Source organism: Acinetobacter sp. NRRL B-65365, from assembly GCF_001605865.1.
Taxonomy (GTDB): Bacteria; Pseudomonadota; Gammaproteobacteria; order Pseudomonadales; family Moraxellaceae; genus Acinetobacter; species Acinetobacter vivianii.
Genome location: NZ_LRPD01000017.1, coordinates 1 through 51,910, shown reverse-complemented (window position 1 = coordinate 51,910; position 51,910 = coordinate 1). Strand labels below are relative to the sequence as shown.

Genomic DNA, 51,910 nt, shown 5'->3' with positions numbered 1-51,910 from the left:
ATGCTAAAGATTTGTATTTAAAATAATTTTTGATGTAATAAATAAATTGTATTGCTATAAATCTCTTATAATTTACAGCAACACGATTTTCAAATAACTAACTACAGCAGGTCCTCTTAATTATCTTTATTTTTCAAACATTAAGAATAAAACAGAACAGATTTACGCAATATAGCGTGTGGTTTTATGATTCAGAAGAATAATCGAATTTAAAATAATGACACCCATAATTGAAACCAGAATCAACTTCCAGTCTACAAACAACAATGACGTAAGCAAGATTGCCATATCAATGCCCAACTGCACTTTACCTGCCGGGATATCGAAGCGTTCCTGTAAATACAATGCAAGCAAATTGATCCCGCCTAGACTTGAACGATGTCTAAATAAAATCAGGAAGCTGACACCCATCAAGACATTGGCAAAAATGGCTGCATAAATCGGATTGACGTCAGAAAGATGAAAAAACTGGGGAATGATTGCAGAAAAACCTGCCAGTAAAGCAACCGCAATAAAGGTTTTAACCACCAAGGCCATCCCCATTTTTTTATAGGCAAAATAATAAAATGGAATATTGATGAAGAAGAATAAAACACCAAATTTAATGTCGGTAATATAGTGGAGGAGTAAAGACAGACCTGCTGTTCCTCCCGTCATAATGCCCGCTTGTTGCAATAAGGTCATGGCAAAAGAAAGGATAAATGTACCCGTCAACAGCGCCAATGCATCTTCAACTTTGGAATGTTGGTCAATTATAGGCACGACTGGACTGACCAGAGATACATTTTGCTCGGTATTCATAAGGGTAAAACTCAATCACAGAACAGCAGAAGGGAGAGATGCCTTCCAAATAAAAGGCGGCATATTTGATCATTATTATTGGAAATACGCAATTTATTCTTATATTTTTGCCATAAATGCAATTTATATTCAAAATAAGCCATTTAATATAAACAGCTCATTTTCAGTCAGTCATAGCTTTCTGATCCATCTTTCATTAAAAATCAGCTATTTTTATTTAATCGCGATTCCATTTTCTTTGAGTTTTTCCAAAACAATCGAGGTATTCAGGTTGCTAACACCAAAAGTCTGGGAAGAAAGGATACCAATCAACTTGACCATTTCATCAAGATTTTTAACCGCAACTTTCAAGGCAAAATCATAGCTCCCCGTCAGTTTGTGAATATCCTTAACCGCTGGTTCATTGAGAAGGAACTCAACAAAACGATCATGCGTGGCATCATGATAATTCTGTAATTTCACTTCAATAATGCCCATGATCGGCGCGGGATCAGCACTCAGCGCAATTTGTGCATAATAGCCGGTGATGATTTTCTTCTGTTCGAGGTTCACTCGACGGCGTGAACATTGGGAAGTCGACAAACCCACCAATTCAGCGAGTTCCTGATTGGCCAAACGTCCATTCATTTGTAAATGATGGATAATTTTCTGATCAAAATCATCAAGTTCGACTGTCATAAAACGCTCAATTCTGCTTTAAGTCACGGTTTGACTGATGTGGATTCATCAGTTTTCAAAGTTTAACGCCTTTCGCTCAGGCAGCTCAAGCTTATGGCAAAATTGCACTCGACTGAATGCGTTGAATACCCTCTGCCTGCATACTTTGCCATGCACTTTGCAATGACCCATTTAAATCAATTGCTTTGCACGCATCTTCGATAACATAGGTTTTAAATCCCATTTGTGCCGCATCCAAGGCAGTCCATGCCACACAAAAATCTGTGGCTATCCCCACGATATAAACCGTATCAATTTGATGTTCTGTCAGATAGCCCCTCAAACCTGTCGGAGTTTTGCGATCTGCTTCCATAAAAGCAGAATAACTATCGATATCGGGGTGAAAACCCTTACGGATAATCAATTGGGCTGTTGGAATATCAAGAGCTGGATGAAACTCGGCATCCTGTGTCCCCTGCACGCAATGCTTAGGCCACAATACTTGGGTTCCATAAGGCAGCTCAATAGTTTCAAAAGGCGCTTTATTCTGATGATTATCGGCAAAGGAAATATGTTGTTCTGGATGCCAGTCTTGGGTAAGCACCACCATTTCAAACTGTCGAGCCAGTTGATTGATGAGTGGAATAATCTGATCTGCATCAGTGACTGCCAAGTTTCCACCTGGGGTAAAACCGTTTTGTACGTCAACAACAATGAGTGCGCTGTGTTTCGCAAGTGTATGCATATTGTGTTTCATTCTGGATTGCTCGCTCCTTTCTAACATACGCTGCTCTCTATCGTCTGGCTACTTCCACCTGAACTTTTCTTGACATGAAAATTATTCAGGTAAAAGTTGAATTAAAGTTTTCGGCTGTTTGACTAAAGCATATTGTTCTTATGTCGCTGATCAGTCATAATTTGCATAATTGTCATTCAATCGAATTCATTATTGGACGACGAATCAAAATACTGCAACCATCCAATATTTCGTTTCAACTAATTCAATCTCGGATGGGAAAAATAGGATAGTTTTTTAAAATGACTCAGCTAGCACAGAATATTCAAGGCTCAATTGTCGCACTCGTCACCCCTATGTTTGAAGATGGTCGCGTAGATTGGAAGAGCCTGGAGAAGCTCGTTGAGTGGCACATCCAACAAGGTACACATAGTATTGTTGCTGTTGGCACAACGGGCGAAGCCTCAACATTAAGCATGGAAGAACATACACAAGTCATCAAAGAAGTGATCCGTGTAGCCAATAAACGCATCCCAATTATTGCGGGTACAGGTGCAAATTCAACACGCGAAGCAATTGAGCTGACCAAAGCAGCAAAAGAACTCGGTGCAGATGCAGCCCTGCTCGTTACGCCATATTATAATAAACCAACACAAGAAGGCTTATATCAACACTACAAGGCGATTGCTGAAGCAGTTGATATTCCACAAATTCTTTATAATGTTCCAGGTCGTACTGGTGTAGACATGCAAAACGAAACCGTCATTCGTCTTGCTGAAATTAAAAACATTGTTGGGATTAAAGATGCAACTGGCGATGTACCACGTGGTCAAGCCCTCATCGAAGGTTTAAAAGGTAAAATCGCAGTATATTCAGGTGATGATGAAACTGCCTGGGAACTGATCTTGCGTGGTGCGAAAGGTAATATTTCGGTTACTGCCAATGTTGCACCAAAACAAATGAGCGAAGTTTGTGAAGCTGCATTAGCAGGCGATCAAGCAAAGGCTCAAAGTCTGAATCAGCAAATTGCAAATCTACACAATATTTTGTTTTGCGAATCAAACCCAATTCCTGTGAAATGGGCGTTGCATGAGATGGGATATATCAGTACAGGTTTACGCCTGCCATTAACCGCTCTAGCAGAACAATATCGTGAACCTCTCCGCACAGATTTAAAAACTGCGGGAATTATTTAATACGAGCAATTTATGATGCAATTACGTCTTGGTGTTGTCCTAGTCATTTCAGCTTTAAGTTTGGCTGGTTGTGGTCGTTTTGCCCTCAATAATCATTCTTTAGATTATAAAAAAGCGCAAGCGCTTGAACCACTCAAGTTCCCTGAGAATGCAACGGTAAGACCATTTACGCCATTGTATCCAGCACCAACGGTTGACCCGCTTGCGATTCAACATGCACCAACATTTGAGAACAAGACGGGCAAACGTTATGCGTTACCTCGCCCAGAGTCAGCGCAAACTGCAACCACGACAACTGAAGCAACAGCAACCAGCTTAGGTCGTCCACAACTGGTGATGGATGGGAATAAGAACCCATTGCTTAAAGTGGATGGCCCGACTGCAACTGCTTGGCAATATGCTTTTGCGACCGTCAGCAGCCTCAACTATAAAGTCATCTCTCAGGCAGATCATGGCTATGAAGCAACCATTAAAGTAGGTGAGCAAAACTACCTACTGAAGCTTACCGCTGTTGGCTCAAGCAATACCATTGCACTGTTTAAACTTGATACAACCTTTGCAGACCCTGCGGTTGCAACGGAAGTATTAGCCCAGATTTACCAAAACTGGCCAGCCTAGTCGTTTACTAGGCATTTTTTTCAAAAGGTTCCCTCATGTTAAAACAAACCTTGCTCTATACTGGTAAAGCAAAATCTGTATATGAAACAGATAACGCTGATCACCTGATTTTAGTCTTTCGCGATGATGCCTCGGCATTCAATGGCGAAAAAATCGAGCAACTCGATCGTAAGGGCAAGGTCAACAACCGTTTTAACGCCTTCATCATGGATAAACTGGCTGAAGCAGGCATCGAAACCCATTTTGAAAAATTGCTTTCTCCAACTGAAGTTCTCGTAAAAAAACTTCAGATGATTCCTGTTGAATGTGTCATTCGTAACTATGCTGCTGGTTCACTTTGCCGTCGTTTAGGCGTTGAAGAAGGCAAAGAGTTAACACCGCCAACATTTGAATTATTCTTTAAAGATGATGCTCTTGGCGACCCAATGGTGAATGAATCTCAAGCGATTGCTTTAGGTTGGGCGACTGCTGAACAGCTTGAAAAAATGAAAGAACTCACTTACCAAGTAAATGATGTGCTTAAAGCATTATTCGACGCTGGTAATATGATTCTGGTAGATTTCAAACTTGAATTTGGTGTATTCCATGACCGTATCGTCCTAGGTGATGAGTTCTCTCCAGACGGTTGCCGTTTATGGGACAAAGACACCAAGAAAAAACTTGATAAAGACCGTTTCCGCCAAGGTTTAGGTGGTGTGGTTGAAGCCTATGAAGAAGTTGCGGCACGTTTAGGCATTAACCTAGACGATATCTAAGCTCAGCTTAGATCGCATAAAAAAAACCGAGCTAAATGGCTCGGTTTTTTTATAATTTTAATTTTTTGAATCCTGATAAATGAGCTTACCTTCTTTATAGGTCGCCACCACCTTGATCTTTTTAATCTCACGGCTTGGTATAGTCAGCGGGTTCCGATCCAGAATCACTAGATCTGCCAGTTTGCCTTGAGCTAAAGTTCCCTTCTGTTGATCTTCAAAATATTGATAGGCAGCCCAGTCCGTCATCGACTTTAACGCCAGATAAGGACTTACCCGTTCATTTTCACCTAAGACATAATTACTACGGGTGGTTCGATTCACAGTCGCATCAAGCATCATCATACTACTTGGCGGTACCACAGGCGCATCATGATGTTCGGTAAAGATCAGATGTTTCTTTAACGCCGTTGCTGTAGGAGAAATACGTGCTGCACGCTGCTCACCCAGTGTCTGTTGACGATGCCAGTCACCCCAATAAAAAGTATGCAGCGAGAAGAAGGAAGGAATAATATCCAGTGCCTTGAGTTGATCCAGTTGATCATCACGAATCGTTTGTGAATGAATCAGCACACTTCGACGATCTGCTTGACCCTGCTTTTGAGTCGCGTCTTTTACCGCAGCAATAAACTGATCAATTGCCGCATCACCATTGGCATGTGCAAGCACTTGCCAGCCTTGTTTGAAGGCTAAATTGATATAATTCTTCACCTCTTGATCATTGCTGATCGCCGCATAGCCTTTGTAGGTTTTATCCTTGCCTTCAGGCGGCACCAGATACGGTTGTGTCAGCCAGGCAGTCTTGCCCTGAGGTGAGCCATCCAGACTGATTTTAACCCCACCAATACGGAAATGGTGATCATATTGACGACTGCTACCGTATTTGAGCATATAGTCCTTGCTGGTGGTGATATCTGGATAAGACACCATATCAATCGGCAACTGATTTTGTTGGCCCAAGCTCCGCCACATCTCAGTCGTGCCCTGATCTGCCCGACCTTCCTGTACCGTAGTGAAGCCATTTTTCACGTAAGCATCAATGCCTTTCTGTGCAATCTGGAACATGACAGCGGGCGGTACATCTTTAAAAATCGAACCGATTGCAGTAAACAGTGCCGACTCCTCAAGGACACCATTCGGTACGTTGGAATCGGCTTCACGGCGAATCACGCCACCAGCAGGATTCGGCGTATTCTGATCGATTTTTAGCAATTCGAGTGCTTTATGATTAACCGAAGCCAGATGTCCAGATTGATGCAAAATCATCACAGGCTGATCTGTTGAGACGCGATCTAGATCGGTTGCGGTGGGGTGTCTTTTTTCATTGAGTTGTGCATCATCATAGCCATTGCCCAATATCCAGCCGCCCATGGTCTGAATCACATCTGGATGCTGCTTTTTCCATGTATTCAGCACATTGACCAATGATTGAATATCCGAAACCTGCCCATCTGGTTGCGGATATAGATTGGCGACCATCTGGTGAAAACCCACCATATTCACATGGCTATGGGCATCGATAAAACTTGGCAGCAAGATTTTGTTTTTCAGGTCAATTGTTTGAACGGTTTTATCAGCCAGTTGTTCCGCCTGCTGTTTACTGCCCACAAAACGGATGGTGCCATCCTTGACCAGCAAGGCCTCGGCATATTCTGGCGTATCACCACTCATGGTTAAAATGGGGCCGCCATAAAATAGTTTTTCGCTGGAACTGACGGGTATGGATGAAGTTGCACAGCCTGATAGAACAATTGAAAAGGAAGTGACCCATGCAAATTGATGCAGATGGTTACGGTTCATATTTTTAAACCCATATTTTTATTATGCCTTTTCTGATTAAAACTGATTCTGTGCCGAATAGAAAGCATTCACTGATTATTTTTGTAATGTTTGTTCAATTTTTTAAAGACTACAGCGCAGAATCTGATCTCATCCTAAAGACTAAAATAATTTAGCCAGTTTATTCGATACCTTGATTGCAGCATCGTCAATATAACGGCTATAAAACTGCGCCAAAACGATACTGACCACCATCGTAAACAGGCTCGCCAGCAGTCCTGCATTGAAATAAGAGAACGCCAGCTGCACATGCAAAAGATTGAAGAATGGAATACCCAAGGCATAAAGTATTGCCAAGTGAATCAGATAAATTGAAAAAGATACTTTACCCAGAAACACCAAGATACGTCGATCAAAAAACTGGGCCAGCCATTTGCCTTTTAACACAGCATAAACAACCAGAAAGCCACCAAGAAAATTCAGATAATCGTAAGTTTGTTCGCCCAGAAATGACGTAAAAAACTGATAACTCGAACTGCTATTGTGTGCCCCACAAAAATAGAGACCGAACAAGAACAAGAGTATAGAAACAGCCGTCCCTAGCTCTACCGCATACAGAAATAGCCCCATTCCCAATATAAAGCTGAGAATGCCAAGTAATACGGTCTGCGAAATCATATAAGCCGCAGCAACGCTTAACAGCAAAAAGAGAGCAGATAAAATGGGCAATTTACTATATAGATAACTTGCCAGATAAATCACCAATGAGCCAAGCAATTCAATTTGCATGGTCCACAGAACCCAGTTATAGCTTGAATCTCCAAACAGAAATGCACCAATGCTTCCCTCATAGAGTGCCGTCTTCAGTTGAGGATGAGGATTGGCCAAAGCAGCCCCCCATTCTGAAACATGCGAGACATCAACGGGCACAAAATATACCAGATAGGCCACAATACAAGAGACAAACGCGGGAATGGCCAAACGTGGATAGCGTTTAATCAATGATTTTTTCAGCTGTGTGGCGGTATTTTGTTTTTTAAAACTGGATAGTGTCAGGACAAAACCACTTAAAACGAAGAAGACAAAAACTGCACCCGTGCCCGAATAAAAGAAGGCCAATGGAGAATGATGTAATTGTGCAAAAACCTCATATTGAGGCACGCTACTCCAGCCAAAATTATGCATTTGGGGAAAGAAAGTTAACGATAAATGTGACAACACAACGGCGAGACATGCCAAGCCTCGGATACTTTCCGCTGCATTAATTTTATTTGTGGTCATGGTGGAGCTTTATCATCCTTGATAAGCGGGGATGATGCGACCTTTTATCCAGAGTGTCTAGGGGTCACTTACAAAAATAACATGCTCGATACCAAGTCATGACATGACTCAGACTTTCTGATACGCCGTACCCTCTTTTGATATTAACGATTTAAATAATCTCTTAAATAATGCGCGGTATAAGACTCCTTATTTTCTAATAACTGGCTCACTGGCCCTGCAAACATCAGTTCTCCGCCCTGTTCACCCGCCAATGGTCCAATATCAACAATCCAGTCTGCCTGTGTCATGATTTCCAGATTATGCTCAATCACAATGACGGTATTTCCCTGATCAACGATGGTATTGAGTAGCTGGATCAGTTTAACCGTATCAGACGGATGCAAGCCTGAGCTTGGCTCATCCAGCACGAAAATATTATTGGTCTGATCAAGCTCACGGCTGAGTTTCAGGCGTTGTCGTTCTCCCCCAGAAAAGCTATTCAGGCGTTGACCAATGGCAATATAGTCTAGACCTAAATCAATCAGGGTCTTGAATTGTTGCTTCAATTTAGGTACTTCAAAAAAATCATAAGCTTCTGCAACCGTCATTTTTAAAGCATCGGCAATATTCTTATCATTATAAAGATAGTTGAGTACCTGTTCTGCATAGCCTGAACCATGACAAACCTCACAGACCATTTCGACATCATCCAGAAAGGCCAGCTCAATTTTCTCAATACCTGAACCTTTACACTGCGGACACGCCCCTTCACTGTTAAAACTAAACAGTTTCGCACTGACCTTATTCTGTTGCGCATATAACTGGCGAATGCTATCTAGCAAGTCCAGATAAGTGAGTAGATTTGATCGGATCGTTGCAGTAATGGCAGATTGATCAATAATTTTCACTTCGGGGTATTGCTGCGGTAAGACTTTACTCATCAGCGTACTTTTACCTGAGCCAGCAACACCTGTTACCACGGACAGACAATTCTTGGGAATATCAACACTAATATTCTTCAGGTTAAAGAGCCGCGCATTTTTTATGGTCATTTTTTCCAGACTGCTTCGTGCCACCTGTTTATATTGATTGGGGCGCTGGAAAAACTGCCCTGTTAAACCAGAGGAGCTTTTAAGATCCGCAAAACTACCCTGATAAATGACTTCGCCGCCCTTTTGTCCAGATAAAGGCCCCATATCAATCACATGATCCGCAATCCTGATCAGGTCTGGATCATGTTCCACCAACAGCACGCTATTGCCCTTATCCTTAATTTTTTGAATGATCTGGATGATATTTTCCAAGTCTTTGGGGTGAAGTCCAATGCTGGGCTCATCGAAAATATAAAGCAGATCGACCAGACTATTGCCCAAATGTTTGACCATTTTTATACGTTGTGACTCCCCACCCGATAAGGTATTGCTCACGCGATCCAATGTCAGATAACTGAGTCCAACCAGATTTAAATAATGAAGTTTATTACGAATTTCATGTAATACCGTCTCCAGCTTTTCATTCTCGATCGATTCGATAAAGCTCAGCAATTTAGCCACCGACAATGCAGTACAGTCCGAGATATTTTTCCCTTGAATCTTGCAGCTCAGCGAAGTCTGATTCAGACGCTGCCCCTGACAAAGACTACATTTTTCGACAGTAATAATCTTGTCCAGAATATGGCGATAACGGTTGCGCTCTTGTGCTTCACCTTTTAAGAAATTTCGCTCAAAACGAGGAATCAGGCCTTCATATAACGCGGTTTTTCTCCAGTCTTTGCGAGGATGGTGTGGTTTATGCTGCGCTGCATTTAAGAAAAGCTCCCACTCTTCCGCATCATAATCCTTAAGCTTTTTATCCAGATCAAAATAGCCCGAGTCGGCATAACGGGTCCAACGCCAAGCATGCGGCTGATAAGTCGGAAAGTCGATCGGCCCTTCATTTAGAGATTTCTCTAGATCCAGAATTTTATAGATATCAATGGTCTGTTCCAGACCAATCCCATCACATTGTGGACACATGCCATTGGGATGATTAAATGAAAAAACATGAGAGTACCCGACAAAAGGCTTACCCATGCGTGAAAACAACAACCTTAAATTGGCATATATATCGGTAATGGTCGCGATAGTTGAGCGGATATTTCCAGTCAAAGGCTTCTGATTGATGATCACGGGAACATTCAGATTTTCAATTTTATCGACATCCGCCACACCAAAATGCTGTAAACGGTTACGCACAAAACTATCCTGTGTTTCATTGATTTGTCGTTGCGCTTCGGCACCAATCGTTTCAAATACCAGTGAAGATTTACCTGAACCTGAAACGCCCGTGAATACAACGATTTTGTTTTTGGGAATTTTCAATGAAATATTTTTAAGATTATTTTGTCGCGCGCCGTAAATATTTATTGTTCTGCTGCTCATCTGTCGTCTCGCTGTTCTCTTTAAAACCACGATAAGCCAAAAAGAATGTGAGAGATGTATCTGTTTTTATGAATAAATGAAATAGATGTAATGGAGTGCTGGATATTCAAAGCCTTGAATATCCAGCGCTATAGAAGCAAATGTGATTTATTGTTGCTGATCTTGTTGCCAACGGCGCTGTTGTAAACGCTCCCCTTCAACTTCACGTTTATTCAGGGCGCGCTCATAGAGCTTGGTACCGCGCAATTCAGGTGGCAAATATTCCTGTAATACAAAATGTTCAGGATAATTATGCGGGTAGAGATAATCGACACCATAACCTTGCTGTTTCATCAACTTGGTTGGTGCATTGCGCAGATGTAAAGGAACAGGTAAGTTCGCCGTTTTTTCTGCCAATTCCAAGGCACGATTTATCGCCAGATAAGTACTATTACTTTTCGGACTGGTCGCCAAATACACGGCGCATTGACCCAAAATAATCCGTGCTTCTGGCATGCCCACTGCCTGCACCGAGCGGAAACATTCGCCCGCCAGCAATAAGGCATTGGGGTTAGAGTTACCAATATCTTCCGATGCAGCAATCAACATACGACGTGCGATAAAGACTGGATCTTCACCACCTTTCAGCATACGTGCCATCCAGTACAGCGTTGCATCTGGATCACTACCACGAATGGATTTGATAAATGCCGAAACCAGATCGTAATGCTGCTCACCCGATTTGTCGTAACGCGCAATATTTTGCTGCGCAACTTTAACGACAATGGCATTGGTGACCATATTCTCAACATCAGGCTCAAAGGTACTAGCGATCAGATCAATCAGATTCAGTGCCTTGCGTGCATCACCTGCTGCAAATTGAATCAATGCATCATATTCTTCGATATGAATAAAACGTTCTTTTAAAAACTTATCCGTTTGAATCGCTTTATTCAGCAAGGTTTGAATGGCATCTGCATCCAGACTGTTCAGGGTATACACCTGACAGCGAGACAGCAACGCACTGTTCACCTCAAAGGACGGATTCTCCGTGGTTGCGCCGATCAAGGTGATTTTGCCTTTCTCAACGGCATTGAGTAAGGCATCTTGCTGCGACTTATTGAAGCGATGTATTTCGTCAATAAATACCACAGGCGTCAACAGATCACCGCTTTCAGCAATCACTTCCCGAAGCTCTTTCACGCCCGTATTCAGTGCTGACAAACTCACAAAAGGACGATCAACCGCTTGAGCCAGTAATAATGCGATCGTGGTTTTTCCTACCCCTGGTGGTCCCCAGAAGATAATCGAAGGCAAATGCCCCTGATCAATCATTTGACGTAAGGGTGCATTTTCGCCCAGTAAATGATCTTGCCCGATAATTTCTGACAAATCACGAGGACGTAAACGTTCAGGTAAAGGAATATGCGTATCTGACATCATCAATGGCTTTATGCTGTTTTATCCTAGTCTATTGTGTCTGACACAAATCTACAATTTGAATCTGCACTCACTGCGTCATTCTATCGCGCACTGTTTTGCTGAATCAGTTGCTGTATCACGTTGTAGCTGGCCTTAATCCGTTCTTCATTGGGGAAATTGGTATTGGCCAACATCACGATCCCAATCTTTTGTTGCGGGATAAAAGCAGCATAAGCACCAAAGCCATTGGTCGCGCCGGTTTTATTAAAGAAGGTCGCTGCTGGAGCAATTTTTGGCTGCGCGACTGGTGTCACTGCATGGCTTTCTAAAGCCATTTTGCTGGAGTTGCCCTGTAACAGCGTTTCCAATTTCGTTGGATAAGCATATTGCTCCCAACCTAAACTCTGTGTCATTGCGCCTACTTTAAAATAACCCACATGCGTATTTTCGATGCCTTTACTCAGTGGTTGTTTCAACTGTTGCGGATTGATTTGCGCATCCAGAAATTTCAGCATGTCCGCGCTGCTGCTTTTCACGCCATAAGCTTCAGCATCAAACATCCCAGGCGATACCCGCATGGCCTGATCCGCTTTATAGCCCCATGCATAATTCGGCATCTGCTGCTCAGGGACTTGAATAAAACTTTGTTTGAGACCTAACTGAGGAAAAAGTGTTTTTTCTAACAATTCGGTATAAGGCTTTTTCATTGCCAAGGCAGTGACATAGCCCATCAAGCCAATACTTGGATTGGAATATTGACGCGCAGCGCCGATGGTTGTCTTCGGCTGCCATGCCTGAAAATACTTGATCATCTCCTGTTGCTGAACCACCTCATCAGGGAACTGCAACGGAAAACCGCCCGCAGTATAAGTACCCAGATTCAACAAGGTGGCACGATTCACAGCACTGTTTTTAAGTTCAGGGAAATATTTGGCAGGATGGTCAGACAAGGAGATTCGTCCTTGTGCCTGTGCATAGCCTGCTAAAGTTGCATTAAAGGTCTTACTCACTGAGCCAAGTTCAAATAAGGTATTGTTGCGAATCGGCTGTTGGCTCTGTTTTGAAGCCACCCCATAATTCACAAAATAATGTTGTCCATTTAAAGTGATCCCCACCGCCATTCCCGGGATTTTGTATTGTTGTAAAAGTGGTTTAAATTGCTGGTCAACACTAGCTTTTACTTGCTGCTCGCTGAGCTGTTGTGCCCAAAGCGGTGCACTGCAAGACAGAAGTCCTGCAAGTACACATAATTGTTTCGCAGGTATAGAGAACCGTTTTGAATTTGGCATGGATGATTTCACTTTAAGTTAATAATTAAGAAGCTGTTAGTTTGAGTAATTTGGCTTGCGGACCATCCTCAATGACCCAAATCGAACCATCTTGAGCCTGATGTAAACCACGAATCCGCTGTTTCATATCTAGTCGCTGAATCTCTTTCACAGGTTGCGATTTTAAGTCCACCACCACAATGGCTTTGGAAGATAAACCACCGATGAGCGCCTTATGTTGCCATAAAGGGAACTGCTGACCTGAGTAAATGATCATGCTGGAAGGCGAAATTACAGGGGTCCAGTCGATTTCAGGCGCTTTAAACTCGGGACGAGTGCTGTGATCTGGGATCGGTAAACCTGAATAATGATCACCATTGGAGACTTTCGGATAGCCGTAGTTGGCTCCTTTCAGGATCAGATTCAGCTCATCGCCGCCTTTAGGCCCCATTTCGACCACCCAGAGCTGCCCTTTCTCATCAAATGCCATGCCGAGTGGATTACGATGACCCAGTGACCAGATTTCAGCTGTGATACCACCTTGCTGCTGAAATGGATTGCCATCCCCAGGGGTGCCATCATCGTTCAAGCGCAACACTTTGCCGAGATTACTTTTTAAATCCTGAGCTGGATCAAACTTCTGGCGCTCTCCTGAACTCACCCATAACTTTCCATCTGAACCAAACAGCATCCGATGTCCGTAATGTCCCTGACCAGAGACCTTCGGCACTTGCTGCCAGATGGTTTTTAAATCGGTCAATTTGGGTTGCTCTGGGTTGGATAAATCCAGCTTGGCACGCGAAATCACCGCGCCGTATCCACCTTGTCCTTTGCTGGCATAACTCAAATAGAGCCAATGGTTATGCTGAAAATCGGGATGTAAAACCACATCACCAAGTCCGCCCTGTCCACCATAACTTACTGAAGGAACACCTGAGACATTCAGGCTGGTCTTGGTTTGAGGATCAAATAATTTTAATTGTCCTTTGCGTTCCGTAATCAACAAACGTTGATCAGGCAGACTGGTCACCGCCCAAGGCTCATCAAATGAAGCCACCGTCTCGGTACGATAGGTCTGCTTTGCCGTATTGGTTGGACTTTGCTGCTCAGCATTTTGATCAGGGGTTTTAGAATTGGTATTGTTCGGACCACAGGCCAACAAAAATAAAAAACTGCTACAAACCAAAGGTGTTATCAATAATTTCTTCATTGCTTATCTCCCTCTTTATAAGACTCATCTTACGGAGATATGCCAGTCAAAATACTGTAAAAATGTTGTTTTATGCAAAGCATGTTTTAAACATTTGGTGAAATTTTCAGTTAGCGGACCCAGCGCACGATATAGTCTTCGATCTGCTCTTCATCAATCTCGCTTTCAGAGATGCAACGTCCTGCGGCAGATTTCTTGGCTCGGATCACGCTCTGACGAGAACCAGTATTTAAATAATGCCATGAGGGTAAATTCTTGCCTTCACTCAAACGACGATAGGCACAGCTCGGCGGTAACCATGAGATTGTTGTGAGCTGCTCTAATGTGAGCTGGATGCAATCTGGTACTTGCTGCTGACGGTTAGGATAATCTGAACAACGCGCTGTTTTACAGTCCAGCAATTTGCACGACACTTTGGTATAGGCAACTTCGCCAGTCTCCTCATCTTCCAGTTTTACTAGGCAACACAAACCGCAGCCATCACACAATGCTTCCCATTCAGCCTCATTGAGCTGATCAAGCGAATATTGTTTCCAGAAGTTAGGACGAAGTTTGAGGGACATACCAGTTGTTTCTATTTCAAACGAGTGTTTGATTATAGCATTGCTGTCCTATGTCTTGCTTTTCAATCTCATTTCTAGCTTAACATTTCTTTAAGTATTAAACATTTGAACCACAGAAACACCACATTTTGTTCAAAAAACCCACGCTATATTAGATTCATAACGAAAAATTAGGAGGACACGACATGTTCCGTTGGGCCATTATTTTTGCTGTAATCGCACTCATTGCCAGTTTATTAGGTTTTGGTGGGGTTGCGGGTTTATCCAAAGATTTCGCTGTGATCTTACTGGTTGTCGCCGTGATCTTAGCTATCGTTGGTTTCATATCCAGAGGTAAAGTCTAAGGATTTAACCTAACTCAATAAAAAAAGAAGAATCTCCGTATTCTTCTTTTTTTATGCCTGTGTAAGACCAAGACGCTAGCATTTGTTGTTTGACGATATCTTCAATTTTCTTTTTTTATGCTTTAATCAATGCATTCTAAAAATACAGATCAGGATTATAGAATGAGCTTTACAGTCAATACTCGTGAAATTGAATACACTGCACCAGATGGTCAACGCCTGATTGGTTATTTCGCAACGCCCGTCACTGATCAACCCGTTGCTGGGGTGATTGTTGCACCTGAATGGTGGGGCCGTAATGAATATACCGAACAACGCGCGCGTGAGCTGGCTGAACATGGTTTTGCCGCACTAGCAATTGATATGTATGGTGATAAGAAAGTTACAACGGCTGTACCTCAAGCTTCAGCATGGATGAATCAGACCTTTGAACAGCCAGAGACCATTGTTGATCGTGCTCAGGCTGGTCTCTCAACCTTGGCTGCCCAACCAGAAGTCAATGCTGAAAAACTGGCGGCAATTGGTTTCTGTTATGGCGGAAAAGTAGTGCTGGATTTAGCGCGCTCAGGTGCACAGATCGAAGCTGTTGCAACCTTCCATGCGGTTTTAAGTCCAAAAGCACTGGCTGAAAAAGGCAAGATAAAGGCTGAGATTTTAGTTCTGCATGGCGAGCTAGATAGCATGGTAACTTTGGATGATGTTGCGAGCTTCCGTCAGGAAATGCATGATGCTGAAGTCGACCACGACGTGATTATTTTTGAAGATGCCAAGCATGGTTTTAGTAACCCGCTTGCTGATGAACGTGCCAAAGCCAACAATGTTGATTTAGGTTATAACGCAGAAGCAGAGCGCCAAGGGCTTGAAGCGATGTATGAGCTATTAGATAAACATTTGAAGTAATCGGTAAATGATTTTTCAAAATGTAAATCCCTGTCAACATCATCCTGATATTTAAGCTCGTGCAAAGGCGGCATCCATGCCGCCTACCCCAAAAACAAATAACGACTGAAATTTAATAAAAGTTTGAAATACTTTGCTATCTATACACTGTTTATGTTTCAACAGAATTTTAACAGCTCAGAAAGACCTATTTCCGCTATACTACAGCCCTGCTTTTTACTGACCTGATTCATGTCTGATTTCTCATTTTCTGATGCACTACTTCGCTGGTACGACCAACATGGTCGCCACGACTTACCTTGGCAAATCGCCGATGATCCGTACAAGGTTTGGGTCTCAGAAATCATGCTGCAACAGACCCAAGTCAAAACTGTACTGCAATATTTCGATCGTTTTATCGAACGCTTTCCAACCGTGGAAAGTCTGGGACAAGCCAGTTGGGATGATGTCGCCCCCTATTGGGCAGGACTTGGCTACTACGCCCGCGCCCGTAACCTGCATAAAGCTGCGGGGATGGTCAGTCAAAAAGGTAAATTCCCAGAAACACTAGAAGAGTGGATAGAACTCCCAGGCATTGGTCGTTCAACTGCGGGAGCATTGATGTCATTGGGCTTACGCCAATACGGCGTGATTATGGACGGCAACGTAAAACGTGTTTTAGCCCGTTTTCTTGCCATCGAAGATGACCTATCCAAACCACAGCACGAACGGACGCTCTGGCAAATCGCAGAAGAGCTTTGTCCGCACCAACGCAACCATGATTACACACAAGCAATTATGGATTTAGGCGCAACGGTGTGTACCCCGAAAAAACCACTGTGTTTATATTGTCCAATGCAACAGCATTGTCAGGCCTACCAGCAAGGTGTGGAACAGCAACTTCCTTTTAAAAAAGCCAAAAAACCCGTTCCAGTCAAAACAGCCAATGTGTTACTGATCCAATCTGGTGATGAATGGCTGTGGCAACAACGTGAAGCCCACGGGCTGTGGGGCGGATTGTACTGCCTCCCTATCATTGAGCAAGCAACCGAATTACAACAGATTGAACAGCACTTTAAACTGCAAGCTCAAGTATCATCTTTGCAGATTAGCCATAGCTTCACTCACTTTACATGGTTACTGAATGAACAACTGTTCCACGTGGAACATGATCAAAAAGAACAGCTCAGTATTGAACTTAACGGCGTATGGCTGAGTCCAGAAACAGCAATTGCCAAAGGTATTCCCACGGCTATGAAAAAACTGATTACAGCAAAGCAAAAAGCTTAAGTGACCTCACTGCTGTAGATCAAAATATAAGGAGTTTTTGTGCGTCATCCAATTTCTTATACGCTGCTTGGTGTGTTCATTATTTTACTTTCAGCTTGTGCCACAGCGCCGAAAAAACCAGCACCTTTGCCCAATGCACAGGTCAATAAGCTGAAAAGCATGCGCTTGGATAGCCGCTTGCCAGTTCCAGTAAAAGGCGTCAGCCGCAATGAATTACGAGATACTTGGGGCGCTGCACGCAGTCAAGGACGTAGTCATGAAGGCATTGATATCATGGCAGAGCGCGGTACGAAAGTGTATAGTGCGACCGAGGGCTTAGTTGCTGATTTACGTAATAATAATTTAGGTGGAAAGGTGATCTGGATCATTGGTCCAGCAGGTTCGTGGCATTATTATGCCCATCTTAACGGACATAAGCGTGGTCTCAATGTCGGGGACTATGTTCGCAAAGGCGACCTGATCGGTTATGTGGGCAATACGGGCAATGCGCGTTATACCTCTCCACATTTACATTACGGAATTTATTTAAATGGCAAAGGGCGTGGTGCAGTCAATCCATACCCATATTTACGTTAGGAATCTACAATGTCTGAAGCATTGATTGAACGGCTGGTTGTATTTGCAGAGTCGGGCAACCAGCAAAAAATCATCCTGAATGGCACCAGCTACCAAGGCTGGATCATGGAAATTACTGAAGATGCCTTGCTCATCAGTACGGGTTTTGCCGATAAATCGGGGAAAGACTTTTGGCTTAAATTTGCTGATTTAAACAACGCAGAACTGTATTATTGGGATACTCGCCCAAATGAATGGGTGGCATTCAAACTTTAATCATCATGTACACATAACAATAAGGAGCATCAAATATGTCAACTCAACGCTGTGGCTGGTGCTCCGATGATCCGCTCTATATGGCCTACCATGATCAGGAATGGGGCAAGCCACAACATGATGAAGCACATTTATTTGAAATGCTCTGTCTTGAGGGTCAGCAAGCAGGACTTTCCTGGATCACGGTTCTGAAAAAACGTGAACACTACCGCACCCACTTCTTCGACCATCCCATCACAAAAATTGCTGCACTGACAGATGATGAACTGGAACTCAAGCTCAGTGATGCAGGTTTAATTCGTCACATTGGTAAACTGAAAGCAATTCGAGACAATGCGCTGGCTTGGCTTAAACTCAAAGATGAAGTCACAGATGTACCTGCCTGGCTATGGAGTTTTGTGGATCATCAAACCGAAAATAATGATGTAGTGAATTATCGTGAAGCCCCTGCCCAAACAGAAATAAGCCAGAAATTATCTAAAACACTCAAAAAGCGTGGTTTTAAGTTCGTCGGCCCGACCACCTGTTATGCGTTTATGCAAGCCGTTGGCATGGTCAACGACCACGAAAATCATTGCCATTTTAAATAATCAAAAATCATCGCTTTTCCTTCTACAGGAGTTCCTTGAATGAGCAATAACCAGATTCGTGCTTATGCAGCAATGCAGGCTGGTGAACAGTTAGTTCCTTATCAATTTGATGCGGGCGAGTTACAGGCGCATCAGGTTGAAGTCAAAGTCGAATATTGTGGCCTGTGCCATTCCGATCTGTCTGTCATTAATAATGACTGGCATTCATCGGTCTACCCTGCGGTCGCTGGACATGAAATTATTGGTACCATCGTTGCGCTCGGTTCAGAGGCGAAAGGACTTCAGATCGGTCAGCGTGTTGGTATCGGCTGGACGGCTGAAACCTGTCAGGCCTGTGATCCATGTATTGGCGGTAATCAGGTGCTCTGTACGGGTGAAAAGATTTCAACCATTGTCGGGCATGCAGGTGGTTTTGCCGATAAGGTCCGTGCAGGCTGGCAATGGGTCATTCCGCTGCCAGAAGCGTTAAATCCAGAAAGTGCAGGTCCGCTACTGTGTGGAGGTATTACTGTATTTGATCCTTTGCTGAAACATAAAATTCAGGCGACCCACCATGTCGGGGTGATTGGAATTGGTGGTCTCGGCCATATGGCGATTAAATTGCTCAAGGCATGGGGTTGCGAAGTGACCGCATTTAGCTCTAGCTCAGACAAGACCGATGAATTGAAAGCCATGGGTGCAGATCATGTGGTGAATAGTCGTGATGCACAAGCCATCAAGGCACAACGCGGCAAATTTGATTTGTTGCTCAGTACGGTGAATGTGACGCTGAATTGGCAAGCCTACCTCAGCACGCTTGCAGCGAATGGCAGTCTACATTTCTTAGGCGTGACTTTAGAGCCAATACCTGTTTCGGTGGGAACACTCATGAATGGAGCTAAATCGGTCACCTCCTCCCCAACAGGTTCCCCTTTGGCACTGCGCCAACTTTTACAGTTCGCAGCGCGTAAAAATATTGCCCCACAGATTGAGCTATACCCAATGTCTCAACTCAATGAAGCAATTGAACGACTGCATTCAGGCCAAGCCCGCTATCGTATCGTTCTAAAAGCAGACTTCGATTAATTCAAACTTTTTCGCGTCCAGTCCGCCAATTGCTGTATGGCTTGGCGGATTTCTGCAGTTAAGGCATGTCCCGCATTTAAGCGTAAAAAATGCTGATAGCGTCGGTCTTCTCCAAAGACTTCCCCCGGCACGATATTAATGCCCTGCTCTTGCGCCAGATAATAAAGCTCCAAACCTGTAATACTCGCTGGAAGTTGCAGCCATAAAGCATAACCACCCTGTGACTGACTCAAGGCAATTGGAATCCCCTGAAACACCTCTAAGATAAACGCTCGATACTGCTCCACCTGCTGCATAAGCTGAGGTCTTAAATGATCGAGATGCTCCCGATAACCACGACTATAAATAAAATCAGCCAGTCCCAACTGTAAAGGCGTATTCACCCCCACATTATTCGCCAATAATTTCGGTCTTAAATATTGTAATTGCTGTCCCAAACAGAACCAGCCAACACGATAAGCGGCCGATAAAGATTTAGACACCGATCCACACCAGATTACATAGCCCTCCTGATCCCAATAGCGTATCGGCAAAGGTCGCTCCTTCTGGAAACTGCATTCTCCATAAATATCATCTTCCAGAATAAAACATTCATACTGCTGAGCCAGCTTGGCGATGTGCTGCTTTTCTTCATTGGTCAGGCAATAGCCCAATGGATTTTGAAAATTGGCAGTCATCAAACACAGCTTGGCACTGCCCTGTTTCATAAAGAATTCCAAACGCTCCAGATCAATGCCACGATGGTCGGCTGGAATTTCAATAATCTTGCGTTTTAGGCTGGCCAGCATTTGCAACTGACCATTAAAGGTGGGTGTTGGAATCAGAATGCTATCGCCTTGTTTGGTGATCTGCTGAATCAACAGCGACAACGCGGGCATACAACCATTGCTGATAAAAATATCGTCTGTCGCAACATAGATACCATCTTCGCGCCAATGATCCGACAAGGCTTGCCGCAACTGTTGGTGTCCCTGTTTATTACAATATAGAAAATCTTCTGGCTGACAGTGTTTCAGCGCACGTTGCAAGGAACGGCGTAAGCCATCCACAGGAATCAAATGTGGGGATAATTGAATCGCGCCCAAAGGCGTTAAATGGTTCTGGATCGAAGCGGTTTGAATCTGATTTTGCAGGTCTAAATTTGAAACTTGCCGAATCATCGATTCAAAACGTGGGCTATCTGGGACAGGACTTTGATATTGCCTTGAACTGACGAAATAACCCGATTTGGCTTTGACATAAATCAACCCTTTGGCTTCCAGTAATTCATAGCATTGCTGTGCCGTACTCAGGCTAACACTCTGCTGACGAGCAAATTCCCTTAAAGAACTGAGCTTCTGCTGAGGTTGTAATTCATGCTGATAAATCTTATGCGCCAGTTGTTCTGCTAAACGTTGATATTGGAAAGTCATCTCTGTACTGCTTTTTTATAAATTTCTGTATCTGTATTGGTTTATACAACACCGTTAAGCTATAAAAATCAACAACCAAAGGATAACATCATGAAAAATAAAATCTTATTTATACTCAGTACAATTCTATTTACGGGCTGCGACTTCTCGGCTCAGGCCAGCTATCCACAACAACAGGTTTGTAAGTCTCTCTCAGAAGGTTACTTACGTATGCAAAATCAAACCACCTATGAGCTATGGAGAATGGAAAAGCGCGATGCCCCAGAGCAGACCCGTATCATCAAAATGACTTATAAAAAGCCAAATGAAAATGGTGTGATGCTGCCAAGCCAGTATTTACCGACGATGGAACTGGAATGCCGCTTACAACAACAGCATATTGTGGTGTCGGTCATTCAGGCCACTGGTGCGTTAGTACCCGTCCTGAATGTACAGCTGCAAAATGATGCTATTGGCAAACCGAAAAGCCCTGACTTAATTGCTCAGTCAAAAATTCAATAAATAACCGGACACGTTTCGGCAAATGCTCTTGCTGATAATACACCGCATGGATGCGTTGATAAGAATGTTCAATCTGGTCTTCAAACAGTGCGACCAAGTGCCCTTCATTCAAGTCTTTCCAGATCTCAAACTCTGACAGACGAGCAATGCCTTGCCCCCGCAGGCACAATTGACGAACAGTTTCTCCACTTGACGCCTTGATTTTAGGTTGCGCCTGAAAATATTCCCCTTCAATTTTCAGAGGCCATTTATTGATATAGGCAGGTCGGGTAAAGCCAACGACATCATGTTCAAGTAAATCTTTCGGCTTTTGAGGAATGCCTTTACGGCTTAAATAGTCGGGACTGGCAACGATATAAATACGGCTCTTACACACCAGTTTGGCATGCAGACTGGAGTCATGCAGTTCCCCAAAGCGGAAGGCAACATCGGTTTTATGTTCCAGTAAATCAATCACCAAATCATTACTGTTCAACTCAATTTCAATATTGGGATAGCAGCGTCGGAATTTATGGACCAGCGGCGTAATCACATGCAAAATAAAAGGTGTCGCAGAGTCAATCCGAATGAGTCCTGAAGTGTCCTGATCGGATTTTTGCAGTGCTTCTTCCGCCGCGTTGAGATCGCTCAGGATTTTGCGGGCATGATTAAGAAATTGCTGCCCTTCTTGCGTCAGTTTTAATTTGCGGGTGGTGCGTTCTAACAGCGTCACCTCAAGCTTGGATTCCAGACGGCTCAGTGAACGGCTCAGTCCCGATGCAGTTTGTCCCAGACGTTCAGCAGCAGCGATAAAAGAACCAGTATCGACAATGGTCATAAAGGCAAGAAGTTCTTCTACGGTTGATTTCATCACCGCCTCTCTATTATTGATATTTAGTCAACTGTATTTTGCAAATTCATCTATTTTTTAGCAACAATAATCATCGCAAAATGACAGCCATCAACAAAATCGCTCCTTAGAGCATGAAAAAAATCAGGTGAAAAATATGCGTATCCCTCAATTTGGTTTAGGTACTTTCCGTCTCAAAGATCAAGCCGTGATTGACTCGGTTAAAACAGCGTTAGACGTCGGCTATCGTGCCATCGATACCGCACAGGTTTATGAAAATGAAGCGGCTATGGGTCAAGCCATTGCTGAAAGTGGTGTCGCACGTCAGGATATTTTCCTCACCACAAAAATCTGGGTCGACAATTTTACGGAAGATAAGTTTATTCCAAGCCTAAAAGACAGCTTGCAAAAGTTGCGTACCGATGCAGTAGACCTGACTTTAATTCACTGGCCTGCCCCACAACTAGGTGTGTCCATTCCAACCGTAATGCAACTGCTTCTAGAAGCCAAACAGCAAGGTCTGACTCAGCACATTGGGATCTCGAATTTTAATATTGCCTTGACCCAACAAGCGATTGACAGCATTGGTGTAGAACACATTGCCACCAACCAAATTGAACTCAGTCCATATTTACAGAACCGTACCTTGGTCAACTTCCTGCGTGAACAAAATATTGATGTGACTTCTTACATGACTTTGGCTTATGGCAAGGTATTAAATGATCCCACCCTACTTGAGATCGCTGCACAGCATCAGGCAACCAGCGCACAAGTGGCATTGGCTTGGGCACTACAAAATGGCTTTGCTGTGATTCCTTCATCAACCAAACGTGAAAACCTGATCAGCAACCTAAAAGCACAAGACTTAACTTTAACTGCAGAGGAAATGCAGTTGATTGCCCAACTGGAACGTAATGGTCGAGAAGTGAGTCCAGAACCATTTGCGCCTGAATGGGACAAATAACATGAGCAGCCGCATTAACCTGCCCTTGCTGGCTTTGGCGATTGGTGCCTTTGCCATCGGCACCACCGAGTTCTCACCCATGGGGCTATTGCCCAATATCGCCAATGATCTAGGCGTATCGATCCCCAGCGCGGGTATGCTGATTACGGGTTATGCACTGGGCGTAATGCTGGGTGCACCGATCATGACCTTATGGTTTGGTGGTTTTGCGCGTCGTAATGCATTGATTTTGCTGATGGCAATTTTTACGATCGGTAATCTGATTGCAGCATTTGCACCGAACTATATGAGCTTAATGGGCGCTCGATTGATTACCAGCCTGAACCACGGTGCTTTCTTCGGAATTGGCTCTGTGGTCGCTGCCAGCGTGGTTCCTGCCAATAAACAGGCCAGTGCTGTTGCCACCATGTTCATGGGCCTGACCATTGCCAATATTGGTGGTGTCCCGCTTGCAACTTGGGTCGGGCAAAACATCGGCTGGCGCATGTCTTTCCTTGCGATTTCAGCACTTGGTGTGATTACGATACTCTCCCTCTGGAAAGCGCTGCCGGTAGGATCAGTTGGACAAAAACCAAATGTAAAAATGGAGCTGAAAGTCCTGACCCGTTTACCTGTCGTATTGGCGTTGCTGACTACGGTGTTCGGAGCATCAGCGATGTTTACGCTCTATACCTATATCGCGCCAAGTCTGGTTGAGTTCACCCATGCCTCACCGACCTTTATCACCATGATGCTGGTTTTGATCGGGATTGGTTTCTCAATCGGTAACCATTTCGGTGGCAAGTTTGCAGACCTGTCTATCAACAAGACTTTGATTGGTTTCTTAGGTTTATTGATCGGATTGATGCTGATTTTCCCAATCCTTGCTCAAACCCAAGTAGGTGCAGCACTTGGTTTGGTGATCTGGGGCGCAGCCGCCTTTGCCATCGTACCGCCATTACAAATGCGTGTGATGTCAGTGGCACATGAAGCCTCGGGCCTTGCTTCTTCCGTGAATATTGGCGCCTTTAACTTGGGCAATGCGATTGGTGCCGCAGCAGGTGGCGCAGTATTAAGTCTTGGTCTGAATTACACTGCAGTCTCAATGATCGGCGCTGCACTGGCAGGCATTGGTTTAATTCTGGTTTTCATTCAAATGAAATTAGCAGCCAAACCAGCCACTCAGCTACAACAATGCCCTCAAGCCTGATGGTAATAAAAAAAGCCTGAATTTAATCAGGCTTTTTTATTATTTCAATAAATCTGGCAACTTTGGTTGCGCATAGATCGGGTTGAGTACTTCTTTTTTCATTTTCATAAGCATCTGATACGGTTGCTGTTGCACAAACATATTCACAAAGCTCAATGGAATCGAACCCGCTGGATCGGCATATCCGCTGGTGGTCACTTTTACCCGATTATTCGGTAATTTCTGGAAAGTCCAGTCACCCGCATATTTGCTTAAACGCACCACATCAGGTTGCTCAGGATAATTGTTCTGAATGGCATTGTTTTTAATGCTAATGCTGCCATCCGCATTTTTGGTCATTTTGCCTTTAATCACCACATCGCGATCTTTTAAAGGAAATGGAAAATCCAGCACCATATACAAGGTAAACTCGCCTTTCTTGTCATCGCGAGATAGCATTTGCGCCTTGCCCACATACGGCACCCATTGTGGCGTACGCTCGACATCGAGGACTACTGCAACGGCACGTTCCAGCGGCACATCATAAATCGTTTCGGCTTTATATTGAATAATTGGATTATTTTCTGTCTGGTAGGTCCAGACCTTAATATTATTACGATGCAAACTCAATTTGGCAGTATCTGATGCAGCAGTCACCGCAAAGCTGCTGATACTGAGTAGTGTAGCAAGGACGATATGTTTTTTATTCATGTCATGCTCAATTGTTTTAATGATGGCAAGAGCCTGCTTCACTTTTACTGGAAAGAAAGCTCAACAAGCTCTTTTATAGTACAAAAAAGGAACGTTTTATACTTCAATCTCGTTAAAGCCTAAAACATCTTTCATATCGTATTTACGTGCTTCACGGCCAACCACCCATGCTGCTGCACGAACTGCACCTGAAGCGAAGTTCATACGGTTGGTCGCTTTATGGGTGACTTCAACACGTTCACCTTCACCAATAAACATCACGGTATGTTCACCCACGATATCGCCACCACGAATAGTCTCAAAGCCAATGGTTTGACGGTCACGCGGGCCGGTATAACCTTCACGTCCATACACCGCAACTTCTTTCAGGTCACGACCTAAGGTATCTGCAATCGCTTCACCCATCATGAATGCAGTACCTGATGGTGCATCGACTTTATGACGATGATGCGCTTCAATGATTTCGATATCTACGGTATCACCAAATACTTTTGCAGCGAGTTCCAATAATTTAATCGAAACATTGACCCCTACTGAATAATTGGCAGCGTACACGACGGGTGTCTGCGTTGCTGTTTCTTCAAGGAATGCCTTTTGTTCATCTGACATACCCGTGGTACCAATCACCATTGCCACACCCGCTTCACGGCAAAGCTTCAAATGCTGTTCAGTGGCAACAGGTGCAGTGAAGTCAATCACTACGTCACAATCCTTCAGTACTTCACTCAAACTTCCCACGATCTTGACGCCGATGTTGCCAATACCTGCAAGTTCCCCTGCATCTGCACCCACCAAACTGCTTTCTGGACGTTCAACTGCGGCTGCAAGCTGGTAGCCTGCCTGTTGTACCGCTTGAATCAAAATGCGTCCCATGCGTCCGCCTGCACCCAAGATCCCAATGCGTGGAGAAGTTGACATAATTTTTCCCAGTCTTTTATTTAAACAATTCAGCTACTATAGCAAAACTCTGTGCTCGCGCTAAAAATTTCCCATAAAAAAACCTGCCGAAGCAGGTTTTTTTATGAATGCCAATTAGTCAAACAGGCGATCAAAGAATGATTTTTTCTTTGGAGACGAAGCATGACCATCCCCATCAAAAGAAGCTTGTAGCTCTTTCAACAATTCACGCTGGCGACTGTTTAGATTGACAGGCGTTTCTACCACAATACGGCAAAGTAAATCACCGACCATGCTACTACGTACAGGGCGAACACCCTTACCACGTAGGCGGAAAAGTTTACCTGTTTGTGTGCCTTCAGGAATTTTCAAACTCACGCGCCCTTCTAGGGTCGGAATTTCAATTTCTTTACCTAATGCAGCATCTGCAATGCTAACAGGAACATCCATATATAGATCAGCACCATCACGTTGGAAGATTTCGTGTTCACGTACCACGACTTCAACGTATAGATCACCAGCCTGACCATCACGGATCGCTTCACCTTTACCCGTCAAGCGTACGCGGTCGCCATTGTCCACACCGGCAGGAATGGTAACTTCAAGTGTTTGCTGACGGTCAGCAACGCCTGAACCATGACAGCTCTTACATGGGTTCTTGATGATTTTGCCTTGACCACGGCAGGTGCTACAGGTTTGCTGAACCGAGAAGAAACCTTGTTGCATACGCACTTGGCCTGCACCATGACAGGTACGGCAGGTTTCGACATCATTCGGATTTTGAGAACCTTTACCATCACAGGTTTCACATGGCGCTGGCGCAGTAAACGTAATGGTTTTTTTCACACCTTTGACTGCTTCTTCGAGCGTCAATTCCATCACATAGCGGAGGTCTGAACCACGGCGCTGACGTTGTTGCTGACGGCCACCGCCACCGAACGCACCACCGAAAATATCGCCGAACTGGCTAAAGATATCTTCTGCACTAAAGCCACCGAAGCCGCCACCTGCACCACCAAAGCCACCTTCAAAGGCACTGTGCCCAGCACGGTCATACATGCTGCGCTTTTCTTCGTCAGAAAGCACTTCATACGCTTCTGCCGCTTCTTTGAACTTTTCTTCAGCTTCTGCGTTGTCAGGGTTACGGTCTGGATGATACTTCATCGCCAACTTACGATAGGCTTTCTTGATCTCATCATCACTTGCGGTTTTCGAAACGCCTAAAACCTCATAATAATCACGTTTAGCCATGGTTGGCGATGCTCCTCACGGAATTTATTCAAATCTAAAAAAACAAATAGGCTCTGCTGACTTTTTATTTCTAAAGTCAACAGAGCCTTAATAGGGGCTGTACGATAAATTTACAAGGTCTAATTCAATAAAAAAGCAGTAAAATTAAAAAACTGCTTTATTTTTAAAGTATTTAGCAATGCCTTTTAGCCATGCATTCAATAAAAATAACCAGGCAATTGAACTAAAGACCACACCTGCAACGGTCATTGCAGTTACCCAGAGTGCGCTATCCCATGCAAAAAAGAACAATGGAATAAACCATAGGGCAGCAAAAAAGGCCATCAAGATAAATAACAGCACATTACGCATAATCCACAGTGCATGCGCATGTATCCATACTTCAGCATTATCCACAATCGCAACTTTTCGTGCTAACAGGTACGCAAACGCTGCAAACACGATTGTAAATAATGCAAGAAACATGAACACGTAAGAAATCGCCACATAGCGGCGATGCTGCTCAATATTGTCTTGCCCCATGCTCTATATCACCTCATTCACAGCATTGTGCAAAATTTGTCATGCAATGAAATTCAATTATTTTTTGGTCTTAAAATATAGGTGCTACTATATTGAAATTTTCAATATTTCGCACCTTTATTCACAAAATAATTACGATAGTTATGTTGTTTTTTTGACCTTAAACCATGCTGCATAAAGTGCAGGCAGGAAAAACAGGGTTAATAAGGTCGCCACAATCAATCCGCCCATAATCGCAACGGCCATCGGACCAAAGAAAATACTGCGAGATAACGGGATCATCGCCAGTACTGCAGCCAGTGCGGTCAAGACAATTGGGCGAAAACGGCGCATGGTTGCATCAATAACTGCATCCCACGGAACATGCCCCGCCTGTATATCCTGCTCGATCTGATCAATCAAAATGAGCGAGTTACGCATAATCATGCCTGACAGTGCGATCGTACCGAGCATCGCCACGAAACCGAAAGGTTTATTAAATAGCAGTAGGAATGCCACCACTCCGATCAAACCCAATGGTGCAGTCAACAACACAATGGTTGCCCGCGACATACTACGCAGCTGGATCATTAATAAAGTCATCACCACAGCCAGGAACAATGGCATACCTGCATTGACCGAGTTTTGTCCCTTCGCGGACTCCTCAACGGTACCGCCCACTTCCAGTAAATAGCCACTTGGCAGGTCTGCACGTAAGGTCTGCATCTGCTCTGCCAACTGTTGCACCACAGTCGCAGGTTGCAGGTGGGTACGAATATCCGCACGAACGGTAATGGTTGGCAGGCGATTACGATGCCAGATTAAACCCTCTTCAAAACGGGATTCAATTTTTGCAATTTGCGCTAACGGCACAGTGGTGCCTTTGCTGGTCGGTACCGCCAAGCTCGCCAAAGAAGCCACTTCAACCCGTTCCGACTTATCACCACGTAAGCGGATTTCGATCAATTCACGTTTTTCACGATATTGATTCATCACCGACCCAGTGACCGAGGCATTCAGGAAGTTTGCAAGATCGACACTAGATACGCCCATTTGACGGGCACGATCCTGATCAATTTCAATCGCAATGATTTTGCTTGGCTCGCCCCAATCCAGATGCACATTGGTGGTGTTTGGATCTTCACTCAGGACTTTTGCCACTTTTTGTGCCCATTGACGGACTGTGCCGAGATCTTCACCCGAAACACGATATTGCAATGGATAACCTACAGGTGGGCCATTTTCCAGTAATGACACCCGAGTGCGCACTTGAGGTAATAGCTGCTTGATTTGTGTGTCTAGAGAACGACGGATTTCATCACGATCATCCAAAGACGAAGCCAACACCACAAACTGGGCAAAGCTGGCTTGCGGCAATTGCTGATCCAAAGGCAAGTAGAACCGTGGTGAACCCGTCCCGACATAAGCCACATAATTATCAATGCCTTTTTGTTTCGACAGGAATTGTTCCACCTTATGCACGGCTTGTTCCGTCGCGGTCAAAGATGCGCCTTCTTCCAGTTTTAAATCCACCAGAATTTCAGCACGATTCGATGGCGGGAAGAACTGTTGCGGCACCAGCTTAAACATCGCCACCGACAACACAAAAATCCCGACTGTGACAGCGATGACGGTTTTACGATAGGTGATACAGATTTCGACCACACGACGGAAAGACTGATAAAATTTGGATTGGTAAGGATCATGGTGTTGTCCATGCGCTTCCACGATAGGCGCAGGTTGCTTACGCAATCTTGCCCATAATCGAACATACCAGGCGGCTTGCTGCTTCTGTTTAGTAAAATCAGGCAGTAATTTTTCCCCCAGATAAGGGACAAATAATACCGCGGCAATCCATGACACGATTAAGGCAATGGTCACCACCTGAAAAATAGAACGGGTATATTCCCCTGTTCCAGATTGGGCAGTTGCGATCGGCAAAAAACCTGCTGCGGTAATCAGGGTACCTGTCAGCATCGGGAAGGCCGTGGTTTGCCATGCAAAGCCTGCTGCTTTGAGTCGACTGTAGCCCTGCTCCATCTTAATCGCCATCATTTCAACCGCGATAATGGCGTCATCGACCAGCAACCCGAGCGCCAAAATCAATGCGCCCAATGAAATCTTATGGAGTCCCACATCGAACAGGTTCATGCCTGCAAAGGTCATGGCTAAAACCAGTGGAATAGAAAGTGCCACCACTAAGCCCGTACGGAAACCCAGCGAGAAGAAACTCACCAGCAAGACGATAATCACCGCTTCCGCGAGAACTTTTAAGAACTCCTGAATACTGCGTTGTACCGCCACAGGCTGATCAGACACTTTTTGCAGTTTCATGCCCAAAGGTAAGCTTTTTTGCAAACGGTTAAATTCAGTTTCAAGATTTTTACCTAGCGCAATGATGTCACCACCTTTACGCATCGAGACCGCAATCCCGATCCCGTTCTCACCCATAAAACGCATGCGTGGCTGTGCAGGTTCGCTAAAACCGCGATAGACCTCGGCAACATCACCCAGTTGAATGGTTCTGTCACCGACCAGTAACGGCATTTTTTTCAGGTCATCGACACTATGTAAATGTCCACTGACCCGAATTTGAATACGGTCAGTCCCTGTTTCAAAGAAACCCGCACCCGCCATATCGTTTTGCTTCTGAATGGCTTCCTGTATCGCGGTGACAGGCACACCTAATTGCACTGCCTTGGTATTGGACAATTCAATCCAGATTTTCTGGTCTTGTAGTCCCACCAGATTAACCTTGCTGACATCTTTGACCCGTTGTAATTGCAGTTGCAAACGGTCGGCATATTCTTTCATTACCGCATAGTCAAAGTCTTTGCCCGTCAGTACATAGATGTTGCCGAAGGTATCTCCAAATTCATCATTAAAGAAAGGCCCTTGTACACCGCTTGGCAATTGGGTCCGAATATCATTGACCTTTTTGCGCACGTTATACCAGATATCTGGAATGGCACTAGACGGTAAACTGTCTTTAGCCACAAAAGTCACCAAGGACTCACCTGGACGTGAATACGCCATGATGCGGTCATACTGCCCCGTGGTCATCAACTCCTTTTCAATTCGATCTGTCACCAGCGTTGAGACTTCTTTTGCGGTTGCCCCCGGCCAATAAGTCTGCACCACCATCACTTTAAAGGTAAATGGCGGATCTTCACTTTGCGAAAGTTTGGAATAGGACATTATCCCAACGATGCCGAGCAGCAGCATAAAATAAAGGATAATGCCCTTATTTTTGAGTGCCCATTCTGAAAGGTTAAATTTCATGTTTAACCTCCCGTTTTGACACGAATGTCGCGATTATCACGATCAACGGGATGAATTTTTTGCTGGTCTCGTAACAAATGCACACCACCCACCACGACCCAGTCAGTCGCTTTTAAGCCTGAAAGGACGGGTACACTGTCACGACCATAAGTCCCTAAAGTCACAGGCACTTTACGAATGGTTTGATTGGCATTCACCACCCAGACGTAGGCTTGCTGATCATTGGCAGTAACACTGGATAAAGGCACACTCAATACATTATTGTCTTGTGTCACGAAGAACACTCGCGCACTTTGACCCAATTGAATACTGGACTGGCCTTCCAGCAAAGAAACCTTCACTGTAAAGGTTCGAGACTGATCCGCTGCTGGAGAAACCTCACGCACTTTGGCAGCAAAACGTGCCTCAGGTTGCGACCACAAGGTAACCCATGCTGGCTGTCCTACTTTAATGGTGCTGACCGCCTGTTCAGGCACACCAAACACCACTTCGCGTTCACCATCAATGGCTAACTGGTAGGCAGCCTGCCCTGCCGCGATCACTTGCCCAATCTCGATCTGACGCTGGGTAATCACCCCATTCTTATTCGAGATAAGCTGGTTGTAACCCGTTTGATTGGACGATACTTCATAATTAGAACGAGCTTGCTGTAAGCCTGCCTGTGCAGATTCATACTGATTTTTGACCGCATCAAATTGCGAACGGCTGACCGCATTGACCGGTAATAACTGCTGATAACGCTGATATTCTTCTGCGGCAATTTTTGCAGCAGCCTGCGCACTTTGTAACTGTGCCTTGGCCGCATTCATTTGCAATTGCGCATCTTTTACATCTAGCTTCGCCAGCACCTGTCCAACTTTGACCCGATCCCCGACATCGACATAACGTTCGGTGATCTGTCCCCCGACACGGAAGGCCAAAGCAGTTTGCTGTTTCGCCTGCACATCCCCTGCATAGCTTTTTTGCTCAACATGGTTGCCACTCGGCTGGGCCACCATGACATAAGGAATTTCCTCAGTCTTGGGCACCTCTTTCTGGCAGGCGCTGAGGACGACACTACTGACAATGACGAACCCCAATATGATACGATTGATCTGTTTCATCTGTTTGCGCTCTTATTCAAATTGATTTTTAAGGCGTGATATGAGCATTATCATAGATTGTTTATTTTTTAATTAATATACTCACAGGTACATTAATTAAAAAATAAATCTACCTATCTGATTTTTAAATTGATTAAAAGAGAAAGATAACGTGCAAATCCATAGTGGTCGCCCTAAAGATTTAGAGAAAAGAGCCAAAATTTTACAGGCCGCAAAATCTATTTTTTTAAAAATGGGTTACCACGCCACCAACATGAACCAGATCGCCAAAGAAGCAGGCGTCACTAAACTTACGGTGTACAACCACTTTCAGGACAAAAACAATCTGTTCATGTGCGCGATTCAAGAAAGTTGCGAAGAATCGATTCGAGCCAAACAGTTTGAACTGACGGCGGACTCTGATTTTAAACAGGCCTTGCTTCTCATGTGCCAGCGGGCTTTAAATATCATTTATCTTCCTGAAGCTCTGAAACTGGATTGTGTCCTATTTGAACTGGCGGCGGAACAGAGTCCCTTAACCCGACAGTTTTTTGATGCGTCACATACCCGCATGTGTCATGTCTGGTGTGATTTTTTTGAGCAAGCCATCGCGTTTAAATTTATTCAGACCGATGAACCGATCAAACAGACTGAACTGATCATTTCCTTGCTGCTGGGGATCCGTCACCAGCAAGTGTTACTCGGTTTAGCGCCTGTTCCAACAGCAGATGAAATCGATCAGATGATTCAGCATGCAATCGAGATTTTTTTGCTTAAATATCAGACTAAAGTTTAGATAAATTTCACATTTTTTTACGTTCTGCTCTTGGATTGTCTTTCAATCGCGCTATAGTCGAATGAGAACAACAGGAGAATTAGAATGATTCAGCAAATCACTGCTCCACTACGTGAAGATGTCCGCTTACTGGGCAACTTACTGGGAGAGACCTTAAAGCAACATGCTGGGCAAGATTTGTTTAATCAGATTGAGCAAATTCGGGCATTAGCCAAAGGCGCACGTGACGGCCAGATCGAAGCAGAAAAACAGCTAGAACAACTTTTCCTCGGTTTAAAAGATGAAGAGATTTTACCGCTGACCCGTGCTTTCTCACATTTTCTTAACTTTGCCAATATTGCGGAACAGTACCATGTGGTGCGGAGCCGTCGTCAGGCCGAGTTTGATGAGCAGGCGCCAAGTCCTAATCCACTCCCGCATTTGTTTGAAAAATTCAAAAGTCAGCAGATCAATGCTCAACAACTATTTCAACAAATCTGTGATTTAAAAATTGAACTGGTGCTGACGGCCCACCCAACCGAAGTCAGCCGTCGTACCTTAATTCAAAAATATGACGACATTACCGATTGCCTTTCACAATTAGATCAGCAAAAGCTGACCCCGAAAGAACGTCAACAAACCATTGCAACACTCAAGCAATTGATCAGCTCAGCGTGGCAGACCGATGAAATTCGTCAACACCGCCCAACCCCTGTGGATGAAGCGAAATGGGGCTTTGCGACGATTGAACAATCACTCTGGAATGCCGTACCTAAATTTGTTCGCGAACTGAATGAACTGTCTCAACAACATTGTGAACAAAGTCTGCCACTCAATGTTGCACCGATTCGCTTTGCTTCGTGGATGGGTGGAGACCGTGATGGCAACCCGAATGTGACTCATCAAGTTACGCAAGAAGTCTTGTGGTTGTCACGCTGGCAAGCAGCAGATCTCTATCTGCGTGATATTGAAAATCTGCGTTGGGAATTGTCGATTCAAAGCTGTTCCGACGAACTGACGCAAGCTTTGGGTTATGAACATCCAGAACCGTATCGTGAATATTTACGCGAAACCCGCGAACGTTTAAAAGCGACACGTACATGGTTGGCCCATCGTCTGCAAGGCACTGAAGCAGCAGATGACAGCAATATCATCAGAACCAAAGATGAATTACTCGCACCGCTATTACTGTGCTATCGCTCATTGATCGACTGTAACATGGCTGAGATTGCCAACGGACAATTACTCGACTTTATTTATCGGGTGAATTGCTTCGGAATTGAACTACTAAAACTCGATATCCGTCAGGAATCGGGGCGTCATCGCCAAGCGATTTCCGCCATTACTGAATATTTGGGTCTAGGCAATTTTGAATCGTGGACCGAACAGGCACGCCAGAACTTCCTGATTCAGGAACTGCAAAGCAAGCGCCCATTACTGCCGAAATTTTTTAATGAGCCTGAAGGTAGCCTGATTCAGCATTCCGACGTACTCGAAGTGTTTGCCACCATGCGCACCTTGGCAGAACAGCCACCTGAGAGTCTGGGCGCCTATATTATTTCGATGGCAGAATATCCAAGTGATGTGCTGGCAGTGTTGTTACTTCAAAAAGAAGCGGGCATCCAGCAGCCGCTACGTGTGGTGCCTTTATTCGAGACCTTAAAAGATCTCGACGGCGCCGCCAAAACCATGAATACCCTATTCAATATGCATTGGTATAAACAGCATATTCAAGGCAAGCATGAAGTCATGATTGGCTACTCCGACTCCGCCAAAGATGCAGGCTTTATGTCAGCCAACTGGGCGCAATATCGTGCTCAGGAAGAACTGACGGCGATTGCCAAACAGCATGGCGTGCAATTGACCTTATTCCATGGTCGTGGGGGTTCAATCAGCCGTGGTGGTGCACCGACCCAGCAAGCCCTGTTCTCTCAACCACCGGGTTCGATTTCTGGCGCGATTCGTGTCACTGAGCAAGGTGAGATGATTCGCTTTAAATTCGGTCTGGAAGGCATTGCCCTGCAAAATCTGGAAATCTACACCGCAGCGACTTTGGAAGCGACCTTACTCCCGCCACCTGAGCCGAAACAACAATGGCGTGACCTGATGAATCAGATGACGGATTTATCGGTACAGGTTTATCGCCAAACCGTGCGTGAAAATCCAAATTTTGTGAGTTATCTACGTACCGTTACCCCTGAGCTGGAATTACAGATGTTGCCGCTCGGATCACGACCAGCCAAACGTAAAGTCAGTGGGGGGATCGAGTCCTTACGTGCCATTCCATGGGTATTTGCATGGACACAGATTCGCCTGATGCTACCAGCATGGCTCGGTACCGGTACCGCGATCAATCAGGTTCATGGACAACATAAAAACACGCTGGATGAGATGCTTGAACAATGGCCTTATTTCCAGACATTGATTGATATGCTGGAAATGGTGCTGTCCAAGTCCGATGCAGATATTGCGCTGTATTATGAATCTCATCTGACTCAAGATCAGGACTTAAAAGTTCTTGGTGTCGAGTTACGTCAACGCCTGCAAAATGCGGTCGATACCCTACTTCGCCTGAAAGGTGAATCTAAACTTCTAAGCAATAATGAAGTGCTGGATCAATCGATGCAGGTGCGTAAACCGTATTTGTTGCCTTTGCATTTATTACAGGCTGAATTGATGAAACGTCGACGCCTCTATCTGGCCGAGCATCAAACTGAACACAGTCCAGTGGATCATGCCTTGATGGTTAGCATCGCAGGTATTGCGGCAGGCTTGCGTAATACGGGCTAAACATTATTTCCAAAATTGCCATCAACACAAAAGACCGCTGTTGATGGCAGAATTGGCAAAATATGCCATTTTCATAAAAAAATTTGAAAAAGTTTTTAAAATTATTTTGAAAATAAAAGAGTTAATTTTTTAAAATGTCTAAGCAAAATAAATAATAATTCCACTAGCTTATTTTGAAACAAATTTTACCAAAAGGTAAAAATACAAAGTCCTCACGCCTGATCTGGCTATATTCTCAATGACTTATAGGTGAAAGCTCGTTTTAAGACAGGGTATCATACGCGCTGATATCAAATAATGAGTCTAATTTATGTCCAGTTGGTTTCCAAAATGGCAGCCGTATCAGGGGACGGTCGATCATCGCCCTGTTGCGACAAATGAATATTTACCGACCTTACAAAGCGCGGTACTAGGGGTTCAACACGCATTTGCAATGTTCGGCTCAACCGTCCTTGCACCGTTATTGATGGGTTTTAGCCCGAACCTTGCCATTTTAATGTCAGGGATCTGTACCATCCTGTTTTTCTTTATGACAGGTGGACGAGTTCCGAGTTATTTAGGCTCAAGTTTTGCTTTTATTGGTGTGGTGGCAGCGGCAACTGGTCATATTACGGGTTCAGGTGCTAATCCAAACTTATCAGTCGCATTAGGCGGGATTGTGGTCTGCGGTATCGTGTATGCCCTGATCGGTTTTGCAGTGATGCTGACAGGAACTCGCTGGATCGAAAAACTCATGCCACCTGTGGTCACAGGTGCGATCGTGATGATCATTGGTCTTAACCTTGCGCCCGTAACCATCAAAGGGGTTGCAGGTCAGCCTTTTGAAATGTGGATGGCATTAACCACCGTACTGAGTATGGGGATCATTGCGGTCTTTACCAAAGGGCTATTACAACGTTTATTGCTATTGATTGGCCTTTTAATTGCCTATGCAATTTATGCCATCGCCAGCAATGGTCTGGGTTATGGCAAGCCGATTGATTTCTCCCAAATCTCAGCGGCACCGTGGTTTGGTGTCCCAAGCTTCTCGCATCCTACTTTTGATTTGAATGCCATTCTGATCATTGCACCTGTGGCACTGATTTTAGTGGCAGAAAACTTGGGCCATATCAAGGCCGTCGGGGCAATGACTGGCGAAAACCTCACCCCACAACTGGGTAAAGCCTTTGTTGCCGATGGTGTTGCAACCACGTTATCAGGTGGTGTGGGTGCGCCGGGTATGACCACCTATGGCGAGAATATCGGGGTGATGGCGGTTACTCGCGTTTATTCGACACTGGTCTTTGTGATTGCAGGTGTATTTGCAATTATTCTAGGGCTTTCACCTAAGTTTGGTGCAGTCATCAGTACTATTCCAAATGCGGTACTCACAGGTGCATCGATTGTTGTCTTTGGTTTAATCACCATCGCAGGTGCAAAAATCTGGATCGAGAATAAAGTCGACTTCTCAAACAATAAAAACCTGATCGTGGCTTCAGTGACCATTATTTTAGGTGCAGGTAACTTTGAATTATTGTTTGGTAACTTCAATCTCGGGGGTATCGGGACTGCAACTTTTGCAGCGATTTTCCTGAACCTGCTGTTTAATTTAAAAGATAAAAACTAAAATATTGAAGGCAGCCTCCTCGCTGCCTTTTTTTCATCTTGCACTTTTAGCCTATCTTTATCTCGCTCAGTTTTAGTATGATGGCCTTTTATATTTCAATACGTTCCGCTCATGCGTTTCGATTTCTTTGATTTACAACTGATTCTTCATATTGTGGCAACAGGCAGCCTGACCAAAGGCGCCGAGCTTTCAGCCATTTCCCTGCAAGCTGCCAGCGAGCGGATTAAAAAACTCGAACAATATTTTGCAACCCCCTTATTTATTCGACAAACAACGGGCGTTGAGCTGACCACCGCGGGTCATGCCTTGGCTGAGCATGCGCGACGCCTCATGCAGCAAAAAGATCTGCTTGAACACGACATGCAGCGCTTTCGCCCCACGACACCTGAAGCACTGACTTTATGGTGTAATTCGTCTGCACAAAGTGAATATTTACCGCCCCTGTTACCGCAATATCTGATGCTACATCCCGAGATCAATCTCGACTTACATGAGGCAGAAAGTTCTGAAATTGTTGAAGCACTGACTCAAGGTGTAGCACGTTTAGGACTGGTCTCCAGCTTCTTTGATACGCGTCATTTGCAAACGCAGGAATTTGCCAGTGATCCATTGGTGCTGATCTGTCCAGCTCATCATACCTTGACCCAGCAAACACAACTGAATCTGGTCGATGCCTTAAATTATGGTTTTATTGGCCTGATGCCCCATCATTCTTTGCAACAATCGATTGAAACTCAAGCCAAGCTATTGGGCTTCAATATCCAGTATCGCCTACGTTTACCCAATTTTTCAGCCATTGCAGAGGTCGTCGCCAAAGGCGTGGGGATTGCAATTATGCCCGCGCGCGCAGCACAGCGTTTGCAGCCAGAGTATGATTTTCATGCGGTACAATTACTGGGGGCTTGGGCGAACCGTAAACTGCTGTTAGCGGCACAGGATTTCTCTCAGCTGCCACAAGGCTATCAATATTTTGCTGAATTTTTGATGCAACATCGCCCTTCTTGCTAAATGCGGTTAATGTGCAATCATATATAGCCCTAAGGCCATTAAGCCCATAAAAAATAAACGGCGGAAACGTTGCTCATTAAGTTGATAACGAATTTTTTTACCCAGCCACATCCCAAATAAAGCAGCAACTAAAGCCACCGCAGACAGTCGATAATCCAGCGTGATACCAGCCATCGGATTGTGATGCAGGAAAAAAGCCAAACAGAAGGTGGAAACGGTAAAGGTCAAACCTAGCGCCTGTACCAGTTCATCCCGTTTCAAATGTAAGGACTGCAAATACGGCACCACTGGAATAATGACCACCCCTGTTGCAACGGTCACTGCGCCGCCAATATAGCCAACAATAGGCGACAACCAGCGCTCATATTTAGCCAGATGAGGTAGTCTTTTCACACAGAGGCCATACAGTCCATATAAAGCCAACATACAGCCCAATAAAATCTCACTGCTGTGCCCATGACTCTCACTTAAAGTCGGTAAAAAGCTCCAGATCGAACCCACCACGATTCCAACCAGTAAAGTCCAGAAACGGCGGATAAACAACCACACCCGACCTTCGGCAAACAGTTGCCAGATATTGGTGACCATCGAAGGAACTATCAATAATGAGGCAGCCTGAAACGGACTCATTGCGATGGTCAGTAGCCCCATGGAGACCGCAGGAAGGCCCAGTCCGATCATGCCTTTAATCATACCGGCAAAGGCAAATACTACGATAATGATGGCTAGAAAAGTCACGCTTTAACTCCGATTTTGCTTCGAAGCTATGCTACGGAAAAAACCGTCGCTTGCCCTATTCTTATTTTTGGGAGCAAGCCTCAATCAAAAGTTGAGGCCATTTTATATTTTTCTTCCAGCACATTACTGAGAATACTTTCAATCATCCAGACCCGATACAGACTATTGAAGACATAGCTGTGTCCATCAATCCTTAACTCCAATACAGGAAAGTCAGGCTGATGCTTCTGCTGGCACAATTCATCATTCTGTTTTAACTGTGCGTCGATATCCTGTTCGGTCACTTGCTCAATGCCCAGACGTCTCTGCATCCGTTGAAAATGGGCTTTAAACGACAGATCTTTACCTTGTGTCCAGACCGATTCCAGAATCTCATGGATACCATCGACTTGCTGCTCTTCTGGCACACTATAGAACAGTCGTGCCATTTCATAGGTAGCTTCTCTGGTTGGTCGGCAGAACGGGGTAAATGCGACTTGTGTCCGTTTCGATACACGGGTTGCCAGACTCCAGTCAAACCAGTCCCGACCGTGATAACTGAGCGGATAAACCTTCAACTGGATATTATAATAATTGGCCAATTCTTCCTTGATATAAGCCAATAATAACCAGCTCATTGGGTCTTCAAGCGCGATATACAGATCCAGTTCCGGATGTAAAGCCTGCACTTCTGCCAAAGCCTCACCATCGTTAATTAAATGCTCGCGCCACTCGATATGGTTGATCAGGAAAATCGGATTCCCGGTCAGTAATTTCTGTTGTTTTAAACGGCGTGTCAGACGGAGTAAATCATCAACCGCCTGATATTTACGTTCACCAAATTCAAAATAACTGGCGATCACAGGCACATCTTTGAAAATACGCTCAGGATAATCTTGTGGTTTTTGATGCTGGGAGGCCATTGCATATAAGGTACGCAATTTACCGTATTGCTGCTGCCACAACATGTGGAAGACATCTTCGAGCAAATGTAAGAAGTTTTGTTCTCTGAGGGGGGTATTTCTTAGAATTGTTTCAGCTTGTTGTAATGCTTCTGCACTCGGTATTTCAGGGGTTTCATCGAAACCAAAGCGATGCTGCTTGGCAAGGATCTTCGCATCATTTAAACAGTAGCTTTGCCAGTCTTGCTTGGACATGCCATTCGGAGGCTCTGCATCTTGCCTCGAAATAATGACTTTTAAGGGTTTGAGTTCATCACTCAGGATTTCATTGAGCTGATCAAGCTCTTGCACCGCAAGATAGCTATAAACATCGTCTAGACGTAGGTAAATACTTAAACCCTGTTCCGTAGGTAATTCCGCTTGACGAGAAGGTTTCTGGTAGAACCAACTCGATCGTATGGGATCAAACCAACGACGTAACAAAGACATGTCGATAGCCTCTAATGGTCATAAATTGAGATATGGATAAGTTTGCTCAAACCTGAGTCAGAACAGGTGAGCCAATAAGTATGTTCAGTATCTTATAAAATGAGACAAAAGTCCCCCTTAATTGAAAGAGGGACTCAAAGGGATTACAAAACTCGTACTGCGCCTTTGGCTGCGCTGGTCGAATGCATTGCGTAAATCTTCAATGACTTAGACACTTTACGTTTACGTTCTTCCGCAGGATGCCAGCCTTTCGCGTCCTGAACTGTACGGCGATGCGCCATGGTCGCATCATCGATATCAAGGTGAATAGTACGGTTTGGAATATCAATCTGAATGGTATCGCCATCTTCAACCAAACCAATTGCACCACCTTCAGCCGCTTCTGGAGAAACGTGACCAATCGACAGGCCTGAAGAACCACCCGAGAAACGACCATCGGTAATCAAGGCACAGTCTTTACCCAAACCTTTCGATTTCAGGTAACTGGTTGGGTACAACATTTCCTGCATGCCCGGTCCACCACGTGGGCCTTCATAGCGAATGACCACGATATCGCCCGCCACGATTTTATGATCCAGAATTGCTTCTACTGCCGCATCCTGACTTTCAAAAACGCGTGCTGTACCCGTGAATTTCAGGATTGATTCATCCACACCTGCAGTTTTTACGATACAGCCATCTAATGCGATGTTGCCGTAAAGCACAGCCAGACCACCATCTTTAGAGAAAGCATGTTCAGCATTACGAATTACGCCTTTCTCACGGTCACCATCTAGAGTTGAATAATAACGATTTTGCGAGAACGCCACCTGCGTTGGAATACCGCCTGGTGATGAACGATAGAATTCATAAACGTCAGCATCTTCAGTACGGATAATATCCCACTTGTCCAAAGCATGTTTTAACGTTGGTTCATGTACAGTTGGACATGACGTATTAAGCAAATTGGCACGATCCAGCTCACCTAAAATCGCCATGATCCCGCCCGCACGGTGTACATCTTCCATATGTACGTCTTGTTTTGCTGGTGCAACTTTTGACAATACTGGAACCTGACGAGACAAACGGTCGATATCATCCATGGTGAAATCAACTTCGGCTTCGTGCGCCGCTGCAAGTAAATGCAATACGGTATTGGTTGAACCGCCCATTGCAATATCAAGCGTCATGGCATTTTCAAATGCCGCCTTGGTTGCAATTGAACGTGGCAAAATGCTGTCATCATTTTGTTCATAATAACGTTTTGCCAGTTCAACCACTAAACGACCAGCTTTCAAGAATAGCTTCTCACGGTTGGCATGCGTTGCCACGATTGAACCATTACCCGGTAAAGATAGGCCCAATGCTTCAGTTAAACAGTTCATTGAATTCGCGGTGAACATACCAGAACATGAACCACAAGTTGGACATGCTGAACGTTCAAAAGCCTGAACTTCTTCATCGGTATAGCTTTCATCGGCTGCAACCACCATGGCATCAACCAGATCAATTGCCTTTTCATCGCCACGGAATTTCACTTTACCCGCTTCCATTGGCCCACCAGAGACGAACACTACAGGGATATTCAGGCGCATTGCTGCCATCAACATTCCCGGTGTGATCTTGTCACAGTTCGAGATACACACCATCGCATCGGCGCAGTGTGCATTAACCATGTATTCAACCGAATCGGCAATCAAATCACGTGATGGCAGTGAATACAGCATCCCGTCATGACCCATTGCAATACCGTCATCGACCGCAATGGTATTAAATTCTTTTGCCACACCACCAGACGCTTCAATTTCTCTCGCAACAAGTTGACCTAAATCTTTGAGATGCACGTGACCTGGAACAAACTGGGTAAATGAGTTGACCACCGCAATAATTGGCTTGCCAAAATCTTCATCTTTCATACCGGTCGCACGCCATAAACCACGCGCGCCCGCCATATTTCTTCCATGTGTTGATGTTTTTGAACGATAATCAGGCATTTTGTATTCCCAACAAGTTTGTGCTCGAGACGAATAGGACATTCGCTCTGGCGAAATGATACTGAGCTCTCTGCATCATACTACAAGTTATCGTTTAACAGATGACCAACAGGCCTATCTTTTTTTGTACAAAAGCAATTAATCCACCTAATTAGGGACTCATCACTTTTTCGCTTATAATTTGAAGCAAGTTTTAGTTGGATTGTCTTTGTGAAAATCATTTTTGCTGGTACGCCTGAATTTGCGGCAACCGCATTGGCGGCATTATTAAAAACATCACACCAGATCATTGCGGTTTATACCCAGCCTGACCGTAAAGCAGGCCGTGGGCAAAAACTCACCCCTTCTCCTGTTAAACAGTTAGCACTTGAACACGGTTTACCGGTTTATCAGCCTTTGAATTTTAAAGCATCGACAGAAGAAGGCTTGGCAGCTCGCCAAGAACTTGCAGCCCTTGGCGCAGATGTCATGGTCGTGGCCGCTTATGGCCTGATCTTGCCACAAGCAGTTTTGGATACCCCGAAATATGGCTGTTTAAATATTCACGGTTCATTACTGCCACGCTGGCGTGGTGCTGCACCGATCCAACGTGCCATTGCGACAGGCGATGCTGAAACGGGCATCACCATCATGCAAATGGCTGCTGGTCTGGATACGGGCGATATGATGTATAAAACCTATTGTCCAATTACAGCCGAAGATACTTCTGCCAGCTTGCACGATAAACTGGCAGATCAAGGCGCCGAAGCGATTTGTACCGTGCTTGAATCCGAACAAAGCTTGCAGGAATTCATTGAAAAACGTGAAGTGCAAGATGAGGCATTGACAGTCTATGCACACAAATTGGTGAAAGCAGAAGCACGTATTGACTGGAACCAGAATGCGGTACAAATCGACCGTAATATCCGTGCCTTCAATCCGTGGCCTGTGGCGTTTATTCAACTGGATGAAAGCAGTGCCTTACGTGTGTGGGGTTCCATGCTTTCTCAGCATCAAAAAACTGATGCACAAAGCGGTGAGATCCTTGTAATCGATAAACAAGGCGTTCACGTTGCCTGCGGCGACAATACCGCGGTGTGCCTCACCAGTCTGCAATGGCCAGGTGCTAAAGCCCTAAATCCTGTACAAATTGCCCAAACTCAAAAATTGCATATTGGACAAATTCTCCCATGAGCCAATCATCTACAAAAAATTTAAATCTACGTGCACAAGTGGTCAAAACACTTTTGGCCGTTCAAAATGGGCAATCTTTGTCTTCTGTTCTGAATCAACATATCAATATCGTTTCTGAACGTGACCGTGGTTTATATCACGAACTCACTTTAGGCTGTTTACGCCAATGGTTTTCTTTAAAAGCAATTACCCTGCCATTGCTGACAAAACCATTAGACAATGAAGCGCTAGAAAGTTGTTTATATCTTGGTTTATATCAAATTTTATGTACGCGTATTCCTGTACATGCGGCGATTTCAGAAACGGTAAATGCTTCTAAGCAACTCGGTTTTGAGCCAATGAGTGGTTTGGTCAATGCGATTCTGCGTCGTGTTTCACGTGAAACAGCTGAATTTGAAACAGCATTAAATAATACGCATGGTTTACCAAGCTGGTTATTCAAGCGACTTAAAAAAGATTGGCCTGAGCAAGCAGAGTCTCTATGCCAAGCCTTAAAACAAGTCGCACCACTGACTCTACGCATCAATGAACGCCAAGTCAGTCGTAACGAATATTTAGAGATTTTGGACGAAGAGCAGATTGATGCTCGTCCTTGCACGCTTTCAGATGTTGGTATTGTTCTGGAGCAAACAGGCAATATTACCCATTTACCGGGTTTTGAAGAAGGTGGTTTTTCTGTTCAGGATGAACATGCCCAATTGTGCGCGACGCTTTTACCGAACTTAGATAATAAAGTTGTTGTCGATGCCTGCGCTGCACCAGGTGGCAAAACTGCGCATATTCTTGAGCGCTTTAACCCTCAAAAACTGATTGCGCTGGATCATGATGCCAAACGTTTATTGCGTGTTTCTGAAAATTTAGAACGTCTTGCCTTAAATGACAACAATGTTGAGATTATTACCGCTGATGCGACCACTTGGCAGGCACCAGAACCCGTCGATTGTATCGTGCTGGATGCGCCTTGTTCTGCAACAGGTGTGATTCGTCGCCACCCCGATATTCGTCTGTTAAGACAATCAACCGATATCGCGCAAACGGTGGCTTTACAACAACAGATTTTGCAGCAGATGTGGCAACAACTCAAAGTTGGCGGTACTTTGCTATATATCACCTGCTCGATTCTGAAAGCTGAAAATGAGCAACAAATGGCGGCTTTCTTTGTGGAACATGCAAATGCCGAAGAAATCAAAATTGAAGCGGATTGGGGCATTGAACAGCGCTATGGTCGTCAATTACTTCCTTCTGGACAATCAGGCGATGGTTTCTATTATTGCCGAATTAAGAAACTAGCTTAAGCAAAATAAAAAAGCAGGCTTTAGGCCTGCTTTTTTTGAATCTGTTTTTTAAAGCGTATGATGATCTTTCACTTCTTCCAGAACATCATCAAGTTCTTCTGGATTTTTCATCAGATGCAGAATCGATAAAGCCAATCCGCCCCATAAAAATACCATTGAAATGATCATCATCACAATTGCTGAAGTATTCATATCGGCTCTCCTAGCGATCTTTGATTCTACTGAGTACAAGTGCAACGACAGCACAGAAGATTACGCAGCCCCATCCAAATATGCCTTGTAAGCTCATGCTATAACTATCGTAACCGTTTTTCACCAGATTAAACACGGTCATGCTTAAAGTCGTTAACAAGATCAACGATGTAATTACAGTTAAGGTGAAATCCCAACCTTTGCCCAATTGAATGGTCGAAATACGGTTCACGTGATCACGCAGTTCACGCAAGGCAGAACGTTTAAACCAAGCAATACTAATAATTGAAATCAACGCACCACCAATAATACCGATGTTATTGATGAAGTGATCCACGATATCAACCAGTTTAATCGCATTCACACTTGAGAATAAGATGACTGAAACTAGCGCACTACCACCACCAATAATGGTTACGGCTTTAGTACGGCCCCATTTCAACTTATCCTGCATTGCCGCAATTGGCACTTCCAGAATACTCACCATTGAAGAAATACCCGCAACGAAGAGTGATGAGAAGAACAATAAGCCAAATAAGTCAGCACCAGCACCTAAGCTTGAAATGATTTTCGGGAAAGCGATAAACGCTAAACCAATACCACCACTCACCACATCGTGTACTTCTTTACCAGCAGTATGCGCCATAAAGCCCAATGCAGCAAAGATACCAATACCTGCCAAGATTTCAGTTGATGCATTGGCAAAGCCAACAATCAAGCCAGAACCAGTTAAGTTGGTTTTTGGTTTGAGATAAGAGGCATAAGTCACCATGATCCCGAAGCCAACTGACAGCGAGAAGAAAGTATGACCATAAGCCGCTAACCACACTTTATAATTCATCATCGCAGACCAGTTCGGGGTAAAGAATGCATTTAAGCCCTCTGCCGCACCCGGTAAACGTAATGACTGAATCACCAAAATGGTAAATAGAACGAAGAGTAATGGCATGAAAATCTTATTCGACAATTCAACGCCTTTTTTAACACCGCCATATAAAATGATTAAAGTGAGCGCCCAGATCCCAACAATTGGCCAGAACAAATGACTCACGAATTGTAGATCAAAGCCTGTCGCTTTCGAGGTCTGCAAATACGTATTGAAGAAGAAACTTTCAGGATCACTGCCCCATGCCTGACCAATCGAGAAATACACATAACTTCCCGCCCACGTCAGTACGCTGGCATAGTACAAACCGATGATGATACACACACAGACTTGCCACCAACCTAGTGTCTCGCCACCTTTGAATAACGCACGATACGCTTTTGGTGGAGAGTTACGCGCACGATGACCTGTGGCATAGTCTAAAAAGAGAAGAGGTAAACCAGCGGTAATCAACGCCAGTAAATAAGGGATAAGAAACGCTCCGCCGCCATTTTCATAAGCGACATACGGGAACCGCCAGATGTTACCTAAACCTACAGCTGAACCAACAGCTGCAATAATAAAACCAGATCGTGATGTCCAGTTTTCACGAGAATCTGCCATAAAACACCTAAATTTGTCCTGCTGACCTTCCATGCTGCTTTCAGTTTTTTATTATCCAACAGACATGAAAATGCCATAAAAAATCTTGTTTTGTTTGGATGAAACTTCAACCTTGTGAGCTTCTTATTTTCAAGACCAAACAAACAAAAAACCAAACCATCTTCCTTAAAGATTGGGCATTGTTTTTCTGCTTTTAATAGCCGAACAATACCTGTTTTTATTTATTTTTACTGTAAATTCTGCAAGAAAATATCAGCTTTTCAGAACAATTGATTATTTTTCAACTGCCTGTAAATTTGACCTTGCAGTCAATCTATAAAAATCAAGTACATAAAACAGGCAAGCCAAATCCTCACCACGCTTTTCCTCCTCTATTGTTTAATTGCCAAAAGTCTTTGTTCTTGCATATCACGGATAGCTGAATGGATGCCTTCACGACCTAAACCAGAATCTTTTACGCCCCCATAAGGCATATTATCGACACGGAAAGTTGGGACATCATTAATGATGACACCGCCCACATCCAAGTGATCCCACGCATACAGCATTTTATTGAGATTTTGCGTATAGATGCCTGCCTGCAAACCAAAGCGGCTTTGATTAATGGTCGCGATTCCCTGCTCAAATTCCTTAAATTTTTCTAAAATGGCCACTGGGCCAAAAGCTTCATCTTTATAAATTTCCAGCTTGGCATCGACATTTTCCAGTAACACAGGTTCAAACAAAACACCTTGTAGATTGCCACCAAGCAAGACTTTTGCCCCTTTCTTCTCAGCCTTATCAATCCATTTTTTTAAGCGTAATGCTTCCGCCTCTTTAATCATCGGGCCAACCAATGTGGTACTTAAAGCAGGATCATCAGCCTTAATTTTTTTCAGTTTGGCGATGAGTTTCTTTTTCAGCTCAGCATAAATATCTGCATGTACTAAAATCCGTTGTACACTGATACAGACCTGCCCTGCATGCCCATAAGCAGCACTTATCAAGCGATCAATCAAAGCATCATCAATGCTTGTATCCGCATCAATCAGGACTGCTGCATTGCCACCGAGTTCCAGCGTCACTTTCTTGCGACCTGCCCGCGCCTTCATATCCCAACCGACCTGATCTGAACCCGTAAAGCTGAGTAATTTAAAGCGATCATCAGTCACTAAAATATCCGCCGCCTCACGATTACAAGGCAATATCGACCAAGAACCTTTCGGCAAATCCGTTTCAGCCAATACAGCCGCAATCTTTAAGGCACTGATCGGGGTAAAACTGGCAGGCTTCAACACAAAAGGACAACCCGCTGCAATCGCAGGTGCAATCTTATGTGCCACCAGATTGAGAGGAAAATTAAATGGACTAATTAAAGAAACCGCACCAATCGGTACATGCTTCACCATGCCACGAAACTGCGCGGCAGCGGGTGTGACCGCCAAAGGGATTAATTGCCCATCATCGAGCTGCGTCACCGCATCTGCGGCCAACTGAAAAGTATTAATTAAACGTTCTACTTCAGCACTTGCTGCACCACGTGGCTTACCACCTTCCGCAATCAGAATCTCAGTCAGCTCATCCCGCAATTCATTAAAACGCTTTACACAATGCAGTAAGATTTTTTGTTTTTGAAACGGTTTTAAGGCTGCCATCTCAGCTTCTGCCTTCACCGAAGCCGATATCGCTTTTTCAAGCACTTTAGCATCTGCCAATGCGACTCGTGCATAAACAGTATTATTATACTTATCATGGACTTCAAGCCATTGACCTGTTGTAACGGCTTTCCCAGCCACATAAAGCGGATAATCCACCACACTTTGTTTATCCGTCATTATTATTTATTCCTTTATAAAAATTTAAAATTAGACTACTGCATATTTACCAAGATCACTATATGATTCGCCCATTCATAGGTGAATTCACAACAATTCATTACTGTTTTCGATATTAATTAGGATAATGCAATGAAATTATTAAAAATATCAATGCTTGCTTTAGGAACGAGCATTTGTGGTCTGGCGCAAGCCGATGTTATTGGTGTTAAAGGTGACCTCAGCTACTGGAACTACAATGGCGAAGCCAATATGGCCGACCAAAGCGCTGCGCCTGATCAGGATCTTAAACGTAAAGGTTCAGCTCAAGTATCCCTTGCTGTTGAGCATCCAATTCCATTGATTCCCAATGCAAAAATCCGTTATGTAAATTTAAAAACAGAAACGGATAATAAAGTTGCAGGTCAACCTGTTTACGACCTCAACATCGATCATACCGATTTCATTTTATACTATGAAATTTTAGATACGATTGTAAATGCTGATGTCGGTTTAGGGGCAACGAACTTAAATGGTGATGTCAAAACTCTCAACATCAGCAAAACAGATATCGATAAAACTGTACCTGTGATCTATGGATCGGCGGGGGTAAAACTGCCATTTACAGGCTTGAGCGCGAAAGCAGAACTCTTATATAGCAACTTTAATGATGCCAAAATCACGGATGCTCAAGCAGAATTACAATACAACTTTATCGACAATCTACTGGTTGATGTTGGTCTGAAAGCAGGCTACCGTATTTTGGATATCAAGCTAGATGACTATGAAAAAAATGACCTTAAATTTAACTTTAAAGGTCCTTATATTGGCTTAGATGTACATTTCTAAGACCTAAAATATATAAAAAAACGGAATTTTATGATTCCGTTTTTTTATGGAAAATGACTTCTTCCTCATTCATGTACGCCAAAACGTACACAGATCGCAGCCATTGGCGAATATCCCTAACTCAACTTTTCGCCTATTATACAAATCATAGAGAGACAGGAAGTCTCATTGAGAATAATAAGACGCACAGGAAGTGGTCGTTAATAGGATATCAACGACATAAGCTGAATATGAAGAAGCCCCGTCAGGATGATGGGGCTTCTTTTTATCTATCATTTTTATCTGCGATTTAAAGACTTTTAAGATATGCGACTACATCATGATGCTCTGCCATTTCGGCAAGCTTTAAACCCTATACAGAATTTTATATAATTTAATTGATTTATAAATTTACTAAATATAAAATTAATTTAGTAAATAAAAGTGATATTCAAATGGATAGCAAAGCATTTATAGAATTAGCAATGAAATTGCTCTCATGTACTCAAAAAGAACTTGCCACTCGTCTTAACGTTTCTCCCACCCAAATAAGCAAATGGAAAAAAGGAGAGTACATATCATCAGATATGCAAAATAATTTTAAAAAATTATTAAACATTAGTGAATTATCACCTGAATTTATTCTTAGGGCTGGTTCATTAGAAGATGCAAAGAAATGGAATAAATTAATTCATTTTCTTGCAAGAATTGCGCATGACGAAGCTGAAACAGGATATAACACAGAACCTTTACAAGATAATTTTGGAAACTTAAGTTGGCATACATTTCATATACTTAAGCAACTAGGACTTACTTCGCCTTTCTATTTCCCAGTAGAACTAGATATTGACTATGAAAATTCAGATGAGGAAGCATATGAAATATTCATGGAAAATATAGAAAACCATCCTATTTCTCATTTAATTTGGAATATATTTTTAGCTCTAAATGATGTTTACGGTTTTTATGCTGCTTATATCGCAGAAATTATTGATGATGAAAATTTAGATTTATTTGAGACAGATGCAGTCAATATCGAACCTTGTTTAATGGAATTAGCTGCATGTAAAATTGATATTTCAGCAGAAATAGCTCCTAATTTTAATGAATTTAGATATGAAACTTTAGAAAACTATAAGAAATGGCTCAATATTGTTAAAGACAATGCCTTTCGTGCAAATATTCCGCTTAGAGCAGAACTATTAAATCTTATTTATGATTCTCAAGAAGAGATTAGTTATGAAGCTGAAGCAGAAAGCCTTGGCTTTAATGAAAGACGTATTCATCCAGATATTTATATGAACGAATTACTAGTGGGAATGCGCACATTACATCAAGTTTTACCAGTAATTATGAAAAAGTTAGAAATTTACGATGAGTTCAAATTAGACCCATCAGACCTTAAGCTTGGACACTAAAAATATAAAAAGAGGCCCCATCAGAATAACGGGGCTTCTTTTTATCTAATGATTCTTATCTGCGATTTAAAGACTTTTTAGATAGGCAACCACTTCACTATGCTCCGCCATTTCGGCAAGCTGTAGCGCTGTATATTCGCTCTTATACGCCACGTTCGCACCTTTACTCACTAATAGCTTGACTACCGCTAGATGATCATTCTCGGCAGCCGCCTGTAGCGCACTATAGCCTTCATCATCGGTCTGGTTAGGATCACTACCCTCTGCCAATAGTTGCTCTACTTGTTCAACATCACCAAGGGATGCCCAATACACCAGCTCAGGAAGATGTAGTTCATCATCTTCAGGAAGTGGTGAAAAAGAGTTGAGTTTCATAAACAATGATCCAATTTTTAGTGCTAACTAAAATTAAAACTTTAATTTGATGGAAATATATACCTTAAATTTACTTGAGGATTTTAGAGATACCGTGCAAGCGAATATACTCACTGAATTAATTTGTTAATTAGTCATCGGGAGAATAGCCACGCAAACAAGCAGACTGCTTTACGAAACCATCACCTCTATTTGTAGTAAGACAATCTTGATCATAGCCTATCCCCATGTCTTTCAATTCAAATATGACCTCATTGGCACCGATGCGGCTACTTCTTGGTAAATAGGTATGACCCGCGAGTGCGTTAAATGACAAAGTTTTCTTTGCTTCCTTCCACGTCATAGACCCATAATTTACATCCGCTACAGAACGAAGTGTAACTGTATGAGAACCAGGAAGGATATGAAAGCCTTTTGTTAGAGGACGTTGACGAATTATATCTTTACCATCTATCTCTACTAGTTCAGCACAACAGGCCTTTTCACCAATGACCGCAACTTCCGAGAGAGATTTTGGTGCACCATCATACAAAAGACGTTCGCTAGCAGGTAACGGACATCCCACTAGACAAGGTATATCTGTGATAGTGCACCCAGACAATAATAGAGTAAATATAAAAATGACTCTCACGATTTCTCCATATGACTTACAGCTTACATGGCATCACTGCTATATAAATAAAATTAGGTGCTGTATAACAGATTTATACTTTTATATTATTTTATCTCTGTTTTTCTCATATAAAATAACAATATTTTGATTATGCTAAACTTTATTTTTCAAATAAACCCTACTTTCCATTCGCCCAATAAAAAACACCCCCTC

Annotated in this window: 47 protein-coding genes; 21 read left to right on the top strand and 26 right to left on the bottom strand. The window is 43.7% G+C overall.

Translation table 11 applies throughout. The features are described 5' to 3' along the window. Positions 1-162 precede the first annotated feature (162 nt). From AWW72_RS08835 to pncA, 3 genes are all read right to left on the bottom strand, one after another. Entirely contained in the window at positions 163-801 is a 639-nt protein-coding gene (locus AWW72_RS08835) for a YitT family protein (protein ID WP_004776366.1), read from the bottom strand. 213 nt (positions 802-1,014) lie between these two features. Then, the gene (locus AWW72_RS08830) at positions 1,015-1,479 is read right to left on the bottom strand and encodes an Lrp/AsnC family transcriptional regulator (protein ID WP_004776369.1); all 465 of its coding nucleotides are present in this window, start codon (positions 1,477-1,479) and stop codon (positions 1,015-1,017) included. Between the two features lie 91 nt (positions 1,480-1,570). After that, on the bottom strand, positions 1,571-2,203 hold the full coding sequence (pncA, locus tag AWW72_RS08825; RefSeq protein WP_062847096.1) for a bifunctional nicotinamidase/pyrazinamidase: 633 nt from the start codon (positions 2,201-2,203) through the stop codon (positions 1,571-1,573). A 293-nt stretch (positions 2,204-2,496) separates the two neighbouring features. On the opposite strand from pncA, the gene dapA reads away from it, so the two are divergent. Genes dapA through purC form a run of 3 tightly spaced genes read left to right on the top strand, consistent with a single transcriptional unit; the run spans position 2,497 to position 4,763 of the window. After that, entirely contained in the window at positions 2,497-3,390 is an 894-nt protein-coding gene (gene dapA, locus AWW72_RS08820; protein ID WP_005260271.1) for a 4-hydroxy-tetrahydrodipicolinate synthase, read from the top strand. A 15-nt stretch (positions 3,391-3,405) separates the two neighbouring features. Continuing rightward, positions 3,406-4,008 carry a hypothetical protein gene (locus AWW72_RS08815; RefSeq protein ID WP_062847095.1) on the top strand — a complete coding sequence of 201 codons (603 nt, stop codon included), beginning with the start codon at positions 3,406-3,408 and terminating at the stop codon, positions 4,006-4,008. Positions 4,009-4,043: 35 nt separating this feature from the next. Beyond that, on the top strand, positions 4,044-4,763 hold the full coding sequence (gene purC, locus AWW72_RS08810) for a phosphoribosylaminoimidazolesuccinocarboxamide synthase (RefSeq protein WP_005260273.1): 720 nt from the start codon (positions 4,044-4,046) through the stop codon (positions 4,761-4,763). A gap of 57 nt (positions 4,764-4,820) precedes the next feature. Here the strand turns inward: purC and AWW72_RS08805 are convergent, their stop codons facing one another. From AWW72_RS08805 to AWW72_RS08775, 7 genes are all read right to left on the bottom strand, one after another. Next, positions 4,821-6,560 carry an amidohydrolase gene (locus AWW72_RS08805; protein WP_062847094.1) on the bottom strand — a complete coding sequence of 580 codons (1,740 nt, stop codon included), beginning with the start codon at positions 6,558-6,560 and terminating at the stop codon, positions 4,821-4,823. 141 nt (positions 6,561-6,701) lie between these two features. Next, on the bottom strand, positions 6,702-7,820 hold the full coding sequence (locus tag AWW72_RS08800; protein ID WP_062847093.1) for an acyltransferase family protein: 1,119 nt from the start codon (positions 7,818-7,820) through the stop codon (positions 6,702-6,704). Between the two features lie 143 nt (positions 7,821-7,963). After that, positions 7,964-10,222 (bottom strand): ATP-binding cassette domain-containing protein, encoded by a 2,259-nt coding sequence (locus AWW72_RS08795; RefSeq protein ID WP_062847092.1) that lies wholly within the window; start codon positions 10,220-10,222, stop codon positions 7,964-7,966. Between the two features lie 147 nt (positions 10,223-10,369). After that, positions 10,370-11,641: a replication-associated recombination protein A gene (locus tag AWW72_RS08790; protein ID WP_123774000.1), complete on the bottom strand. Its 1,272-nt coding sequence runs from the start codon at positions 11,639-11,641 to the stop codon at positions 10,370-10,372. 83 nt (positions 11,642-11,724) lie between these two features. After that, positions 11,725-12,912, bottom strand: coding sequence for a class C beta-lactamase (gene ampC / locus AWW72_RS08785; RefSeq protein ID WP_062847091.1), 1,188 nt, complete (start codon positions 12,910-12,912; stop codon positions 11,725-11,727). 25 nt (positions 12,913-12,937) lie between these two features. Next, complete coding sequence (locus AWW72_RS08780; RefSeq protein ID WP_062847090.1) at positions 12,938-14,101, bottom strand: PQQ-dependent sugar dehydrogenase; 1,164 nt, start codon at positions 14,099-14,101, stop codon at positions 12,938-12,940. Positions 14,102-14,211: 110 nt separating this feature from the next. Further along, a complete protein-coding gene (locus AWW72_RS08775; RefSeq protein WP_062847089.1) occupies positions 14,212-14,664 on the bottom strand; it encodes a YcgN family cysteine cluster protein in 453 nt (150 codons plus the stop codon). Positions 14,665-14,849: 185 nt separating this feature from the next. Between AWW72_RS08775 and AWW72_RS19145 the strand changes: the two genes are divergently transcribed. The 7 genes from AWW72_RS19145 (at position 14,850) to ahr (ending at position 19,663) form a co-directional block, all read left to right on the top strand. Further along, on the top strand, positions 14,850-15,008 hold the full coding sequence (locus AWW72_RS19145) for a DUF1328 domain-containing protein (protein WP_004776391.1): 159 nt from the start codon (positions 14,850-14,852) through the stop codon (positions 15,006-15,008). A 162-nt stretch (positions 15,009-15,170) separates the two neighbouring features. Next, positions 15,171-15,908 carry a dienelactone hydrolase family protein gene (locus AWW72_RS08770; RefSeq protein WP_062847088.1) on the top strand — a complete coding sequence of 246 codons (738 nt, stop codon included), beginning with the start codon at positions 15,171-15,173 and terminating at the stop codon, positions 15,906-15,908. Positions 15,909-16,139: 231 nt separating this feature from the next. Beyond that, positions 16,140-17,177: an A/G-specific adenine glycosylase gene (mutY, locus tag AWW72_RS08765; RefSeq protein ID WP_062847087.1), complete on the top strand. Its 1,038-nt coding sequence runs from the start codon at positions 16,140-16,142 to the stop codon at positions 17,175-17,177. 39 nt (positions 17,178-17,216) lie between these two features. Beyond that, positions 17,217-17,753 carry a M23 family metallopeptidase gene (locus tag AWW72_RS08760; RefSeq protein WP_004776395.1) on the top strand — a complete coding sequence of 179 codons (537 nt, stop codon included), beginning with the start codon at positions 17,217-17,219 and terminating at the stop codon, positions 17,751-17,753. Between the two features lie 9 nt (positions 17,754-17,762). Continuing rightward, positions 17,763-18,008 carry a hypothetical protein gene (locus AWW72_RS08755; RefSeq protein WP_047429848.1) on the top strand — a complete coding sequence of 82 codons (246 nt, stop codon included), beginning with the start codon at positions 17,763-17,765 and terminating at the stop codon, positions 18,006-18,008. Positions 18,009-18,043: 35 nt separating this feature from the next. Continuing rightward, positions 18,044-18,598 (top strand): DNA-3-methyladenine glycosylase I, encoded by a 555-nt coding sequence (locus AWW72_RS08750; RefSeq protein ID WP_062847086.1) that lies wholly within the window; start codon positions 18,044-18,046, stop codon positions 18,596-18,598. 39 nt (positions 18,599-18,637) lie between these two features. After that, entirely contained in the window at positions 18,638-19,663 is a 1,026-nt protein-coding gene (gene ahr / locus AWW72_RS08745) for an NADPH-dependent aldehyde reductase Ahr (RefSeq protein WP_062847085.1), read from the top strand. Here ahr and AWW72_RS08740 read toward each other — a convergent pair. Continuing rightward, a complete protein-coding gene (locus AWW72_RS08740; protein WP_062847084.1) occupies positions 19,660-21,075 on the bottom strand; it encodes an aminotransferase-like domain-containing protein in 1,416 nt (471 codons plus the stop codon). The two genes, ahr and AWW72_RS08740, sit on opposite strands and share 4 nt — an antisense overlap. 90 nt (positions 21,076-21,165) lie before the next feature. Between AWW72_RS08740 and AWW72_RS08735 the strand changes: the two genes are divergently transcribed. After that, complete coding sequence (locus AWW72_RS08735) at positions 21,166-21,576, top strand: hypothetical protein (protein WP_005260297.1); 411 nt, start codon at positions 21,166-21,168, stop codon at positions 21,574-21,576. Here AWW72_RS08735 and AWW72_RS08730 read toward each other — a convergent pair. Then, on the bottom strand, positions 21,524-22,426 hold the full coding sequence (locus AWW72_RS08730) for a LysR substrate-binding domain-containing protein (protein ID WP_004776401.1): 903 nt from the start codon (positions 22,424-22,426) through the stop codon (positions 21,524-21,526). The two genes, AWW72_RS08735 and AWW72_RS08730, sit on opposite strands and share 53 nt — an antisense overlap. Before the next feature lie 136 nt (positions 22,427-22,562). On the opposite strand from AWW72_RS08730, the gene dkgB reads away from it, so the two are divergent. Together dkgB and AWW72_RS08720 are read left to right on the top strand one after the other, a co-directional pair. Continuing rightward, positions 22,563-23,369 carry a 2,5-didehydrogluconate reductase DkgB gene (dkgB, locus tag AWW72_RS08725; RefSeq protein ID WP_062847083.1) on the top strand — a complete coding sequence of 269 codons (807 nt, stop codon included), beginning with the start codon at positions 22,563-22,565 and terminating at the stop codon, positions 23,367-23,369. A gap of 1 nt (position 23,370) precedes the next feature. Further along, positions 23,371-24,558, top strand: coding sequence for an MFS transporter (locus AWW72_RS08720; RefSeq protein WP_062847082.1), 1,188 nt, complete (start codon positions 23,371-23,373; stop codon positions 24,556-24,558). Between the two features lie 39 nt (positions 24,559-24,597). Here AWW72_RS08720 and AWW72_RS08715 read toward each other — a convergent pair whose 3' ends face one another. From AWW72_RS08715 to AWW72_RS08690, 6 genes are all read right to left on the bottom strand, one after another. Continuing rightward, the gene (locus tag AWW72_RS08715) at positions 24,598-25,248 is read right to left on the bottom strand and encodes an START domain-containing protein (protein WP_005260300.1); all 651 of its coding nucleotides are present in this window, start codon (positions 25,246-25,248) and stop codon (positions 24,598-24,600) included. Between the two features lie 96 nt (positions 25,249-25,344). Next, entirely contained in the window at positions 25,345-26,166 is an 822-nt protein-coding gene (gene dapB, locus AWW72_RS08710) for a 4-hydroxy-tetrahydrodipicolinate reductase (RefSeq protein WP_062847081.1), read from the bottom strand. A gap of 114 nt (positions 26,167-26,280) precedes the next feature. Beyond that, positions 26,281-27,396: a molecular chaperone DnaJ gene (gene dnaJ / locus AWW72_RS08705; RefSeq protein ID WP_005260301.1), complete on the bottom strand. Its 1,116-nt coding sequence runs from the start codon at positions 27,394-27,396 to the stop codon at positions 26,281-26,283. 144 nt (positions 27,397-27,540) lie between these two features. Further along, entirely contained in the window at positions 27,541-27,918 is a 378-nt protein-coding gene (locus AWW72_RS08700; protein ID WP_004776408.1) for a hypothetical protein, read from the bottom strand. A 141-nt stretch (positions 27,919-28,059) separates the two neighbouring features. Further along, positions 28,060-31,179 (bottom strand): efflux RND transporter permease subunit, encoded by a 3,120-nt coding sequence (locus tag AWW72_RS08695; protein WP_062847080.1) that lies wholly within the window; start codon positions 31,177-31,179, stop codon positions 28,060-28,062. Positions 31,180-31,181: 2 nt separating this feature from the next. Continuing rightward, positions 31,182-32,282, bottom strand: coding sequence for an efflux RND transporter periplasmic adaptor subunit (locus AWW72_RS08690; protein ID WP_062847079.1), 1,101 nt, complete (start codon positions 32,280-32,282; stop codon positions 31,182-31,184). A 151-nt stretch (positions 32,283-32,433) separates the two neighbouring features. Between AWW72_RS08690 and AWW72_RS08685 the strand changes: the two genes are divergently transcribed. The 4 genes from AWW72_RS08685 to AWW72_RS08670 all read left to right on the top strand — a co-directional run bounded on the left by AWW72_RS08685 (position 32,434) and on the right by AWW72_RS08670 (position 38,440). After that, the gene (locus AWW72_RS08685; RefSeq protein WP_062847078.1) at positions 32,434-33,057 is read left to right on the top strand and encodes a TetR/AcrR family transcriptional regulator; all 624 of its coding nucleotides are present in this window, start codon (positions 32,434-32,436) and stop codon (positions 33,055-33,057) included. 84 nt (positions 33,058-33,141) lie between these two features. Continuing rightward, complete coding sequence (gene ppc / locus AWW72_RS08680) at positions 33,142-35,826, top strand: phosphoenolpyruvate carboxylase (protein WP_047429826.1); 2,685 nt, start codon at positions 33,142-33,144, stop codon at positions 35,824-35,826. A gap of 310 nt (positions 35,827-36,136) precedes the next feature. Next, positions 36,137-37,432, top strand: a complete 1,296-nt coding sequence (locus tag AWW72_RS08675) for a solute carrier family 23 protein (protein WP_062847077.1) — start codon at positions 36,137-36,139, stop codon at positions 37,430-37,432. Between the two features lie 111 nt (positions 37,433-37,543). Further along, entirely contained in the window at positions 37,544-38,440 is an 897-nt protein-coding gene (locus AWW72_RS08670) for a LysR family transcriptional regulator (RefSeq protein ID WP_062847076.1), read from the top strand. Positions 38,441-38,446: 6 nt separating this feature from the next. On the opposite strand, the gene AWW72_RS08665 is transcribed toward AWW72_RS08670, so the two are convergent. The 3 genes from AWW72_RS08665 to ilvD form a co-directional block, all read right to left on the bottom strand. Further along, positions 38,447-39,178 (bottom strand): sulfite exporter TauE/SafE family protein, encoded by a 732-nt coding sequence (locus tag AWW72_RS08665; protein WP_062847075.1) that lies wholly within the window; start codon positions 39,176-39,178, stop codon positions 38,447-38,449. 80 nt (positions 39,179-39,258) lie between these two features. Further along, on the bottom strand, positions 39,259-40,548 hold the full coding sequence (locus AWW72_RS08660) for a hypothetical protein (RefSeq protein ID WP_062847074.1): 1,290 nt from the start codon (positions 40,546-40,548) through the stop codon (positions 39,259-39,261). A gap of 143 nt (positions 40,549-40,691) precedes the next feature. Continuing rightward, entirely contained in the window at positions 40,692-42,521 is a 1,830-nt protein-coding gene (gene ilvD, locus AWW72_RS08655) for a dihydroxy-acid dehydratase (RefSeq protein WP_047429814.1), read from the bottom strand. A gap of 210 nt (positions 42,522-42,731) precedes the next feature. Here ilvD and fmt point away from each other — a divergent pair, with 210 nt between their 5' ends. Together fmt and rsmB are read left to right on the top strand one after the other, a co-directional pair. Further along, the gene (fmt, locus tag AWW72_RS08650; protein WP_062847073.1) at positions 42,732-43,694 is read left to right on the top strand and encodes a methionyl-tRNA formyltransferase; all 963 of its coding nucleotides are present in this window, start codon (positions 42,732-42,734) and stop codon (positions 43,692-43,694) included. Beyond that, entirely contained in the window at positions 43,691-44,989 is a 1,299-nt protein-coding gene (gene rsmB, locus AWW72_RS08645) for a 16S rRNA (cytosine(967)-C(5))-methyltransferase RsmB (RefSeq protein ID WP_062847072.1), read from the top strand. Before fmt ends, rsmB begins: the two co-directional genes overlap by 4 nt. Positions 44,990-45,037: 48 nt before the next feature. Here the strand turns inward: rsmB and AWW72_RS19140 are convergent, their stop codons facing one another. The 3 genes from AWW72_RS19140 to AWW72_RS08635 all read right to left on the bottom strand — a co-directional run bounded on the left by AWW72_RS19140 (position 45,038) and on the right by AWW72_RS08635 (position 48,484). Next, the gene (locus tag AWW72_RS19140; protein WP_004776428.1) at positions 45,038-45,181 is read right to left on the bottom strand and encodes a methionine/alanine import family NSS transporter small subunit; all 144 of its coding nucleotides are present in this window, start codon (positions 45,179-45,181) and stop codon (positions 45,038-45,040) included. Between the two features lie 10 nt (positions 45,182-45,191). Continuing rightward, positions 45,192-46,670, bottom strand: a complete 1,479-nt coding sequence (locus tag AWW72_RS08640; protein ID WP_047429807.1) for a sodium-dependent transporter — start codon at positions 46,668-46,670, stop codon at positions 45,192-45,194. A gap of 371 nt (positions 46,671-47,041) precedes the next feature. After that, a complete protein-coding gene (locus tag AWW72_RS08635) occupies positions 47,042-48,484 on the bottom strand; it encodes an aldehyde dehydrogenase family protein (RefSeq protein WP_062847071.1) in 1,443 nt (480 codons plus the stop codon). A 132-nt stretch (positions 48,485-48,616) separates the two neighbouring features. Here AWW72_RS08635 and AWW72_RS08630 point away from each other — a divergent pair, with 132 nt between their 5' ends. Together AWW72_RS08630 and AWW72_RS08625 are read left to right on the top strand one after the other, a co-directional pair. After that, complete coding sequence (locus AWW72_RS08630) at positions 48,617-49,312, top strand: TIGR04219 family outer membrane beta-barrel protein (protein ID WP_004776433.1); 696 nt, start codon at positions 48,617-48,619, stop codon at positions 49,310-49,312. 434 nt (positions 49,313-49,746) lie between these two features. Then, a complete protein-coding gene (locus tag AWW72_RS08625; RefSeq protein ID WP_062847097.1) occupies positions 49,747-50,709 on the top strand; it encodes a helix-turn-helix domain-containing protein in 963 nt (320 codons plus the stop codon). 66 nt (positions 50,710-50,775) lie between these two features. On the opposite strand, the gene AWW72_RS08620 is transcribed toward AWW72_RS08625, so the two are convergent. Beyond that, positions 50,776-51,084 carry an ankyrin repeat domain-containing protein gene (locus AWW72_RS08620; protein ID WP_062847070.1) on the bottom strand — a complete coding sequence of 103 codons (309 nt, stop codon included), beginning with the start codon at positions 51,082-51,084 and terminating at the stop codon, positions 50,776-50,778. A gap of 130 nt (positions 51,085-51,214) precedes the next feature. Beyond that, a complete protein-coding gene (locus AWW72_RS08615; protein WP_155858552.1) occupies positions 51,215-51,616 on the bottom strand; it encodes a hypothetical protein in 402 nt (133 codons plus the stop codon). Between the last annotated feature and the right edge of the window lie 294 nt (positions 51,617-51,910).

Excerpts from the sequence above, each read along its gene's own strand:
- AWW72_RS08835 (WP_004776366.1), bottom strand. The coding sequence starts at position 801 with ATGAATACCGAGCAAAATGTATCTCTGGTCAGTCCAGTCGTGCCTATA.
- AWW72_RS08755 (WP_047429848.1), top strand. The coding sequence starts at position 17,763 with ATGTCTGAAGCATTGATTGAACGGCTGGTTGTATTTGCAGAGTCGGGC.
- AWW72_RS08740 (WP_062847084.1), bottom strand. The coding sequence starts at position 21,075 with ATGACTTTCCAATATCAACGTTTAGCAGAACAACTGGCGCATAAGATT.
- AWW72_RS08735 (WP_005260297.1), top strand. The coding sequence starts at position 21,166 with ATGAAAAATAAAATCTTATTTATACTCAGTACAATTCTATTTACGGGC.
- mutY (WP_062847087.1), top strand. The coding sequence starts at position 16,140 with ATGTCTGATTTCTCATTTTCTGATGCACTACTTCGCTGGTACGACCAA.
- dapA (WP_005260271.1), top strand. The coding sequence starts at position 2,497 with ATGACTCAGCTAGCACAGAATATTCAAGGCTCAATTGTCGCACTCGTC.
- AWW72_RS08670 (WP_062847076.1), top strand. The coding sequence starts at position 37,544 with ATGCGTTTCGATTTCTTTGATTTACAACTGATTCTTCATATTGTGGCA.
- AWW72_RS08730 (WP_004776401.1), bottom strand. The coding sequence starts at position 22,426 with ATGAAATCAACCGTAGAAGAACTTCTTGCCTTTATGACCATTGTCGAT.
- AWW72_RS08775 (WP_062847089.1), bottom strand. The coding sequence starts at position 14,664 with ATGTCCCTCAAACTTCGTCCTAACTTCTGGAAACAATATTCGCTTGAT.
- AWW72_RS08625 (WP_062847097.1), top strand. The coding sequence starts at position 49,747 with ATGGATAGCAAAGCATTTATAGAATTAGCAATGAAATTGCTCTCATGT.
- AWW72_RS08795 (WP_062847092.1), bottom strand. The coding sequence starts at position 10,222 with ATGAGCAGCAGAACAATAAATATTTACGGCGCGCGACAAAATAATCTT.
- AWW72_RS19140 (WP_004776428.1), bottom strand. The coding sequence starts at position 45,181 with ATGAATACTTCAGCAATTGTGATGATGATCATTTCAATGGTATTTTTA.
- pncA (WP_062847096.1), bottom strand. The coding sequence starts at position 2,203 with ATGCATACACTTGCGAAACACAGCGCACTCATTGTTGTTGACGTACAA.
- AWW72_RS08770 (WP_062847088.1), top strand. The coding sequence starts at position 15,171 with ATGAGCTTTACAGTCAATACTCGTGAAATTGAATACACTGCACCAGAT.
- AWW72_RS08750 (WP_062847086.1), top strand. The coding sequence starts at position 18,044 with ATGTCAACTCAACGCTGTGGCTGGTGCTCCGATGATCCGCTCTATATG.
- AWW72_RS08800 (WP_062847093.1), bottom strand. The coding sequence starts at position 7,820 with ATGACCACAAATAAAATTAATGCAGCGGAAAGTATCCGAGGCTTGGCA.
- ilvD (WP_047429814.1), bottom strand. The coding sequence starts at position 42,521 with ATGCCTGATTATCGTTCAAAAACATCAACACATGGAAGAAATATGGCG.
- rsmB (WP_062847072.1), top strand. The coding sequence starts at position 43,691 with ATGAGCCAATCATCTACAAAAAATTTAAATCTACGTGCACAAGTGGTC.
- AWW72_RS08690 (WP_062847079.1), bottom strand. The coding sequence starts at position 32,282 with ATGAAACAGATCAATCGTATCATATTGGGGTTCGTCATTGTCAGTAGT.
- AWW72_RS19145 (WP_004776391.1), top strand. The coding sequence starts at position 14,850 with ATGTTCCGTTGGGCCATTATTTTTGCTGTAATCGCACTCATTGCCAGT.
- AWW72_RS08780 (WP_062847090.1), bottom strand. The coding sequence starts at position 14,101 with ATGAAGAAATTATTGATAACACCTTTGGTTTGTAGCAGTTTTTTATTT.
- AWW72_RS08830 (WP_004776369.1), bottom strand. The coding sequence starts at position 1,479 with ATGACAGTCGAACTTGATGATTTTGATCAGAAAATTATCCATCATTTA.
- AWW72_RS08635 (WP_062847071.1), bottom strand. The coding sequence starts at position 48,484 with ATGACGGATAAACAAAGTGTGGTGGATTATCCGCTTTATGTGGCTGGG.
- AWW72_RS08620 (WP_062847070.1), bottom strand. The coding sequence starts at position 51,084 with ATGAAACTCAACTCTTTTTCACCACTTCCTGAAGATGATGAACTACAT.
- AWW72_RS08720 (WP_062847082.1), top strand. The coding sequence starts at position 23,371 with ATGAGCAGCCGCATTAACCTGCCCTTGCTGGCTTTGGCGATTGGTGCC.
- AWW72_RS08695 (WP_062847080.1), bottom strand. The coding sequence starts at position 31,179 with ATGAAATTTAACCTTTCAGAATGGGCACTCAAAAATAAGGGCATTATC.
- dapB (WP_062847081.1), bottom strand. The coding sequence starts at position 26,166 with ATGTCAACTTCTCCACGCATTGGGATCTTGGGTGCAGGCGGACGCATG.
- ampC (WP_062847091.1), bottom strand. The coding sequence starts at position 12,912 with ATGCCAAATTCAAAACGGTTCTCTATACCTGCGAAACAATTATGTGTA.
- purC (WP_005260273.1), top strand. The coding sequence starts at position 4,044 with ATGTTAAAACAAACCTTGCTCTATACTGGTAAAGCAAAATCTGTATAT.
- AWW72_RS08630 (WP_004776433.1), top strand. The coding sequence starts at position 48,617 with ATGAAATTATTAAAAATATCAATGCTTGCTTTAGGAACGAGCATTTGT.
- ahr (WP_062847085.1), top strand. The coding sequence starts at position 18,638 with ATGAGCAATAACCAGATTCGTGCTTATGCAGCAATGCAGGCTGGTGAA.
- AWW72_RS08790 (WP_123774000.1), bottom strand. The coding sequence starts at position 11,641 with ATGTCAGATACGCATATTCCTTTACCTGAACGTTTACGTCCTCGTGAT.
- AWW72_RS08700 (WP_004776408.1), bottom strand. The coding sequence starts at position 27,918 with ATGGGGCAAGACAATATTGAGCAGCATCGCCGCTATGTGGCGATTTCT.
- AWW72_RS08805 (WP_062847094.1), bottom strand. The coding sequence starts at position 6,560 with ATGAACCGTAACCATCTGCATCAATTTGCATGGGTCACTTCCTTTTCA.
- dnaJ (WP_005260301.1), bottom strand. The coding sequence starts at position 27,396 with ATGGCTAAACGTGATTATTATGAGGTTTTAGGCGTTTCGAAAACCGCA.
- AWW72_RS08715 (WP_005260300.1), bottom strand. The coding sequence starts at position 25,248 with ATGAATAAAAAACATATCGTCCTTGCTACACTACTCAGTATCAGCAGC.
- ppc (WP_047429826.1), top strand. The coding sequence starts at position 33,142 with ATGATTCAGCAAATCACTGCTCCACTACGTGAAGATGTCCGCTTACTG.
- AWW72_RS08675 (WP_062847077.1), top strand. The coding sequence starts at position 36,137 with ATGTCCAGTTGGTTTCCAAAATGGCAGCCGTATCAGGGGACGGTCGAT.
- AWW72_RS08815 (WP_062847095.1), top strand. The coding sequence starts at position 3,406 with ATGCAATTACGTCTTGGTGTTGTCCTAGTCATTTCAGCTTTAAGTTTG.
- AWW72_RS08640 (WP_047429807.1), bottom strand. The coding sequence starts at position 46,670 with ATGGCAGATTCTCGTGAAAACTGGACATCACGATCTGGTTTTATTATT.
- dkgB (WP_062847083.1), top strand. The coding sequence starts at position 22,563 with ATGCGTATCCCTCAATTTGGTTTAGGTACTTTCCGTCTCAAAGATCAA.
- AWW72_RS08660 (WP_062847074.1), bottom strand. The coding sequence starts at position 40,548 with ATGTCTTTGTTACGTCGTTGGTTTGATCCCATACGATCGAGTTGGTTC.